The 57,671-nt window shown below is 48.7% G+C and carries 53 protein-coding genes (2 of these 53 cut by a window edge); 36 read left to right on the top strand and 17 right to left on the bottom strand.

The genetic code is table 11. From position 1 onward, the window contains the following. The 5 genes from B7991_RS01495 to B7991_RS15045 all read right to left on the bottom strand — a co-directional run. On the bottom strand, nt 1-214 hold the beginning of the coding sequence (locus tag B7991_RS01495) for a glycoside hydrolase family 44 protein (RefSeq protein WP_088629273.1). It extends 1,721 nt beyond the left edge of the window; only the first 214 of its 1,935 coding nucleotides appear in the window; its start codon is at nt 212-214; its stop codon lies off the left edge, out of view. Between the two features lie 354 nt (nt 215-568). Continuing rightward, a complete protein-coding gene (locus B7991_RS01490) occupies nt 569-1,012 on the bottom strand; it encodes a hypothetical protein (protein ID WP_088629272.1) in 444 nt (147 codons plus the stop codon). A 75-nt stretch (nt 1,013-1,087) separates the two neighbouring features. Continuing rightward, entirely contained in the window at nt 1,088-1,534 is a 447-nt protein-coding gene (locus B7991_RS01485) for a GNAT family N-acetyltransferase (RefSeq protein ID WP_088629271.1), read from the bottom strand. Between the two features lie 258 nt (nt 1,535-1,792). Then, nucleotides 1,793-2,347, bottom strand: a complete 555-nt coding sequence (locus B7991_RS01480; protein ID WP_088629270.1) for a GNAT family N-acetyltransferase — start codon at nt 2,345-2,347, stop codon at nt 1,793-1,795. A 6-nt stretch (nt 2,348-2,353) separates the two neighbouring features. Continuing rightward, on the bottom strand, nt 2,354-2,746 hold the full coding sequence (locus tag B7991_RS15045) for a helix-turn-helix transcriptional regulator (protein ID WP_235002931.1): 393 nt from the start codon (nt 2,744-2,746) through the stop codon (nt 2,354-2,356). A gap of 449 nt (nt 2,747-3,195) precedes the next feature. Here B7991_RS15045 and B7991_RS01465 point away from each other — a divergent pair, with 449 nt between their 5' ends. Both B7991_RS01465 and B7991_RS01460 read left to right on the top strand, forming a co-directional pair. Further along, a complete protein-coding gene (locus B7991_RS01465) occupies nt 3,196-4,122 on the top strand; it encodes an MBL fold metallo-hydrolase (protein ID WP_088629268.1) in 927 nt (308 codons plus the stop codon). A gap of 158 nt (nt 4,123-4,280) precedes the next feature. Then, a complete protein-coding gene (locus tag B7991_RS01460) occupies nt 4,281-5,849 on the top strand; it encodes a sialate O-acetylesterase (protein WP_254917800.1) in 1,569 nt (522 codons plus the stop codon). 11 nt (nt 5,850-5,860) lie between these two features. Here the strand turns inward: B7991_RS01460 and B7991_RS01455 are convergent, their stop codons facing one another. Together B7991_RS01455 and B7991_RS01450 are read right to left on the bottom strand one after the other, a co-directional pair. After that, nucleotides 5,861-6,835, bottom strand: coding sequence for a hypothetical protein (locus B7991_RS01455; RefSeq protein WP_088629266.1), 975 nt, complete (start codon nt 6,833-6,835; stop codon nt 5,861-5,863). A 16-nt stretch (nt 6,836-6,851) separates the two neighbouring features. Then, a complete protein-coding gene (locus B7991_RS01450) occupies nt 6,852-7,307 on the bottom strand; it encodes a hypothetical protein (RefSeq protein ID WP_139260759.1) in 456 nt (151 codons plus the stop codon). Between the two features lie 127 nt (nt 7,308-7,434). Between B7991_RS01450 and thiL the strand changes: the two genes are divergently transcribed. From thiL to B7991_RS01370, 16 genes are all read left to right on the top strand, one after another. Continuing rightward, on the top strand, nt 7,435-8,358 hold the full coding sequence (gene thiL / locus B7991_RS01445; protein WP_235002932.1) for a thiamine-phosphate kinase: 924 nt from the start codon (nt 7,435-7,437) through the stop codon (nt 8,356-8,358). After that, a complete protein-coding gene (locus B7991_RS01440) occupies nt 8,355-10,280 on the top strand; it encodes a GspE/PulE family protein (protein ID WP_254917799.1) in 1,926 nt (641 codons plus the stop codon). The genes thiL and B7991_RS01440 overlap by 4 nt, the downstream gene beginning before the upstream one ends. Nucleotides 10,281-10,475: 195 nt before the next feature. Next, the gene (locus tag B7991_RS01435) at nt 10,476-13,019 is read left to right on the top strand and encodes an ATP-dependent helicase (protein ID WP_088629264.1); all 2,544 of its coding nucleotides are present in this window, start codon (nt 10,476-10,478) and stop codon (nt 13,017-13,019) included. A gap of 210 nt (nt 13,020-13,229) precedes the next feature. Then, entirely contained in the window at nt 13,230-13,847 is a 618-nt protein-coding gene (locus B7991_RS01430) for an AgmX/PglI C-terminal domain-containing protein (RefSeq protein ID WP_217898026.1), read from the top strand. Nucleotides 13,848-14,107: 260 nt separating this feature from the next. Next, nucleotides 14,108-15,100, top strand: a complete 993-nt coding sequence (locus B7991_RS01425) for an Rpn family recombination-promoting nuclease/putative transposase (protein WP_088629262.1) — start codon at nt 14,108-14,110, stop codon at nt 15,098-15,100. Between the two features lie 84 nt (nt 15,101-15,184). Beyond that, nucleotides 15,185-15,466: an Asp-tRNA(Asn)/Glu-tRNA(Gln) amidotransferase subunit GatC gene (gene gatC, locus B7991_RS01420; protein WP_073422954.1), complete on the top strand. Its 282-nt coding sequence runs from the start codon at nt 15,185-15,187 to the stop codon at nt 15,464-15,466. 6 nt (nt 15,467-15,472) lie between these two features. Beyond that, nucleotides 15,473-16,225 carry a 3-deoxy-manno-octulosonate cytidylyltransferase gene (locus B7991_RS01415; RefSeq protein WP_088629261.1) on the top strand — a complete coding sequence of 251 codons (753 nt, stop codon included), beginning with the start codon at nt 15,473-15,475 and terminating at the stop codon, nt 16,223-16,225. Continuing rightward, the gene (locus B7991_RS01410) at nt 16,212-16,685 is read left to right on the top strand and encodes a helix-hairpin-helix domain-containing protein (protein WP_254917798.1); all 474 of its coding nucleotides are present in this window, start codon (nt 16,212-16,214) and stop codon (nt 16,683-16,685) included. The genes B7991_RS01415 and B7991_RS01410 overlap by 14 nt, the downstream gene beginning before the upstream one ends. A 33-nt stretch (nt 16,686-16,718) precedes the next feature. After that, nucleotides 16,719-17,630: a hypothetical protein gene (locus B7991_RS01405; protein ID WP_088629259.1), complete on the top strand. Its 912-nt coding sequence runs from the start codon at nt 16,719-16,721 to the stop codon at nt 17,628-17,630. Next, complete coding sequence (locus B7991_RS01400) at nt 17,627-18,613, top strand: hypothetical protein (protein ID WP_088629258.1); 987 nt, start codon at nt 17,627-17,629, stop codon at nt 18,611-18,613. Before B7991_RS01405 ends, B7991_RS01400 begins: the two co-directional genes overlap by 4 nt. A gap of 1 nt (nt 18,614) precedes the next feature. Next, on the top strand, nt 18,615-19,157 hold the full coding sequence (rsmD, locus tag B7991_RS01395) for a 16S rRNA (guanine(966)-N(2))-methyltransferase RsmD (RefSeq protein ID WP_088629257.1): 543 nt from the start codon (nt 18,615-18,617) through the stop codon (nt 19,155-19,157). A gap of 19 nt (nt 19,158-19,176) precedes the next feature. Further along, on the top strand, nt 19,177-19,758 hold the full coding sequence (coaD, locus tag B7991_RS01390) for a pantetheine-phosphate adenylyltransferase (RefSeq protein ID WP_176421735.1): 582 nt from the start codon (nt 19,177-19,179) through the stop codon (nt 19,756-19,758). Further along, entirely contained in the window at nt 19,745-20,638 is an 894-nt protein-coding gene (locus B7991_RS01385) for a rhomboid family intramembrane serine protease (RefSeq protein ID WP_088629256.1), read from the top strand. The genes coaD and B7991_RS01385 overlap by 14 nt, the downstream gene beginning before the upstream one ends. Continuing rightward, on the top strand, nt 20,638-21,597 hold the full coding sequence (locus B7991_RS01380) for an adenosine kinase (protein ID WP_088629255.1): 960 nt from the start codon (nt 20,638-20,640) through the stop codon (nt 21,595-21,597). The genes B7991_RS01385 and B7991_RS01380 overlap by 1 nt, the downstream gene beginning before the upstream one ends. A 10-nt stretch (nt 21,598-21,607) precedes the next feature. Then, on the top strand, nt 21,608-22,078 hold the full coding sequence (locus tag B7991_RS01375; protein ID WP_088629254.1) for a hypothetical protein: 471 nt from the start codon (nt 21,608-21,610) through the stop codon (nt 22,076-22,078). Nucleotides 22,079-22,121: 43 nt separating this feature from the next. Continuing rightward, nucleotides 22,122-23,699 (top strand): choice-of-anchor I family protein, encoded by a 1,578-nt coding sequence (locus tag B7991_RS01370; RefSeq protein WP_088629253.1) that lies wholly within the window; start codon nt 22,122-22,124, stop codon nt 23,697-23,699. A gap of 11 nt (nt 23,700-23,710) precedes the next feature. Here B7991_RS01370 and B7991_RS01365 read toward each other — a convergent pair whose 3' ends face one another. Together B7991_RS01365 and B7991_RS01360 are read right to left on the bottom strand one after the other, a co-directional pair. Beyond that, nucleotides 23,711-26,254 (bottom strand): ATP-dependent helicase C-terminal domain-containing protein, encoded by a 2,544-nt coding sequence (locus tag B7991_RS01365; protein ID WP_088629252.1) that lies wholly within the window; start codon nt 26,252-26,254, stop codon nt 23,711-23,713. Between the two features lie 171 nt (nt 26,255-26,425). Further along, on the bottom strand, nt 26,426-26,890 hold the full coding sequence (locus B7991_RS01360; protein WP_088629251.1) for a hypothetical protein: 465 nt from the start codon (nt 26,888-26,890) through the stop codon (nt 26,426-26,428). Between the two features lie 98 nt (nt 26,891-26,988). On the opposite strand from B7991_RS01360, the gene B7991_RS01355 reads away from it, so the two are divergent. The 3 genes from B7991_RS01355 (at nt 26,989) to B7991_RS01345 (ending at nt 29,682) form a co-directional block, all read left to right on the top strand. After that, entirely contained in the window at nt 26,989-28,257 is a 1,269-nt protein-coding gene (locus B7991_RS01355) for a BamA/TamA family outer membrane protein (RefSeq protein WP_254917797.1), read from the top strand. A gap of 126 nt (nt 28,258-28,383) precedes the next feature. Next, nucleotides 28,384-28,974, top strand: a complete 591-nt coding sequence (locus B7991_RS01350) for an inorganic diphosphatase (RefSeq protein WP_088629249.1) — start codon at nt 28,384-28,386, stop codon at nt 28,972-28,974. 231 nt (nt 28,975-29,205) lie between these two features. Next, nucleotides 29,206-29,682: a hypothetical protein gene (locus B7991_RS01345; protein WP_088629248.1), complete on the top strand. Its 477-nt coding sequence runs from the start codon at nt 29,206-29,208 to the stop codon at nt 29,680-29,682. Nucleotides 29,683-29,779: 97 nt separating this feature from the next. On the opposite strand, the gene galE is transcribed toward B7991_RS01345, so the two are convergent. Beyond that, the gene (galE, locus tag B7991_RS01340; RefSeq protein ID WP_088629247.1) at nt 29,780-30,796 is read right to left on the bottom strand and encodes a UDP-glucose 4-epimerase GalE; all 1,017 of its coding nucleotides are present in this window, start codon (nt 30,794-30,796) and stop codon (nt 29,780-29,782) included. Nucleotides 30,797-30,853: 57 nt separating this feature from the next. Between galE and B7991_RS01335 the strand changes: the two genes are divergently transcribed. Genes B7991_RS01335 through B7991_RS01315 form a run of 5 tightly spaced genes read left to right on the top strand, consistent with a single transcriptional unit; the run spans nt 30,854 to nt 35,800 of the window. Next, on the top strand, nt 30,854-32,017 hold the full coding sequence (locus B7991_RS01335; RefSeq protein WP_014547163.1) for a mechanosensitive ion channel family protein: 1,164 nt from the start codon (nt 30,854-30,856) through the stop codon (nt 32,015-32,017). Nucleotides 32,018-32,038: 21 nt separating this feature from the next. Beyond that, nucleotides 32,039-32,302: a chorismate mutase gene (locus tag B7991_RS01330; RefSeq protein ID WP_014547164.1), complete on the top strand. Its 264-nt coding sequence runs from the start codon at nt 32,039-32,041 to the stop codon at nt 32,300-32,302. After that, nucleotides 32,302-33,486, top strand: coding sequence for a prephenate dehydrogenase/arogenate dehydrogenase family protein (locus tag B7991_RS01325; RefSeq protein ID WP_088629246.1), 1,185 nt, complete (start codon nt 32,302-32,304; stop codon nt 33,484-33,486). Before B7991_RS01330 ends, B7991_RS01325 begins: the two co-directional genes overlap by 1 nt. Nucleotides 33,487-33,505: 19 nt before the next feature. Next, nucleotides 33,506-34,873: a 3-phosphoshikimate 1-carboxyvinyltransferase gene (locus B7991_RS01320; protein WP_088629245.1), complete on the top strand. Its 1,368-nt coding sequence runs from the start codon at nt 33,506-33,508 to the stop codon at nt 34,871-34,873. A 42-nt stretch (nt 34,874-34,915) separates the two neighbouring features. Further along, nucleotides 34,916-35,800 (top strand): NAD(+)/NADH kinase, encoded by an 885-nt coding sequence (locus tag B7991_RS01315; RefSeq protein WP_088629244.1) that lies wholly within the window; start codon nt 34,916-34,918, stop codon nt 35,798-35,800. Here the strand turns inward: B7991_RS01315 and B7991_RS01310 are convergent. Together B7991_RS01310 and hisC are read right to left on the bottom strand one after the other, a co-directional pair. Continuing rightward, nucleotides 35,721-36,584 (bottom strand): pseudouridine synthase, encoded by an 864-nt coding sequence (locus B7991_RS01310; RefSeq protein ID WP_235002934.1) that lies wholly within the window; start codon nt 36,582-36,584, stop codon nt 35,721-35,723. The genes B7991_RS01315 and B7991_RS01310 overlap by 80 nt on opposite strands. 68 nt (nt 36,585-36,652) lie before the next feature. Beyond that, nucleotides 36,653-37,762, bottom strand: a complete 1,110-nt coding sequence (hisC, locus tag B7991_RS01305; protein WP_088629242.1) for a histidinol-phosphate transaminase — start codon at nt 37,760-37,762, stop codon at nt 36,653-36,655. 636 nt (nt 37,763-38,398) lie between these two features. Here hisC and B7991_RS01295 point away from each other — a divergent pair. The 3 genes from B7991_RS01295 (at nt 38,399) to B7991_RS01285 (ending at nt 40,966) form a co-directional block, all read left to right on the top strand. Beyond that, on the top strand, nt 38,399-40,087 hold the full coding sequence (locus B7991_RS01295) for a carbohydrate-binding protein (protein ID WP_088629240.1): 1,689 nt from the start codon (nt 38,399-38,401) through the stop codon (nt 40,085-40,087). 322 nt (nt 40,088-40,409) lie between these two features. After that, nucleotides 40,410-40,685: a type II toxin-antitoxin system RelB/DinJ family antitoxin gene (locus tag B7991_RS01290; protein WP_088629449.1), complete on the top strand. Its 276-nt coding sequence runs from the start codon at nt 40,410-40,412 to the stop codon at nt 40,683-40,685. Continuing rightward, nucleotides 40,685-40,966 (top strand): type II toxin-antitoxin system YafQ family toxin, encoded by a 282-nt coding sequence (locus B7991_RS01285; RefSeq protein ID WP_088629239.1) that lies wholly within the window; start codon nt 40,685-40,687, stop codon nt 40,964-40,966. The genes B7991_RS01290 and B7991_RS01285 overlap by 1 nt, the downstream gene beginning before the upstream one ends. A 112-nt stretch (nt 40,967-41,078) precedes the next feature. On the opposite strand, the gene B7991_RS01280 is transcribed toward B7991_RS01285, so the two are convergent. After that, entirely contained in the window at nt 41,079-41,939 is an 861-nt protein-coding gene (locus tag B7991_RS01280) for an arginase family protein (protein ID WP_088629238.1), read from the bottom strand. Nucleotides 41,940-42,099: 160 nt separating this feature from the next. On the opposite strand from B7991_RS01280, the gene B7991_RS01275 reads away from it, so the two are divergent. Next, nucleotides 42,100-42,594 (top strand): nucleoside deaminase, encoded by a 495-nt coding sequence (locus B7991_RS01275; protein WP_088629237.1) that lies wholly within the window; start codon nt 42,100-42,102, stop codon nt 42,592-42,594. An 11-nt stretch (nt 42,595-42,605) separates the two neighbouring features. On the opposite strand, the gene B7991_RS01270 is transcribed toward B7991_RS01275, so the two are convergent. The 4 genes from B7991_RS01270 to B7991_RS01255 form a co-directional block, all read right to left on the bottom strand. Continuing rightward, nucleotides 42,606-43,544, bottom strand: coding sequence for a radical SAM/SPASM domain-containing protein (locus tag B7991_RS01270; protein WP_088629236.1), 939 nt, complete (start codon nt 43,542-43,544; stop codon nt 42,606-42,608). Further along, nucleotides 43,541-44,617 (bottom strand): tRNA-dihydrouridine synthase family protein, encoded by a 1,077-nt coding sequence (locus B7991_RS01265; protein ID WP_088629235.1) that lies wholly within the window; start codon nt 44,615-44,617, stop codon nt 43,541-43,543. The genes B7991_RS01270 and B7991_RS01265 overlap by 4 nt, the downstream gene beginning before the upstream one ends. A 245-nt stretch (nt 44,618-44,862) precedes the next feature. Beyond that, the gene (gene rdgB, locus B7991_RS01260; protein ID WP_088629234.1) at nt 44,863-45,489 is read right to left on the bottom strand and encodes an RdgB/HAM1 family non-canonical purine NTP pyrophosphatase; all 627 of its coding nucleotides are present in this window, start codon (nt 45,487-45,489) and stop codon (nt 44,863-44,865) included. Nucleotides 45,490-45,544: 55 nt separating this feature from the next. Continuing rightward, complete coding sequence (locus B7991_RS01255; RefSeq protein WP_088629233.1) at nt 45,545-45,736, bottom strand: TM2 domain-containing protein; 192 nt, start codon at nt 45,734-45,736, stop codon at nt 45,545-45,547. A gap of 156 nt (nt 45,737-45,892) precedes the next feature. Here B7991_RS01255 and B7991_RS01250 point away from each other — a divergent pair, with 156 nt between their 5' ends. From B7991_RS01250 to B7991_RS01225, 6 genes are all read left to right on the top strand, one after another. Further along, the gene (locus tag B7991_RS01250) at nt 45,893-47,848 is read left to right on the top strand and encodes a hypothetical protein (protein ID WP_088629232.1); all 1,956 of its coding nucleotides are present in this window, start codon (nt 45,893-45,895) and stop codon (nt 47,846-47,848) included. After that, the gene (locus B7991_RS01245; RefSeq protein ID WP_088629231.1) at nt 47,833-48,642 is read left to right on the top strand and encodes a transglutaminase family protein; all 810 of its coding nucleotides are present in this window, start codon (nt 47,833-47,835) and stop codon (nt 48,640-48,642) included. The genes B7991_RS01250 and B7991_RS01245 overlap by 16 nt, the downstream gene beginning before the upstream one ends. A 293-nt stretch (nt 48,643-48,935) precedes the next feature. Then, nucleotides 48,936-51,587 carry a TIGR02171 family protein gene (locus B7991_RS01240; protein WP_254917796.1) on the top strand — a complete coding sequence of 884 codons (2,652 nt, stop codon included), beginning with the start codon at nt 48,936-48,938 and terminating at the stop codon, nt 51,585-51,587. Further along, nucleotides 51,584-54,334 carry a TIGR02171 family protein gene (locus B7991_RS01235; RefSeq protein ID WP_088629229.1) on the top strand — a complete coding sequence of 917 codons (2,751 nt, stop codon included), beginning with the start codon at nt 51,584-51,586 and terminating at the stop codon, nt 54,332-54,334. The genes B7991_RS01240 and B7991_RS01235 overlap by 4 nt, the downstream gene beginning before the upstream one ends. Before the next feature lie 3 nt (nt 54,335-54,337). Next, entirely contained in the window at nt 54,338-57,082 is a 2,745-nt protein-coding gene (locus B7991_RS01230) for a TIGR02171 family protein (RefSeq protein WP_088629228.1), read from the top strand. Nucleotides 57,083-57,084: 2 nt separating this feature from the next. After that, nucleotides 57,085-57,671, top strand: partial view of a TIGR02171 family protein gene (locus B7991_RS01225; protein ID WP_088629227.1) — the 5' end (the start) only. 2,365 nt of this gene lie beyond the right edge of the window; the window shows 587 of its 2,952 coding nt (coding positions 1-587); it begins with the start codon at nt 57,085-57,087; the stop codon falls past the right edge of the window.

Raw genomic sequence — 57,671 nt, 5'->3', positions numbered from 1 at the left:
TGCCTGCTTCGAGCATCTGGTTGATGAAGGCAGACTCTTCTTCGGTCACCTCAGCGTCGCCATCGCTGATTTTGTCGATGTTTCGCCCGTAAAGGTACGGCGAAATTTTCTTGATGCCTGCGTTCGCATCAACGGTAATGTCGATGGCCAATGTGGGGGAGACTGCAAATAGCGTGCCGAATGCAGCCACTGTGAAAAAATTTGAATATCCCATAAACAACGTCTTTTAAATGGTCCCTGCGGAACGGTTTTCCTGTAAATATATACTCAAAATATAGTTTGGCAAAAATTAAATAAACGCCTGTGGACATTTGTGACTACAGACGCATTTTTAGGGATGGGCGTTTTTTTTACGGAGATTCCGCCTTTTTAGGACTTTTGTGCAATTCTTGCGCTGTGGGTTTGGGAACCTATAAAAACGTGGTTTGGCGTGGATTTATAGGTACCCGGTTGTGAAAATTGCTGTTCAAAAGTTGAAAAAACTTTAAAATAAAAAAATCCTCACGTTTGGGAGGAGTCCTTGAAATTTTTTGCGTTTGAATGTTGTATTGACTTTTAATGAACTCGCTTACTTGCTTTCTTTGCGCTTGTTGCAATAGCGATTTCGCCATTCCTTGAGCTTCTGCACGCCGTCAGTGGACCAGAGCGCCCAGGCGATAAGCACCGGCTGGAAGAACAGGCGGATAAAACGAGCCTGGTCAGTGTCAAGTCCGAATGCGTTGATGCCGTTCACGTACTGGCTGATGTTGCCCGGGAAAATAGCAACGTAGAACAGCGCAAGCAGTACGCCAACCGTACCCTTGTGCTTGTACAAGAATATCATGCTGAGGCCGAGCAAAATCTCGACGACGCCCGAGGCCAATACCACGAAATCCAGGAATCCCGGATTCTGCGGAAACCACGATGGGACCTGCGCCAGGAATTCCTGCCTAGCGATGGTCAAGTGACTGATACCTGCGTAGGTCATAAATAACCCTAGCAGACCCCTACAAAACATTTTTAAGTATTTCATACTTTTAATATAGGATAAAAAGGGCGGAAAAGTCAAAAAATTTTTTTGCCACGAATGAGTGCTAAAAGGCTAACGTTAAACTGAAATTTTGATTTCAAACAGTTGGTTCGCAAGCCCGACCGTTGGTTCGAAATCAGCAATCTTCTTGAACCCGTATTTTTCGTATAGGCCGTGGTGCTCGCTTTTGAGATAAACTTTTTTGTAGCCGAGCCTTTGGGCGTAATCAAGCGCTGCGTCAATTAAACTTTTGGATAGCCGCTCTCCCCGGAATTCTTCGCTAACGTAAACGAGGTTAATAAAGGGGCTGCAACTGAATTTCGCAGGAATGTCCCCGTTCTCCTCGAGAACGCAAAAGCCGACAACATCTTCACCGTGTACAGCAACGAAAACTTTTTCCCAGTCTAGGAAATCGTTCTTTGACATTCGCTCGGCTAAACGACGCCCCGGCTGCCATGGGCAATCTTTCGCGAAAGCGCGCGTCTTTTCCCACCACGGATCATCTTTGCTAATCGCGATTATCATTGCTTGCCTCGGCTTTTAAAGAGCCCCTATAGGACCTACTTTTTGAATATACCTTTATTTATGCGGGTTCGCAAGCGGTTTGACGCTGAAAAAATCAGAAAAATTGGATGAAAAGCGAGCAAGTGAGTGTCGCGACAAAATGCTTGCATTTTGTCATGACCGAACGCAGCCTGCGGACGCATTTTGCGTCAATTCTGGGATTTGGGCCATTTTTTCGGAGCCCTGGTGCTGCCGAAGTGGCTGTTGATTTTCAGATTTTTACGGGTACTTTGCTCCGGGGACGTTCTTCAGAATTTCTTTCCAGAAGTCACGGAATTCTTTTTCGGTGACGGTGCCGCCTGCGGTGAGTAGGCGGTAGTGCTCGCCTTGCCAGACGTAATCGACAGGGGAGGAGCCAAAGCCGTTGCGCAGGTAAAAGTCGCGGCGGCGGTTTCGGCGTTCAAGTTCCTCGGCGTCCTTGGAATCTTCTTCGACTTCGATATCGACGATGATGCGGGAGTTTGGATGCTTTTCGCGGATGGCCTGCAAAATTTGTGAGCCGTACCCGCGGCTGCGCAGTTCAGGTTCTACCGCAAAATAGACGATGTTTGTGATGTCGCCGTGCGAAATGGAATTTGAAAATCCGCAGAACCTAGGGACCGCGGCGTTCTCGCTTTCCTCTTTGTCAAAAAATGCCCAAAATTCCCGCTTAATTTTGTTGTCAAGTAATTGCTTTATTGGAATCCGCTCGTTTTCAGGAAACGCGGATTCATATAGCGCTTTGACCTGCGGAAACCACGGAGATTTCTTTGTGACTTCAAAATACTGGAGCATTGTCGTTTACCAGAACAGGTTTTTGTAGCTAGTTCCGAGTGCATCGGCGAGGCGGTGAGCCATCTTGCGACCGATGGGCTCCTTTCCTCGTTCCATTGCGGATACTTGTTGTTTGGTGATTCCAGCCTTGTCTGCCAACTGTTGCTGGGTGTAGCCGAAGGTCGTTCGCAAAAGTTTTAAGCTTTCTGCAGGAGTGGACTTGGCTTCCGTTTCCTTGAACCAGTCGGTATCCATAATATTTATGGATTCTTCGTTATCATCGCACTTGATTTCCTCTACATTTGGAAAAGCGGACTTTAAAAATATGACGAGATAATCAGGAATATTTTTCCCTTCAAAAGTAAAAACGGTCCCATTCTTAGCCTTGCTAGTAAGGCGCATTTTCACGGCTTCCAACATAGGTGACCTCCAGTTCAATTCCTTTAATCGTTTCAATCCAGCATGCCGCCCAGTGGTATGATAGGTGACAATGATGCGTATTTGTGTTCACGAGTTTTTTGTAGTTCGGCCAGTTGGGTAAGACGGGCCCTTTCTCGTGTAAGTCTCTTACCAATTTGGCGAAGAGAACTTGCTCTTTTTGGGGCATAAGCCTTACTGCTTTTAGAATTTTTGGTTTTGTTATTACATTCATAATATATAAAAAATCTTTCCTTGTGTCAAGAATTTTTCTTTACATTGATAATGAAAAAGACTCCAAGTAAAAACTTGGAGTTTTAATCTACAATCGAAAAATATGAAAAAAGTGAAATCCCTAAATTTTGCAATCAGCCGTTTGCAAATCGCTTGATTTTGTCATCTATGGTTGTCTGTTGTTCACTTGAAAAGAATAGGAATGTATATTTATCCTTATGAAATTGTTTGAAAATAAATTTATTCCATTTGTCGCGGCAATTGCTTTTGCGATTGCAGGCTGCAGCGACTCGAAAAATTCCACGAAAGAATCTGCGGAAAGTAAGTCTGCGGTAAATCTTGAAACTCCTGCGAAAGTGACGATGCCTTCTGCTGCGGTGAACACGCCTGCTGTCGAGGGTACTGAATTTCGGACTCTTGCGAGCGGGGCTACGGTCACTTGGATTCAGGATAACGAGGGTAAAAAGCTGATGCCTCGCGAACTTTTCAGCGATGCAAGCGATTCGCTTTATGAAAGTTTGAATATGCCTGCGGGTCTCCCTGCTTCAGTCAGCACGTTCTTGGTAAAAACGGATGGTAAGTACATCTTGTTTGATGCAGGTCTTGGAGCGTGGGGCGGACATCTGATGAAGCGGCTTTCTGCGTTAAACGTGAATCCGGATTCTATAGGACTCGTCTATTTGACTCATTTTCATGCAGATCACATTGCAGGCCTCGTGAAAAACGGTAGCGCCGGGAAGATGGAAAAGGTCTTTAAGAATGCGGCCGTTTATGCTGGCAAGGTGGAATATGACGCTTGGATGAACGATATCCCGAAAAATGATTTGCAAAAGGATATCATGGCTCTTTATAAAGATAGTCTCCACTTGTTTGCTTTCGGTGATAGCCTTCCGCATGGTGTTCTTGCATTGGATGCCGTGGGGCATACGCCAGGCCATACCGCTTTCCAAATTTCAAACTTGCTCGTGATTGGCGACTTGATGCATGGCTATGCATTGCAAAAGATCCATCCCGAAATCAATTCCAATTACGACATGGACAAGGAAAAATCTGCCGCAAGCCGCAAACGCATTATGCAGTACGCACGCGAACATAAACTCCTGATGGCCGGAATGCACTTGCCGCCTCCCGGATTTGCGAAGTAATGGCTTTTTTTGCGAAAAATTGGCTACTAGAACAGGTTCTTGTAGCTAGTTCCGAGTGCATAGACAAAGTGTCTATAAAATTTTTAGGGGAGGGCGCGCGCTTAGCCACTTTTCTGTATAATTTATAATTGTTGTTTAACCCAAAGGGATATATGGGAATGTTTAATAAGCTTTCTGGTTTTGCGTCCGCGGCGTGTGTTGCTGCGGGCTTTGTGCTGTTTGGTGCGGCTCCTTCCGAGGCTGCTCCGGACCCCAATTTCCACATCTACATCGCGTATGGCCAGTCCAACATGGGCGGCACCGCGGATGCGCAGAGCGCGGACAAGGTCGAAAATTCGCGCTTCAAGATTTTTGCGACTCAAAAATGCTCGGGCAAGGGTCGCAACACGCTCGGTTACGTTTACCCGGCAGTGCCTTCGCTCTTTAACTGCGGCAACACGATTTCTGTGGCGGACTGGTTTGGCCGCACCATGGCCGACAGCATGCCCGACGTGACGATTGGGATTATCCCGGTCGCGGTGGGTGGTGCGAGCATCAAGCTCTTTGACCAGGACCAGTACAAAACTTATCTCTCGACGGCAGAAACCTGGCTCCAGAACTACGCGAAAGAATATGCAAGCGACGGAAACGTGACGAAGACGATTATCGACATCGCTAAAAAGGCGCAGGAAAAGGGCGTTATCAAGGGTATCATCTTCCACCAGGGCGAAACGGACGGCGGTTACCCGGACTGGCCAAAAATTGTGAAGAAAACTCGCGACGATATTCTTAAGGCGCTCAACTTGAGCTCCGATACGGTGCCGTTTGTGGCGGGCGAACTCTTGCGTGAAGGCTGCTGCTATTCCGACCGCGTGTCGAAACTCCCGAACACGATGGACAACACCTATTACGCCTCGTCCGAGAACTTGAAGGGCAATGGCGTGGACCGCTATCACTTCAATCACGATGCCTACGTGGAATTCGGCAAGCGTTATGCAGCGCAGATGCTCAAGGCGGTGAACCGCAAGCCTGTGGAACCTGTTCCGCAGAAGCCGTTTGGCAAGGCGCAAGGCGATAGCGTTGTCGTAGGCGATGCGGCCACGATTCCTGGCAAGATCGAAGCTGAAAACTACGACATCAATGGCGTCGGTACGGGCAATTCCTCGTACTCGGATAACGATTCCGAAAACAGGGGCGGCGAGTACCGCAAGGACGGCGTGGATATTTATAAGGGCGGTGACAATTACGCCATTGGTTACACGCAAGAAGGCGAATGGCTGGAATACACCGTGAATGTGGAGCGTGATGGCAAGTTCTACATTTCTGCGAATGTGGCTTCTGGTACGGAATCGTCTAGCTTTAGCTTGCTTTTGGATGATAAGGAAATTCTGCCCTCCACGAAGGTTCCGAAAACTGGCGATGAGTGGGATGTCTATGAAAAATTGGAATTAGGTCAGGCCGAATTTACTAAGGGCGAGCATGTGCTGAAGCTCTTGATTACAAGCAACTATGTGAACATTGACTGGATTAATGTTTATGATCCGTCGCTTGACATTCGTCCGAAATTCGTAGCGTCGTCGGGTCCGCAAACTTATGATGTGTTTGATATGCTCGGAGCGCATGTCGGTCGTATCGAGGCTACTACCGCTCAAGATGTTTCGCAGAAAGTCCGCGCACTCGTGAAGCAGAACGGCACGTATCTCGTGAAGTCCCGTAACAGCTCTGCGACAATACGTGTGATGAAGTAATTTTTGCGATTCTAAAGAACTGCTTTTCTAAAGACCCGGGCGACCTCGTCCGGGTTATCGCTTTTCAGCCAACTTAATGTTTCCGTGCCACGGTAGCTCCAGGCAAAAATGTTCTTGATGCCTGCAGCACGGCTTTCAGCGACGGCGATAGCGAGGTCGTTTTCTCGGCCCGCTTCAATCTGGTAGGCCTTGACCCACATTTGTACGGATTTCCCGTAGCGGGTCGCGACTTCGATGAGCTTGTTTGCTGTTTCGCGATACTTTTCGCGGACCCATTCTTCACTTGCTCCGCGCTCCCAGTACGGATCGCTTGCGATTTCATCGACTGCTTCAAGGCGCGCGACACGACCCCAGTCGTCGAGCCCCGCCGGGAACCACGGCGGGAGCATGCAAACGCCGTTGCGTTTGCCGCGCGCTTTAACATCTTGAGTCATCTCGTCTAAGAAATCAATGAGGCTTTCTTCGCGGAACTGCTTTACGTCGTCTGTAAGCTCGGCGGGCATCTCGTAGCCAAACTTTGTATGGAACTTTGCACGGCATTTTTCGCAGCGGCAGCTCCAGTTGCTAAGCCCGCCTTTCTCAAAGTAAAAGTGCGGCTCGTCCCAGAAAATCGTAGAGACGTTTGTGTCGCAGACAGTCGCAATCCACTTGTGCATGTACGCGCGGAACTCCGGATGATTTGGGCAGGCGGCAACCTTTGGCTTTCCGTCTATGGCGACTTGGCACATGTCGTGATTCCTTGCTGTGAGTTCCGAATAAGCTTCACCGCCAAACACGCGGCCGACGCCCCACGGATTCACGTAAACGGAAAGTCCCATCGCGGCAGAATCGTTCACGATCTGCTTCATGGTGTCATAATAGTATTGCAGGTCTTCTTCGCTCCAAGTATGGAGGATTGCGTTGTATCCTGCTTCCTTTATGTGTACAAGGTCCATGTGTGCGAGCTTCGTAGAGCGCACACCAAAGTAGCTGACGCCTTTAATCACGGTTAAAAACCTCTGTTTAAAATCCTCTGTAGCTCTTGTGCTGAGTCCACTTGGCCCACTGCGGGCAGCCGTTCTTGTGCAGCACGTTTTCGAGCGTTGCGCACCATTCGTCTTCGTTTATGGGGCGCCTGATCCAGAATGTTCCGTTGTCGCTTGAATCTTCGGGGAGCGGCATGTCGTCTGGAATGATTTCGATAATCCACGATTCGGGAATGCCGTTGTGGAGTTCCTTGCTGAAGGCCAGGTTCTTCTCGGTTGCATGGTCGGCATGGTCAAAGATGATGAGCGATGGCGACTGACCGATGATGAGTGCCGATTCCAAAAGGCTCTGGGCGCTTTCGATGGAATTGCAAGTATAGAGGGTGGAATCTTCCGCCATGTTACCATGTTCTAAAAGCCAGCGGAATGTCCACTGGTTCAGCTTGTCGAGGCTGCCTGGCGATGATGGCGTTATAAAAAATATGTGTCCCACGCCTAAAGTATAGAAAGTTTATTGTTAAATTATTGGCAGAAAAATTGAATTGTCCTTGAAAATTATGAAATTCCCAGACCTAGGCGAGTTTAGATTCGTCAGCAAAATTTTGGAAGGGGCTTATCCCTTGAAGAACGAGTCGCCGGTACACCGCAGCTGGCTCAATGCAGGGGATGACTGCGCCATCTTTGATGGCTGGCTTGCGACCAAGGACCTCTCGGTCGAGAACACGCACTTTCGCTTGGATTGGTCGAGTCCTGAACAGGCGGTCGAGAAGCACATTGTGTCCAACGTCTCGGATGTGTCTTCCATGGGCGGTCTGCCCAAGATTGCGTTGTTCGGACTTTGCGTGAACAAAAACTGGAGCGAAGAAACTCGAAACAGAATTGCAAAAGCGGTTGCGCAAGGCTTTGAGAGAAGAGGAATTACGCTGATTGGTGGAGATACGGTTGTAGGCGATGTCGGGATGTTTTCGACAACTCTCCTCGGCACGACCGATGGTAAAATTTCACTCCTCCGCAGTGCGGCAAAACCGGGGGACCATGTTTTTGTGGCGGGCACGCTCGGCAAATCTGATGCCGGACTTTGGATTTTGATGAACCACCCCGAAGAGGCTAAACGCTTCCCGCGGCTGGTGGAATACCACCTTGCACCCAAAATTTGCGAGGATGCGGGGGCTCAACTGGTGAAACAGGGGGTGCGTGGCGCCTGCATGGACATTAGCGATGGCCTTAGTTCCGAAGTAAACCACCTTGCGCTCTCGTCTGGCGTTTCTATCGAAATTGACGAGCAAAAACTGCCTATTGACCCCGATGTTTTGGAAATGTGCGAGTATTTTGGGCTTTCCCCCCTCCATTTTGCACTAAATGGTGGCGAAGAATACGAACTTCTGTTCACTTCTAATCTTACAAAAAGTATATATTTAGAAGGAGTGTCCCCAAATGGGACTGTCCACGATATCGGATTGGTATCTTGTGGTAGTGGTGTTTGTTTGAAAAGGCAAGATGGAGTTAAGGCGCTCCTGAATGCCCAGGCGTGGTCGCATCTATGAAAGATTCAAATAGTTTAGGGCAGTTGCTGGTTCGTGTTAACCTGATTAACGAAGACCAGTTGAAGTACGCCGAAGATGAAGTTAAGTATCAGGCTCAGTTGGGCAAGAAGGTGACTCTTGTCCAGATTCTTGTAAAGGCCGGTATGGTCAAGCAAGAACAGCTGACGGATATTCTTGGTGTCCAGATGCAGAGTGTCACCAAGAAACGTATTGGTGAAATGCTTTTGGACCAGGGCTTCATTACCCAGGACCAGTTGAACGAAGCTCTTGAAAAGCAGAAAACGTCGGGCGGTAAGCGCTTAGGGCGCGTGCTCGTCGATCTTAAGTTTATTGACGAAAAGAAACTTACGGATATTCTCTGCTGCCAGTTCGAAGTGCCTTTTGTAAAGCTTGACGCCATCAAGCTTGATGAAAAAGTTTACGAGTACATTACTGAAGAACAGTGCAAAACGCATAAGATTGTTCCGCTGTACGTGACGAAGGATTCCCGCCAGGCCCTTGTGGTTGCCATGGCGGACCCGACAAATGTGCGCCTCAGGGACTCTATCAAGTTTAAGGTCAAGAAAAACGTCGATGTGGTCATGGCGTCTGAACAGGACATCAAGAAGACTATCGACATCCTCTTTGCAGGCCATGGTCCCGCCGAAGAATCCCTTGCAGAACTTATCGGTTCTTCTAACGACGATGAACTTGAAACTGTCGAACGCGGAAGTGGCAATAGCGATGAACCGGAATTGACCGACGAAGAAGGCCGCCAGGTCGTGAAGATTGTGACGACCTTGATCCATGAAGCTATTGCCCGTCATGCATCCGATATTCACCTTGAACCGCAAGAGACCTTCCTCAAGTTGCGCTACCGTATTGACGGTGACTTGCAGGTGATGTCTCCGATTCCGGCACGACTCATGCCGCAGATCCTTTCGCGTATCAAGCTCTTGTCCAAGATGGACATCGCAGAAAAGCGTAAGCCGTTGGACGGCCGTTTCACGGTGCGTTACAAGGGATCCGAAGTTGACCTTCGTGTGAGCTCGTTCCCGATTTCTTTGCGTAAGCGCGGCGTCTGCGAAAAGATCGTTATGCGTATTTTGGACCCGAATTCGGGGCAGTTCCCGCTTAAGGAAATGGGCTTTGACGCCCGCGTGCTCAAGCAGTTTATCGATGCGATTAATGCCCCGAACGGTATTGTGCTCGTTACCGGTCCGACGGGTTCCGGTAAGTCTACCACGCTTTACGCTTCTATTCGAGAAATTTTGGATTCCACGATCAACATCTCGACGATGGAAGACCCGGTGGAATTGAATATTGACGGTGTGAACCAGGGCCAGATTAACAATGCCGCAGGCTTTACCTTTGCGGCGGGCATTCGTGCCTTGCTCCGTCAGGACCCGGACGTGATCATGATCGGTGAAATGCGTGACCAAGAAACCTCGACAATGGCTATCGAAGCTGCTTTGACGGGTCACTTGGTCTTCAGTACGCTCCATACGAACGACGCAGCCGGTGCATTCCCTCGTTTGCTCGAAATGGGACTGGAACCGTTCCTTGTGTCTACAGCAATTAAGGGAGTCTTGGCCCAGCGTCTTGTGCGCCGCATTTGCAAGAACTGCAAGGAACCGGTCGAAATCTCGCAGGAACTTCGCGATGAACTCCACCTCTCGCCGGACATGCAGTTCTATCATGGCCGCGGTTGTGAAAAGTGCGATGGTTCGGGCTTCAAGGGCCGTTGCGGTATTTACGAGTTCCTCGTGCCGAACGAAGCTGTGCGTAACCTTGTGATCAAGCGCGCTTCCGGTGACGAAATCAAGCGCGAGGCCATCAAGTCTTGCGAAATGATTACGCTCCGTATGGATGGCATCAACAAGGCTCTCCAGGGTCTGACGACTTTGGAACAGGCCATTGGCGCTTCCACCGCCGACGAATAATAGACGCTTGTCATCTCGGACAGTCATCCCGGACTCCGTTCCGGGATCGCCTTTATCTTGTCATCCCCGCCTCCGAGCGGGGATCTCCTATTTTTGTAAGAGTCTAAACTAATAACCAATGACTAATAACCAATGACCATTGACCAATGGCCAAATTACTATATTGCACATCTGTATATCGACTAGGAGTGCTAGATGGACGATTTTGTAGAATGCAATGTTGTTGATGATAGTGTTTTAGATAAAGAGTTGAACCCGGAACAGGCCGCTGCCGCGAAGAAAATCAACGGTCCGATGTTGATTTTGGCCGGTGCAGGTTCTGGAAAAACGCGTTGCATTACTTACAAGATTGCTCACTTGGTTTCGTACCACAAGATTGATTCCAATCGCGTGCTGGCTGTGACTTTTACGAACAAGGCCGCCCGCGAAATGAAGGACCGAATCCAGAAGCTTTTGAATTGTCGCAAGCCGTTCACGTGGATGGGGACGTTCCACTCCGTTTGCCTTAAGTTGTTGAAACTCTGCTTGGCGAAGGAATCTGTAATCAAGGCTCTTGGCGGCAAGTGGTTTGATGCAAACTTCTCCATTTACGATGATGATGACCAGAAGCGCATCCTCAAGGAAATCTTGAAGGACGATCTTGGCGACGATTATGACGTGAATGAATTGAAGAAGGTTCATAGCGCTATTTCTCGTTTCAAGAATACGGTCCTGTACAAGAACGACAAGGCGGTTTTGCAGACGCCTGATGTGGCTGCTTTGAATGCTGAATTTGCCGATGAAGAACGCAAGGCCCGCTATTACGCGGCTTATCAGAAAAAACTTGCGGAATCGAACGCGATGGACTTCGATGACTTGCTGTTCAATACGGTTCGAATGTTGCAGATGGTCCCGAATTTGGCGGAACAGCTGAGAATGCGTTTCCAGTACGTTGTTGTGGACGAATATCAGGATACGAACGACGTTCAGTATGAACTTTTGAAGTTGCTCATCAACAGGGATACGAAAAACGTAACGGTGGTGGGCGATGACGACCAGAGTATTTACGGTTGGCGTGGCGCGAACATCAAGATTATCCGTAACTTCCACCGCGATTTTGCTCCGGTGACGATTGTAAAGCTCGAACGCAATTATCGCTCAACTGCAAACATTGTGAAGGGCGCAGGTTCCGTGATTGCGCATAACGTCCGCCCTGCCGAAATGCAGAAAAACGTGTTCTCCAAGGAAGAAGCGGGCGAACTCATTCACGTGCGCTATTTTGAAGATGACCGTGCCGAAGCTTCGAACATTGCAAAGACTGTGGCGCAGGCGGGCCCTGATTTTTATGCCAAGACAGCAATTTTCTACCGTACGAACGCACAGTCCCGCGTGCTCGAAAAGGCGCTCAACGATTTGCGCATCCCGTCGGTGATTTTTGGCGGTACAAGATTCTGGGACCGCAAGGAAATCAAGGATGTGCTTGCCTACTTGCGCGTACTCGCGAACGAGAAAGACGATGCCGCCTATTTGCGCGTGATTAACACACCGCCGCGTGCCATCGGCAAGACGACTGTCGAAGGCGTACTCGCCAAGGTGAAAGCGGGCGAGGGGTCGTTCTGGGACAACTTATTGGCCGAGGCGAACGGCACGGGGCGCGGCGCTCCGAAGCTTAAGGTGTTTACCGACCTTGTGACGAACTGGAAGAACATGATGACTTCTGGCGAGTACCCGCTTCCGATTCTTGCTGAACATATTATCAATGATACGGGCTATAAGGACTTCTTGCGCAAGGAAGACGAAGTCACGGCTGACGAACGAATTGCGAACTTGGACGAAATGATTAACGCTATCCGCGAATTTGACGAAGAACATCCGGGCGCAACGCTCGATGCGTTCTTGCAGGATATTTCGCTTTTGACGGATGGCGACAAGAAGGTCGATACGTCGAAGGGCCTCGTGACGCTCATGACGATTCACATGGCGAAGGGCTTGGAATTCAATACGGTTCATCTGGCGGGTTGCGATGATGAAATCTTCCCGCTCGTGCGTGGGACTTCGATGCTCTCGATGGCTGAAATCAATGAGCAGATGGAAGAAGAACGCCGCCTGTTCTATGTGGGCTGCACCCGTGCCGAAAAGAAACTTTATCTGTACCATGCGGAACGCAGGTTCTTCCAGGGGAACATCCGTCCGTTTGCGCCGTCGCGCTTTCTTAAGGAATTGGATCCGTCCGTTGTCGACTTTACGCCGTGCTTGAATACGCGTCCGTCTGTTCCTGATTTTGTCGGCAATACGCGCTCCAAGCCGTCATACGGTTCGTACGGCTCGTCGAACTATGGATCTCGTCCGTCTTATGGCAATTCGGGCTCGGGCAATTCCTATGGAAATTCTTATGGCAATCGCTCGTTTGGCGGCTCCTCCCACGGCAGTAGCTTTGGCGGCTCCCGCAGCGGTTTTGGCGGGTCTTCGTTTGGTTCGCGCCCGGCGCCTGTGCCACAATCCATCAAGAAGAACGATAAGCATATTGTCTACCGCAATCCGGTGAAGGTCGTGAAATCGCCTGCTCCGTCCGGTCCAACAATCGAATACGATAATCCGTACCACGAGGGCGCACGCGTTCGCCATTCCAGGTATGGAACGGGCGTGATTATGAAGGCTTATGGCAGTGGCGACAACGCTCGTGTCGATGTGCGCTTCGACCGTGAGAACATGAACCGTACCATTATCCTCAAGTACGCTGCTCTGGAAGTGATTGGGTGATTGAGGTGTGAGGTCGCTTCGCTATGAGGCTTGAGGATCATTTAAACATGTGTGCTGTCTAACCTTGCATGTCATGCCCCGCTCCGACGGGGCATCTCCTTTCTACAGTCTTACATGTAAATTTTCATAAAAACGCTTGGCGTTGTTTTTGTGATTTTGTAAATGATATTCAGTGGTCATAAAGCTTGTAATACAGAATGTATGGTGAGTATGAAAATTTGTAAAATGGACGAGTTTATCATTGCGATTGTCATCGTATGTGTCGCCTTTGTATTTTCTGGATGTAATGAAGAAACTAGCCGACAGATGGAGTCTAGTAGTTCGGCTGTAACGAAGGAATCGGTAAAATTTCGAAGGATTAATGCAAAAATAGATTCTAATAGTAATTGGTATCGTCGTGGTAAGCCGATACCTGGCTTATGTATTTCTGTTGGGGAGACTTGTTTCCAATCTCCAGATGATCCTCATACAAGAATTAAATATAAGGGAACCATTAAGTTACCTTCTATAAGTGATATTGATTTCAAGTATGAAAAGAAGGCTTCTCGTTCTGCTTCGGATATTGTGAAAATTATTCGTCAACGGAAATCGGGACTTCACTTTACTTATTACAAACATCTGAGAAAAAATCCTGGAATTAAAGGTAAAATTACCTTAAAATTCACAATTGCTCCAAAAGGTGAAATTTCTGATATTTCCATCGTTTCCTCTACAACTCAAAATCGCAATTTTGATGCGGAAATACTAGAAAAAGTAAGCCATTGGAGGTTTAACTCAACAAAATACGGCAAAACAACCGTTACAATGCCGTTGACCTTTACTGAATGAATTTTATTTGCAAACGGTTGTTTGTAGAACAACCTGCTACTCGGTCATGTCAACTCAAGCAAGCTTGATTGCCGCGACACTCGTGCAAACGGTTGTTTGCAAAATGGATGCTCTGCAAAACGCCCCCTTGTTTTTCTTGAACGACTTTGTTAGATTATAATCAACAGTTTTGATGAACTGAGTTTTTTATATCGTTTTCTATATCCTTTCTTAAATCATTTGCTATATGAACTGATTTCTTATAAGAGAAAGGAAATTTCATGGACATTGAAGAAAAACAGCTGAAAAAGCCTCACGACGCTTTTTTCCGTTGGCTGTTTGCAGATTCAAATCACCTTAGGTTGTTGCTTGAACTTGCTGGAAAAGTAAATGTTGACGTGGCGGATTTTCTCGCTGCGGTAAATTTGGACACTCTTGTCCGCATTCCGGATTCGTATTCCGAAGTGTACGAAACAGGCGATGCGGATTTGGCTTTCCGCGTGAACGTCGCTACGGGAGCGCCCGTATTTGTGGGAATTCTCGTGGAACACAAGTCCGGCCGTGATGCCGACACGTTCAATCAGCTTGCTCGCTACGTGCGCTCCGTGATGAAACGCTTCGATGAAGGTCGCCTGTTTGATGGACTCCCGACGATGGCGATGATATTCTACAATGGACGTGATAACTGGAACCCGCTAGAGTTGCTTGAAAAGGACTATCCTGCATATTTTCACGGCATGGTTTTGCCGTTCCGCTGTGCGTTCGTGAACATGTCCGACATCCCAAACAGCGATTGTCTCGCTTGCGAAGATGTAACGACTGGCTTTGGTATTGCGGCGATGGCGCATGCTTACGACAAGGATGCCATCCTTGATATATTTAACCGGTTCAAGCCGAGATTGCGAAAAATGCCAGACAAGGAGTGCTCTTGTTTGCTCGAAAAAATAAGTCTATATTTAGCAGAGTATCTCGGTAAAGAAGTTATGAAGGAGTTGAACATGGCTTTCAAGAGCATTGGACAAAAGTACGGATTCGTCAGTGCCGGCGATTCATTCCGTCAGGAGATTGCTGATGCGCGCACTGAAGAACAAGCCAAAGCGCAAAAGCTGATAGATGAAGAACGTCAAAAAGCCGAGAACGCTAAAGCAGAATTGGTGCAGAATCGTGACGACACTGAAACTGTTTTGCGTGAAATGGGAATATCCGATGAACAAATTGCTGAAATGCAAGCCAAATTAGATGTTCTTCGTCAAAGTCGACAATCTCATGGATAACTTACTTTGGGTATACCGAGGAACAAATCTTAGCGGAGTAGAAAAAATTTTCTATCTTGCATCCTGTAAAAAAAGAGGTTTTTTATGCTTGAACGTGAAGAAGTTTTGAAGCTCGCGAAGTTGTCTCGCTTGAGCATTGCAGAAGAAGATATTCCGGCAATCAAGGGTCACTTGGACAAGATGCTCGACCATCTCGAAGCATTGAAGGCTTTGGACCTTTCTAACGTGGAACCGATGACCGCTGTCGAAAACGGCGCTACCATCCTCCGCGAAGACGTGCCGGTCCAGGGCTTTACGCTCGAACAGGCTTTTGCAAACGCTCCGGCCGTCGAAAACGACCACTTCGCCATCCCGAAGGTGATGTAGTTCGCCTTGAACAAGGTCAGTTGCATCGTTCCGGCCCGCATGGGCTCTTCCAGATTCCCGGGGAAACCTCTCCTGAAGCTCAACGGCAAGGAGATGATTGTCCGTACCATGGAACGAGCGCTCCTTGCGGATTGCTTTGACCGCATTGTCTGTGCGACGGATAGCGCTGAAATCGAAACGGTGGTCAAGGCGGCAGGCTTTGACTGCGTGATGACTGGCGAATGTGCAACTGGTTCTGACCGCGTGGCGGAGGCCGCCAAAAAGCTTGGCCTCGACCTGGTCGTGAATCTTCAGGGCGACGAGCCTCTCGTTGAACCTTCCGTGCTCCGCGATGTCGCGAAAGACCTCTCGGAACACTCCGACTGCTGGGTGACGGTCGCATGCCCGTTGAACCCCGCAGAAGCTGAACTCAAGACCGTCGTGAAAGTGCTCGTGCGCGACGGTGTGGCTGTTGACTTTACAAGGTCCGTGCCGCCTGCAGAAGCGAACCGCTGGTTCCAGCACCAGGGCATTTACGCATACTCCCGCGAAGCCCGCGACGAGTTTGCATCGCTTCCGCAGAACAAAATTGAGCAGGAACGCTCGCTGGAGCAAATGCGAATCTTAGGGCGCCGCCCGATCCGCATTGTCCAGAGCGTGTACCCGAGCATCTCTGTGGATGTCCCGTCGGACGCGACCCACGTCGAGAATATTTTATTAGATCGTTTGCTATATCCTTCTCTAGATGAACCTTTCAGAAAAGGCAATGAACGCTTCTGAAAAAAGAATTCTCAAACTCGCAATAATCCTCTTTACTATTGGCTTAACCGTCCGCTACCTCCCGTGGGGACTCCCGTCTATTGAGACATTCGAAGTCGGTGACGCTATTATTGTCGCCAATGCGCCTCCGGGTGCGTTTTCTGATGCAGTCCCGGTTGCAGATGCTAGTACAGTCCAGACTTACGATACCGACAAAGTAATACCAATTGCTGATCCCGGCCCGAAATCGACCGAGCATCACCGTAAGGCGAAGAAAAAAGTCACGCTCCCGCTCCATATTAATACTGCGAGTGCAGACGACTTGTGCGCGCTAAAAGGGGTGGGGCCCAAGCTTGCCGAAAAAATTATTGAGCAAAGAACCGCGTCTGGGCCGTTCAAAGGGCCTGCGGACCTCAAAAAAGTGCATGGAATTGGAAAGAAAAAGCTTGAAAACATGTTACAATCGATAATTTTTGATTAGTTTTAGGATATAAAACTTTACATAAGCATATTTATGAGCGAAACGAAGTTATACCTAGGTATTGAAGTTGGCGACACTTCTATGAAGGTTGCCCTTGTAGACGCTTCAGCAAAGAAGGTTGTCAAGGCTGCTGTCCTCCCGTCGGAGAGCAACCCTATTTACGATATTTTCCTTTTTGAAAGCATGCTCCAGCAGTGGGTGGATGAAAACGAGATCAAGGATGTTGTGGCGACTTCGGTCACGATGCCTGCGACGATGTCGATTATCCGCAAGGTCTATGTGCCACAAGAAGCTGTCGCTAACAAGGCGCAGTATTTGAAGTGGTACATGGAACTGTTTACTAATGCCGATGTGAGCGCCTATATCGTGGACTCCAAGACGCTAAGTGGTGACGATTCCCTGGGTTATAACGAATTGATCATGGCTGTCCGCAAGGAATGGGTCGAAGCTCTGCGCAAGGGTTTCCGTTCCCGAATGCTTGCTCCAAAGTCTTTGGAAGTCGATGTGCTTTCGCTCATGAACGTGATGGATGTTGGCGAAAAGATCAAGGATGCCGTTTGCGTGGTGAAGGCTGACTTTGCCGGTGTGACACTTGCCTGGATGCGTCGTGACGAGCTCCTTGCATTGCGTTGCGTTTCGACTCTTTCGATGGTCGGCAAGACCGAAGATACGGCTTATCCGATTCTTGCAAACGAGATTGTAGAACAGATGAAACTGGTCCAGACGGAAAATGCCATTAGTGGTGTAACTGACGTGCGTCTGTGTGGTGAGATGGCTTCGAACGAACAGTTCGTGAATACTCTCACGAGCAAACTGGGTGATTACCAGGTGTCGCTTATGTCTGGCTTGTCTCAGCTCCCGTGTGACGAAAGCGTGAACCCCGTCGACATGATTTGCTGTATTGGTGCTGTTGGCGCTGCTCTCAATCAGATGGAGGGTGTATGATTCACATGAACCTTATTGCGGTGGCGGAAAGAAATTCCTCCATCGGTAGTGTCTCGCAGCATGTGCATGTGACGAACGTTGCGGACGTGGAACGCCGTTATAAGAGAAAGTATTTGACGGTTGCTGTTGCTGCGTTGTTTGCTGTTGTCGCTTTTAGTTGCTACTTGAGCGTCTGGGGTGTTCCCTCTGCGTTGGATGGCGTTTTCCCGGATTCCTACCTCAACTTGATCGGGGCGAAGGGCGGTTCTGTGGCCAAGACGGCCGCTGCCGGTCCGACCGCCGAAGAGATTGCAAAACAGCAGGAAGCCGTGGCGAAGGCTCGTGCGGCAATGTCTGTCAGGGATATTGTTGGCGAGATTAAGCCCGAGGTCTTGTTTAATAACAAACGAACGAGCTACAATAGTTACTTGCCGCTCGAAAAGCTTTCGTACCAGAAGACTTCCTTGGCTCAGTTCCTGTCGTTCCTCAATACAGCTGTACCGGATGATATCGGTTTTTCGGAATGCGTGTTCCAGGCCCCGAACTACTATTATCTCCGTGGTATTGCGATGAAGGCTTCTTCGCAGCATACGCTTATGGATAGGCTCAAGGCTGTAAGTAAACAGCTCCAGACGCCGATTGCCTCTGAAGCGGCGACCGAAGTGGCTGCATTTGGCCAGTTCTCTGTGCCGCAGGTGCGCCTTGATGCCGTGCGCGGTTTTGTTCCGGCTGCGGAAGTTGCAGCAGAAGTCAAGGCTCTTAAATCGCTTGCGGCTTCGAACAAGGTGCAGCTGAAGGGTACTGAAAAGCCTGTCGTCGAAGATTTTGGCGTGTACAAGCGCTATACGTACAACGTTACGACAACGTCGGACTTTGCTGAATTGCTGAACTTCTTGAACGCCTTTGCAAATTCACCAATCCGCATGGGTGTGCCGAAGACCGATCTTAGATTTGCAAAGAAGTTCCTCGTCACGTCTCTGCGTGTCGAAATGCTTGTCCGCTAATATGCCGATTCGTATTACTGGCGGTTCTTTGCGGGGGCGCAATATCGAGTCCCCGGATACCATGAAAACACGTCCGACAGCTTCCCGCACGAGGGAAGCTCTCTTTAACATTTTGCAGGGCGTCGACGGATTCCGCATGTTGGACCTTTTTGCCGGCAGTGGCATTATGGGCCTTGAGGCGCTGAGCCGTGGGGCTGCAAGCGTTACTGCTGTGGAACTTGCACGCCCGCAGGCGAAGATGATTGAACGCTCGTACAAGTCGGTTGGCATGGATTCCAGGCTTAAGCTTTTGGAAACGAGCGTACTCACGCTGAAAAAGGAAATTGTCTGTGCCGAAGGCGGTTTTGACTTGATTTATGCAGATCCGCCGTTCAAGGACATGGAATACCCGGACTTGCGCCCGTTTATCGAGTGGTTGAACCCGGGCGGCGTGGCTGTTTTTGAAGCTCCGAGCCGCAAGTTGCCCGAATGGGCTGAAGGTGACGATTTTCAGGGGCAAGTTCGCCGCTATGGCGAGTCATCGCTGATTATTTTCAGGGCGTGATTTTTGTAAATTATACCACATGGTGTGGAATTCTAAAGCAAAGAAAAAAATGGCTATGGAGGATGGTTGTGGACGCCGTGTTGCGGTGTTTGCAGGCTCCTTTGACCCGTTTACTGTTGGACACTTTGACCTTGTAAAACGTGCCGCAGGCATTTTTGATTCCTTGATTGTGCTTGTCGCCCAGAACGCAAACAAGAAAAACTTGTTTGACGCCGAAACGCGCAAGGCGATGATTGAGGTTGCTGTTTCTGAATTCCCGAATGTTTCTGTCGATGTTTATGGCGGATTGACGGTCGATTTTATGAAGTCTGTCGGGGCGCATTATCTGTTGCGCGGGATCCGCAATTCGGCTGACTTGGATGCAGAACAGGCGGTCGCCTGGAACAACAAGGTCATCTACGGTGATGGCGATGTCGAGACGGTGCTTTTGCTCAGTGCGCAGGAACATCTTGTGGTGAGTAGCTCCCTTGTGCGAGAACTCCTCGAGTGCGGTGCCGGAAAGAGCCCAGCCGAGCAGAAACGCCTTATCTCTAATTATGTGCCGAAGAACATGGTATCCATGCTTTTAAAAGAGTTTAGGAAAAAATATGAAGCCATTTAAATATTTACCCAAGGCCTTGCAGACGCTTTTAATTGCGAATGCGGCTGTATTTATTATCGCATTCCTGGGACGCGGACTTGAAATCAACCTGGGCGCCGGTTACGGAAGCCTTACGGATTACATCAGCTATTATGGCGCATTTATGCCGAGAGTCCCGCTTGAACTGTGGCGCTACGTGACGTACATGTTCATCCACTTTGACTTTATGCATTTCTTCTTCAATATGCTGATGCTCTGGATGTTCGGTTCCGAAGTGGCAGAATGGATGGGGTCGCGTCATTTTATCTCGATGTACTTTTTCTGCGGAATCTTTGCGGCGCTGTTCAGCTTCTTCATGTGCTTGCTCGGGCTTACGAACAATCCGATTATCGGTGCGTCTGGCGCCTTGATGGGTGTCTTTGTCGCTTACTACAAGTTCTTCCCGGATCGTGTCATCCTCATGTTCTTTGTCATCCCGATGCGAATCAAGAACGCCATGTGGGTGATGATTGCGCTTGATATTCTCTTTGCAAATTCGGGGGACATGATTGCACACTTTGCCCACTTGGGCGGTGTCGTGGCCGGGTTCCTTTACATGGCGGTTTTCCAGAACGGTCCGAAGGTGCTTTATCATTCTCCGCTTTCGGCTATTTTCCGTTTGTTCTCCCGGAATCCAGAAAAGTATGATCAAGGAAATTCGGGAACGCGCTCTTATCGGAGTGACCGTGTAGAAGAACCGGAAGTTCTCGAAGGTGAAGTGTTCTACGTAGATGAACAGAAACGCATGGACGAAATCCTCAAGAAGGTGGAACGCAGTGGTATCCAGTCCTTGAGCGAATCGGAACGTGAATTTTTATTAAAAGCGGGTGACCGTTTGCGTCGCCGTCGCGGAGGATTCTAATGAAGAAAGTTCTTGGTATGGGCGCTGCCCTTGTCGATATTTTGGCTAACGTGAGTGATGAATGGATTCAAGCTCAGGGTGTACAGAAGGGTGGCATGAACATGGTCGACTGGCCGCAGATGGAAAAGTTCCTTGGCGCTCTCGACAATCCGATTCGCGTGCCGGGTGGCTCGACTTGCAATACCATGGTGGGTCTTTCTCGCTTGCACGGCAAGGCTGCCTTTATTTCGAAGATTGGCGATGACGAACTTGGCAAGCTTTTCCAGGAACACTTGAAGAATAACGGTGTGGAATCGAAGCTCGGGATGAGCGATGTCGCTACGGGCTGCGTGTTCTCTGCCGTGACTCCGGATGCCCAGCGCTCCATGTGGACTTATCTTGGCGCTTCGGACTTCCTCGGTTCGGATGACTTTACTCCGGCTCTCTATGACGATGTGGGACTCCTTTACGCTGAAGGCTACCGTGCTTTTAATGGCGAATGCTTCAAGAAGTCGTTTACGCTCGCTCGTAGCCTCGGTGTCGAAACCGCTCTCGACTTTAGCTCGTTCGGTGTGGTCGAAGCTTGCCGCAAGCTGTTCGATGAACTCTTCGAAGAAAAGATGATTGATATTATCATCGCTAACGAAGATGAAGCTTTTGCTTATGCAGGTGTCAAGGAAGAAGCTGCTCTCGAAGTCTTGGCGAAGAAGGCTAAGGTCGCGGTCGTGAAGATTGGCAAGCGCGGTGCCTTGATCGCTAAGGATGGCGTGGTAACTCGCGTGTCTGCGGGTGCTGCAAAGGCTATCGATACGACGGGTGCTGGTGACCTCTGGGCATCGGGTTTCCTCTACGGTTACATGAACGGCTGGGATATGGAACGCTCGGGCAAGCTCGGTAGCATTGTCTCGAACGAAGTTGTTCAGGTGATGGGCGCCCAGATTCCGGAAGAAGGCTGGCAGCGCATTTACGCCCAGATGTAATTGAGGGTATATGGTTTCTGTTGTTCGTTCTTTTGTGAAGTCGTGGGCTTTGTGCTCTTTGCTCGTGCTTGCTTTTGCCGGAGTTGTAAATGCAGCTGATTCGAAAACTGCAGGTAGTGCTGCAGAAAATGCGGCGGAAAAGGCAGAGCTTGTTGCAGAAATTGCTGTGCGCGATAGCGTGATGGCGGTTCACGACAGTGCCTGTACTGTAGAAAAGCAGTCTTTGCGTTCGGATCTCGAAGTGGAAAAGGCCAAGTGCGAAAACTGGGAACAGAGCTACAACACGCTTAAGAAGAACAACGAAACCTGTGCCAAGGCTTTGAGTGTTGCTGTCCAGGCTACTCAAGAGCAAATGGAACAGCAGAAAGCTAAGGAAAAGGTCGACAAGGAAAAAGAAAATACGGACCGCATGATGACTGGTGCATCTATGGCGGCTAGCTTTGGACTTGGCATGTTAATCATGTGGCTTATTCTTGATTAAATTTATTAAGTGATAATCTAGGCTGGATTACGCAGGAGTTGAAATGAAAAGAACCGCTTTGGTCATGAGCCTGCTTCTGTGTGCGGGTTTCTCATTTGCAAAAAAGTCGGATGTCCCGGCAGGGCCGTTCCATTTGCGTTCGACGCTGAAGCAGATTGCTTCTGTTCCCATGACGACTGCTGAAATTTCGGCATACATGCCCGAAAAGAAGGTGCTGTTCGTTGTTGGCGGCGAGAATGTCCTCGAAGTCGTTGACATGGCTAGTCCTGCATCGCCGAAAAAGATAAGCGAAATGAAGTTGCCGGGTGGCGCCTCTAGCGTGACTGTTTATGGTGACCTCGTGGCCGTTAGCCTCTTGAACAATCCTGAATGGAAAATGGGACATGTGCAGGTGATGCGCTATAACAAGAAACTTGAAGTTCTTGGAAAGCATGAACTGTGCTACATGCCTGACATGATTACGTTTACACCGGATGGTGCGAATTTGCTCGTGGCATGCGAAGGTTCTCCGGATGAAACTTTCGCGGAAGACCCGGAAGGCGGCATTGGCGTTTTGTCGATTGCAGGCGTGAATGTGTCGAGTGCTGCTGAATTGGCTAGAGCTTGGAAAAAGCCGCAGAAGACGGTTGTCGGATTTGGCGAACTCGATTCGCTTGCTCTGATGGCAAAGGGCGTTCGTAAGACGGGTGTGAAGAGCTTTGTGCAGTCGCTTGAACCGGAATATATTACGGTTTCCGAAGATTCTAAAACGGCGTGGGTGAGCTTGCAAGAGAACAATGCTCTTGTGAAGTTTGATGTGGCCGCCAAGAAAATTTTGGATGTATTCCCGCTTGGATATGTGGACCATTCAAAGCCGGGATTTGGTCTGGACATCAAGAAGAACAAGCAAATTGAGATTAAAAACTATCCGTTGCGCGGCTTGCGCCAGCCTGATGGAATTTCTGCGTTCACTGTGAATGGCAAGACGTTTGTGCTTACGGCCAATGAAGGCGCTCCGGTCAATGATTACAAGGCTTGGACGGATGTGACGACTCCGATGATGCTTGCCCAGAATGGCTTGCTGGATCCGAGTGTGTTTACGGCTGAAGTGCTCGAAGATGTGAAGAACATTTCTGTGAGCAATTTGGAACGCTGCAATGTAGCTCCGGATAAGACGGAGAATGGCAGATGCCCTTACATGTATAGCTTTGGAACGCGCTCGATAAGCATTTTCGATGGCGAAACGGGGCACCTGATGTGGGATTCTGGCGACGCTTTTGAACAGACAATGGCTCAGATGGCGCCTGATTACTTTAACTGGAATTCCAAGAAGGGTAAAGTCAAGATGGATGCTCGCAGTGAAGACAAGGGCTGCGAACCGGAAAACGTGACGACGGGTATTGTGGGCGATAAGCGCTATGCTTTTGTTGGTCTAGAACGCACGAGTGGTGTTGCCGTGTTTGACATTACGGGAATCGAGAGCGGGAATGCTCCGAAACTGGAAGATTTCTATTTAGACCCGAAAGATCGCGGTCCTGAAGGCATCTTGTTTATCCCTGCAGAAAAGAGCCCGAACGGTGAACCGCTTTTAGTTGTAGGCTACGAGTACAGCAAAACTCTTGCTGTGTATAGCGTGAAGTAGCGCTCCGCACATTACATGACCGTTTCCGGCCACGGGTGCTTTGGATAGCGCCCGCGGAGTTCTTTACGGACTTCGGCGTAGGTGTTCTGCCAGAAGCTTGTGAGATCCCATGTTTTTTGAATCGTGCGGAAGTTCGGTGCGAGAATGTCGTAACGCACTTTGAGCTTGTTGTCTGCGATTTTGTGCTCGCCGCGGAGCTGCATAAAGTCTTCGATGCGTGCAGATATCTCAACGAGAACGCCGTCTGCGCTTTGTACAATCTTGCCGCTGCTCTGTTCATCAGCGGTGGCGACTTCTTGATAGCTGTAACGGGCTCGCTTGCCATTGGGCAATACGTAATGATCGGGGAACGTTTTTTGCAACCATGCGAGCATGGACTTGCCGAAGTAATCTTCGACAATGTTGCGGTAACGGTCTTCGTTGATGTCGCGCAAAAGGAATATGCCGTCCGTAAGCTCGTTTAGAATAAGCTCCATATCCTCGTCATTGAATTCGGGGAGGCCGTATTCCGGGTAAAGCTTTGCCGCAAGGCGCATCTTGATAAGGAGCGTCTGGATGTTTTCGGTGAGATAACGGCCGGTCCAGTTTTCTTTTTCGAGCTTGTCGCGCCAAGCATCGGCTGTGAGCTCTTTGAGCTTTTCGAGGACTTTGGGCGATGCTTCTTGCGGGAGGATTTCTTTGCGGCTTGTTTCGCGGACGTCGCCATTGGGACTTTCGCTTTCGTGAATCTCGATGCCGATAAAGCGTTCTTGACCGCTACGCCATAACAGTTCATAGCGAATGTTTTCGCTTTCGCCGCCGAGCAATTCTTTGGGCACAGGAGCGTAAAGGCTCACGCGCAGTTCGGATTTGCTGCCGCCACCTGTGCGGAGCATAGAGAGCGCGAGCAATGCGTATGGCGGCTCTGATACTTGCAAACGGATGGTGTTGCCGTTGCTTAACTTGTAAACGTTACCGCTTGGAGTGGCGAGAGCATCCGGGAATGCGGCGAGAAGCTGTTGCGCCATGAAATGTGAGGACGGAGAGTAAACGGGCATCTCCTTTAATGAGTCGCGGAAGTCGCGGAGCTGCTTTAGCGTGAACGAAACTTCTCGCGGAATGTTGATGGCTTTAGAAAGAGTATCGCTTGCGAGCGTGAACAAGTTGAGCGTGTCTTTAGATTTCTGTACAAATTCTGTGCCGGAATGGATCCAGGCCATGGCGGCTAGGAGCAAGTCGGGGAGGTCTGCGGCGCTTGTTGCTTTTGCTAAAATCAATGCGAGCGGAATGCTTGAAATCGGTGTTTGAATGGCTCGCTTGCCGAGTTCCGTGATGTGACCGTCTTGCAACATGCCGAAGTTATTGAGCATCGATGTGGCGACTCTTTCGCGCGCTTCTGGAATCGCCGTGGGCAGTTTTATTCCCGCTCTCTCATCTGACTCAAGCGCTGCTTTTTGCAATAGAAATTCCGAGGGCTCGATTTGCAAGACTTCGGGCACGATGCCTTGTGGCATGTGCTTCTCGGCATCTTCGGTCCAGAGGCGGATGGCGCAACCGTTCTGTGTACGGCCACTACGGCCACTGCGCTGGATGGCGTTCTGCAACGAAATTGGGAGCGTGCGGAGTACGTTTACTTTTTCGCTATCGTCATATTCACTGACGCGTTCGATACCGCTATCGACAACACCTGTCACATTTGGAACAGTGATAGACGTTTCTGCAATGTTGGTCGTAAAGATGACGCGCGGACGTTCCGTTTCTTCGAAAATGCGGTCTTGCGTTTCTCGGTCTTGGCCGCCGTAGAGTTCAAGGAATTCGGCGACATTGTCGCCCAGAGCTTCGCTCGCGGCGGTGTGGCATTTGGCAATTTCTGCTTTACCCGGCAAGAATACGAGCGTTGTCTGCCAAACGTTATTGCGGTACAAAGTGCGCAATGCGCGGACAACTTCGCTTTCGATTCCCTGACCTGCGCTGATGTTTACGCCTGCGGCGGGTTTCTGGTGAAGAATTTGTACGGGATAAAGCGGATGCCCGAGTTCCAGACATTTGACGCCGAGCGCTTGTTCCATTTCTTCGCGGTTGAGCTTTGCACTCATGACGGCGATTCTTGGCGCTTTGATACTTTCACTACCTGAAGTTTGGCTTGCTGCTTGCAATTTGAGCAAGTACGCAAAGAGCAGGTCCATGTCGGCTTTGCGTTCGTGGTATTCATCGAAGATGACCCATTCCGCATTCATCTTGCCGTGCAGAAGCTCCTGCAAAAAGTTACCGTACGTTTGGAACAAGATTCTCGTAGCGCTGGATTTGCAACTGTCTTGGCGGAACTGGTAACCGACGGTCTTGCCGCAGGGCTCGTTGTGGAGCTTTGCTGAGTACTGCGCGAGGGCGAGGGCTGCGATGCGTCTCGGTTGCAATACGACAATGCGACCGCTAAAGTGATTGCTCAAGAACCACGGGATGTACAAAGACTTACCGCTACCGGTGGGCGCTTCGACGAGCAAGTTGTTCGTCTTGTTGACGGCGTCTACGAGCTTTTGTTCTTCTTCGGCAATGGCTAAATCTTTGTACGTGCGCATTGTAGATGTTCTCTTTAGGTTTCTTTAAACAACAGACCCCGGCGCATTGACCGGGGTATATAAAAGAAGATTTAACTGGATCCTTCGCTGCTTCGCCACTCAGGATGACGTAATGGCTTCGCCACTCAGGATGACGTAATGGCTTCGCCACTCAGGATGATTTCCTACTGACTAAGCCTTCGGGTATCTCAGCTTTTCACCAGTAGCGGCGTCAATGTAAGGCGGCTTGCCTTCGCGGAACTTCTGGTTGATGACCAAGTTCTGGAGTCTCCTACGGATGCCAGCTTCGGTCTTGCAGAAGAAGAACACGACCTTGTTTGTACCCGGAACCTGGAACACAGCAAGCTTGAACTTCTGAGAAACGGCGCGACGGAAAAACTTCACATCTTCTTTCTTCGGGATGACCTGATCGCTGCCCGGCTTGATTTCGCAAATCATGTCGGCATCGGCGAGCAAAGCCTTGGACTTCTGCTGGAGAGCGAGGAAGTTCGGTTCGGTGCTCTTGCGGATGTTTTCCATGTTGAACGGGCTTCTGGCTTTCAGGCCCTTGAGCGCACCACGGATAACAAAAAATAAAGCGACGACCACGACCAGAATAATCAGGTAGGGCCAGTTGTTTGCTAAAAAGTCTAACATAATCACCTCAATTTGGTGCCTCAAATATAGCAATTTTTGTGAGCTTCGCAAAAAACGCTAGCGAATGCCTTTTGTATCTTTGATTCGTGAAATTTTTTGTGAAGACTTTTTTGTTAGCGGGGATAGTTTCCGCTTTTGTATCTGCAAACGCCGCCGAAACAGATTCGCTGCGTGTGGATTCTGACCAATGTGTTGATGGAGCAAAAATCGAATCGATTGAGTTTGAAGGCTTGGAACATACGAAGCCGCGTGTGGTGTGGCGCGAACTCACGCACAAGGTTGGGGGCGAATTTTCGCAGAAGACTTTTGAGTCAGAGAAGCTTCGCCTGCAAGACCTAGACCTCTTTACGGATATTTACGTTTCTTGTAAAAATGGGAACGTAGTTTATAATTTCAAGGAAATCTTTCGCTGGATCCCGTCGCCGGCTGGCAAAAAGACGGACCGCGATGGTCTCATGCTGGGGCTTGCCCTTGCGAACCTGAATGTGCTGGGCGAAGACATCCGTGCCGAGGTGCAGTTCCGTACCGCCATTGACCCGTTCTTCGAAAATAACGAGTACGCCTTTTACGCAAGTTCCCCGTATTTGTTCGGGCTCCCGTTGGGTTGGAATTTTGAATTTTTGCGGACGGATAGCTGGGATGACCTTCGTGGTTTTCAGGATGCGACATGGTTGCTTAGTTTAGATGTGAACTGGAAACTGCTTTCGCATTTTTCAATTCTCGGCAAAACCGTGTACCGCTATTTAGAAAAGGGACCTGGCGTGTTGCCTGAATTTGGGCTTGGCTTTGCTGTGGACTACCGCGATAGCGAACTTGATACGCGTAAGGGAATTTATTTTGAAAGTGACGTGACGCATGTTGGCGTTGGCGGCAAGCGTGGCGAGAATTTTGTTGAGTTCCTGGAAGATGCTCGAGCCTATTACACGTTTGGTCGATTTGTCACGGGGGCGACCGCACTTGTTCGCTTGCGTCCGGGCGATGTAAAAAAATATGATTATTACTATCACGGCGGAGCAAATACGTTCCGTGGGCACGAGTCCGATTCGTTGCATTTGGGTGTCCATGAGATGCTTTTGACGTTGGAAGAACGTTTTGTTTTGCGCGAGCGCCGTCCGGCTTCGTTGTGGGGTGTTAACTTCTTCTATGGTATTCAACTGGTGGCGGGCTTAGATGCAAGCGTGCTTTGGGATAAAGGTACTCCTGGCTGGAAAAAATATGAAGGCGCTGTCTATGGAGGCTTGCATGTCGTAATCCCGGCGCTGGACCGAATCCGCTTTGAAGTGGGGTACAGCCCGGATCATGGTGAACCGGTGTTCTATTTTGGCCTCTTTGACAAGGTGACCTCGGCACGCTGGCGGAGCAGGTAATTCAGAGTTTGGATTTGAAGGCTCTTTGGTAAAAAAAGACTTTACAAATTCCGAATAAATACTAAATTAGGGATTATATTTGTAATAAAAAGATAATGAGGCTCAACGTGGGCCGACGGAGAATAAATGGCTATTAACTATTTGGATCTTCCAATTGGACGCAAGTATCCCTATGAAGTGGATTGCGTCGTGGAAATCGGTAAAGACACGAACTTGAAGTATGAATACGACGAACGCCTGCATGTGTTCCGTCTTGACCGTTGCCTCTTGAGCTCTATGAGCTACCCTTGCACGTATGGTTTTATTCCGAGCACCAAGGCTGACGATGGTGATGCTTTGGATATGCTCATTTACAGCCCGGCATCCATGATTACGGGGACGGTTTGCACTTGTCGCGTGATTGGAGCGCTTGACATGACCGATGGTGGCAAGAAGGACTACAAGGTTTTGGGCGTGCCGGTGTTCAACCCGCGTCCGTTCTGCGACATTACTGATGTGGACCAGATGTTCCTCCGCATTACAAAGAACTTCTTCCAGAACTACAAGGAACTGGAAGGCAAGGACGTGCAAATTGGGGATTGGATGAATGCTGCTTTTGCTCGTGAAAAGGTGATTGCGGCTCACAAGGCTTACTTTCAGAACCAGGTCCAGGTGCCGGAATCCTGCTACCAGGAACCTGAACATGACGAAAAGATAACTGCTGAGGAGTTGATATAAGCCGAGCGTCGCGGGAGACCGCTTGCGGGCTCACATGACCGAGGCGCAATATCTAGAAAAACAACGAAGTTGTTTTTTATTTATCTAAAGTCTTGGAATTTGCTCGTTATAAAATTTGCCTATGGTCTTGTCTTTGATGGCAAGACCATTTTTTTTAAGAATTTGTTGGTTTTGTTACAAAATATTTAATATATTATTTTTGTTGTAACAATTAAAGTAGATAGAGGTTTTATGAACAAGCTTATGCTTACCTGCGCGATGTCGCTCATGCTGCTTAGCACGTCTGCTATGGCATTGACGATTAACGTTGAACCGAAAAAGGAGGAAAAATCTCGTGTAGCACCGCCTCCTCCGCCACCTCCTCCTTCGGCTAGGGTGGTCACCTGCAAGTTTGCAGAACCGAAGTGTGACCGTCATGACAGAATTCATGCTGAACGTTACAACAACGATCAGAAGATGTATAGCCGTGGCGAATGCTATCGTGGTGAAAAGGAACGTAAGTTTGACTTCTACTGCGATAACGGTGATGTCTGGATGCAGATTGATTACCGTCGCGACCGTGCTGACCGTATTGAATGCAAGGATCCGAAGCGTGGCAAGTTCTTTGCTGCTCGCAGCGTTCGCGAATGCGAAGATCTTCATCGTGACTACAATCGTCCGGAACCGCCTCGTAAGCACCATCACGACCGTCGAGACTACCGCGACTAAGTTTGCGTAAAATTTTTAGCGAGCGTAGGCTCGCTTGCTGAAATTAAAAAGCCTCTCGCTTAAAGCGGGAGGCTAAATTTTTTGCAGGGAGGAGGGATTAGCCCTTGTAACCCTTGGGATTGTTCTTTTGCCAGTTCCAGGCGTCACGGCACATTTCTTCGATGCCGTATTGTGCCTTCCAACCGAGTTCGTCGAATGCCTTTTGCGGGTTGCAGTAGCAAGTGGCGATATCGCCTGCGCGACGCGGCTTGATGCTGTACGGAATCTTGACGTTGTTGACCTTTTCGAAAGCTTTTACGACGTCGAGCACGGAATAGCCATGACCTGTACCCAAGTTATAAATAGCGAGCCCGCACTTGCGTTCAATAGCCTTGAGTGCGCTCACGTGGCCAGAGGCGAGGTCGCAGACGTGGATGTAGTCGCGGACACCTGTGCCATCCGGGGTATCGTAGTCATTGCCAAACACGCCGAGTTCCTTGCGGAGACCGACTGCGGTCTGTGTGATGTATGGCATTAAGTTGTTTGGAATTCCGTTCGGGTCTTCGCCGATACGTCCGCTCGGGTGTGCGCCAATTGGGTTGAAGTAACGGAGCAAAACGATGTTCCATTCCGGGTCTGCTTTTTGCACGTCGCGGAGGACTTCTTCGAGCATGGACTTTGTCTGTCCGTAGGGGTTGGTGCATTGGCCCTTGGGGCAAGCTTCTGTAATAGGAATTTGTGCCGGGTTGCCGTAAACGGTTGCCGAAGAACTGAAAATGAGGTTCTTGCAGCCGTGATTACGCATGGTATGGAGCAACACGAATGTGGCGTTCATGTTGTTTTCGTAGTATTCGAGCGGCTTTGCGACGGATTCGCCGACGGCCTTGAGCCCTGCAAAGTGGATGCAGGCGTCGAACTTGTTTTCGCTGAAAATCTTGTCCATGGCGGCAGCGTCACGGACGTCTGCCTTGACGAACGGAATGGGGGAGCCAACTAGCTCTGCTACGCGGCGGAGCGATTCATCGCTTGAGTTTACAAGGTTATCGACAACGACTACGGAATGACCCGCTTTGTAGAGTTCGATGATGGTGTGGCTTCCGATATAGCCTGCGCCACCCATAACAGCTATTTTCATGATTGCTCCAATGATAAAAGTTCGGTGCATAATATACGAAATTTTTAGATTGTAGATATGAACGATTACTATCAATTTGCAATACTTTCAGCTGTCGTTGTGGCGGTTTATGCTTTTTTGTATTTCGTAGTGCATCCGCTTGCGAAATGGATTGCGATAAAGACTCCGAACAAGTTTGATGACTTGCTTGTGAAAAAGAAAGTGATTTCTCGTGCGCTCTTTTTTGTGCCGGTGATTATTCTGGTGCAGTCGTTCCCGTATGTGCTCGCGAAGGGCCATTGGCTTTATGAATTTTGTGAACATATCGGAAATATTTTGTTCACGGTAGCAGCATTCTTGCTCGCGAGTGCTGTGCTTGACGTCATCGAAAGCCTGAATGAACGCAATGTGAAAATGAAGTTGCGCCCGATGCGCGGCATTTTCCAGGCCATTAAACTTGCGATGTTCTGTGTGGCGACCATCCTTGTGGCTTCACAGATTGTGAATAAAAGTCCGGTGATTATTTTGTCGACTTTGGGCGCCATGGCAACGGTCTTGTTGTTGGTTTTCAGGGACTCGATTCTTGGCTTGGTCTCTGGAATCCAAATAAACTTGTCGGACCTCTTGCGCAAGGGCGACTGGATTGAAATTGAACGCCACCATGCTGATGGTTCGGTCATTGACATTACGCTTACATCTGTGAAAGTACGTAACTGGGACAATACGGTTTCGGTGATTCCGGCGTACGACTTGATTACGAATTCGTTCCGCAACTGGCGTGGTATGCAGGAATCGGGCGGTCGCCGCATCAAGCGTTCGCTTTTCATTGACCAGCAGAGCATCCGCTTTTTGACGCCTGAAGAAATTGAAAAGTTCATGAAGATTGATGTGCTGCGCCCGTACTTGGAACAAAAGTTAAGTGAAATCGGTGAAGGTTCGGGTGTGTCGGAAAATGTCACTGTGACAAAGCTGAATGGCCGCCATTTGACAAACATCGGAACGTTCAGGGCTTACTGCACGGCGTATCTCCGCAGCCGTAAGACGATTGCTCAAGACATGACGCTTATGACGCGACAGCTTGCGCCAACGCCGACCGGGCTCCCGCTTGAAATCTATGCATTTGCCAATACGGTGGAATGGATCGAATACGAAAATATCCAGTCCGATATTTTTGATTTTCTGATTGCATCGCTCCCGGAATTTGGGCTTTCGCTGTACCAGTACGCGAACCGTGTGCCGTAATTTTTTTCTACATTCGTTAATATGGATATTAATGAATGGCGCATTCGCATTGACGAACTTAATGATGAACTGATGTCGCTCCTCAACAAGAGGGCTACATACGCTGCTGAAATTGGGAAAATCAAGAAACAGAAAGGTTTGCCCGTTTTTGATGAAGGTCGCGAACAGTCTGTCTTGAATTTGGTCGCCGAGAAGGCCGCAAAGGCCGGTGGCCCGCTTTCTCCGGAATCGTTCCAGAATATTTTCCGTGTCATCATGGAAGAAACTCGCAAGGTGGAAGAATAATGGTTGCCCGCATTACTATGGTGGGGTTTGGTCTCTTGGCAAGCTCGATTGCTGCTGCTATCAAACAGGCTGAGCTCCCGACGAAGATTCGAGCCGTGAGTTCTCCTGCAACGCTCAAGCGTGCTCGTGAACTTGAACTTGCCGATGAATTTTTTGAATACGACGAGACTGAAAAATGGGCGAAGGATAGCGACCTGATTTTGCTCTGTGCGCCGATCCTCCACATTTTGAAGATGATTGATGCGCTTGGTAAAGTTTCGTGGGCAGGTGCTAATGCTGGCCGAGAAATCTTGGTGAGCGATATCGGTTCGACAAAGGTTGAAATTTGCAAGGCGGGCGTGCGCTTGCCCTCTCCGTTCCGCTTTGTCGGTAGCCATCCGATGGCGGGTTCTGAAAAACGCACTTGCGAATACAACGATCCTGCGATTTTTGAAAATGCATATTGGTTTGTCTGCCCGCCAGATGGAACGCCTGAATCTGTTTATGCCCCGCTTTTGGAAATTATCCGCTTTGTGGGCGCAAATCCTGTCGTGTTCCCGCCGGAACATCACGACCGCACGATGGCATGGGTGAGTCACATGCCGCAGATGCTGAGCTCAACGCTTGCCGGGAACTTGCCGGAACGCTTGCTCAAGCACAACTACCAGCATTTTGCAGGCCGCGCTTTCCGCGACATGACGCGTATTGCCGCCTCGGGCTGGGGAATGTGGCATGATATCGCCGTGACGAATCGCGACGAGACGACTCGCGCCCTTTGCGAAGTCCGTGATGGTCTCGACAAGACGATTGCGGCGATGAACGGACTCAACGTCGTGAAGGACGGTAAGCCTGCTTCGGGTAATTTTGAAAATGACGAGCATAGCGTGGTTGCCGATAATTCGCAGGCGCTTGCTGATATTTTCAAGGCGGGTAACGATGGACGTGCGAGCTTATTTGCTCCGGGTCGCAATAACACCAACTCGTTCTACGAAATTACGGTCCAGCTCAAGGATAAGCCGGGCGCTCTGTTGAGCGTGATGCAGCCACTTGCCGAAGAAGGCATCAACATTCGCGACATAGAACTCATGAAAGTCCGCGAAAATGTGGCGGGTACGCTTTTGCTTGCGTTCAAGACTCAAGAAGAAGCGGCCCGTGCCGTGAAGACGCTGCAATATTTGGAATACGAAGTTAAAGAAAGACGTTAATTTGCTTAAGGAATAGACGATGGAATTCTTGATGAATCCCGACCGTGAACGGATGAATTTGACGTTGGTGATGGCGCTTTTGGTGAATGGCCGCACCGTGTTGGAAAATTTTGCGTGGGCAAGTGGTAGTGAAAAGTATGCCGAGGCGCTGAAAGAATTTGGTCTCACTTACGAATTGCAAGGACATCAGCTTGTCTTGAATGGCAAGGGGTTCCAGTACTCTATTCCGACCATGCTTCCGTTCAAGTTTGGCGAAGCCGATAACGTGATGCTTTGGACGCTCGCAAGTAAGGACGAAGAACAGCTCTACACGTTTGCTGCTGAAGTTGATGATGTGGGCATTGCCCGTGTGAATGCGGCAAAGGAAACGCTCCAGAAGTATTTCAAGATTAAGGTGCAAAAGGATGAACCGGCAAAGTTTGTCTTTAACTTTTTGCGCGATGAACTAAACGTCAAGAAGGATTCTCTGGGGAACGTTTCGTCTGTGATGCGCAACAGGCTTTTGCTCCGTGCGCTTATCCGCAATGACTATTTGAATTTTGAAGAAAAGTCTACGGTACATGACCAGTGGACGAAAATGCTCATTTACTTTGGTGCGGCTGTGAAGTATGAAGGCCGTGGCATGGAACAGTTGAGCGAATTTGAACGCCGCTTGATGATTGCGCAGGGCAAGAAGATTGAACGTACGCAGTTTACGGAACTTTCGGAGACGAAGGTGATTACCGCGCGTGAATACTATGTGCCGGGTGATACGACGGAAGCGACTGCGTTTGCGGTTCTTGCGACTGTCGGTAACATGCCGAAGGACAACGTCATCAAGCTTTTGAACGTAGACTTGAACAGCAGCCGTGCGGGTGCGCTCACATGCCTCAAGCGTATGGGGGCAAACGTCGAAACGGTGAGCCGTCGTGAAAAGTATGGCGACGTTTTTGGCGATGTTGAAATCAAGCCGCTTGCTTCAGGCAAGCGCTTGCAGGGCCGTCGCTTTAGCGAAGACGTGATTGCAACGGCGCTCGAAGAATACCCGCTGTTGGCTGTGGCGGCTTGCTACGGCGAAGGCGAAACGATTTTGCGCGTGCCCAAGGAAGTCCGCAAGGAAATGCGCCCCAAGAATGAATTTTTGGCGGTGAACTTGCGCAAGACGGGTGCCGAAGTTGGCGTGTACGACGATGGCCTTGTGATTCGCGGCCTTGAAACGATTGTGAACGGTAGCGATTTTGACGGTGGCGATTCGGCGCAGATGGGGCTTGCCTTGAGCGTGTTGTCGCTTGCGCTCCAGAACGATGAACCGGTCGAAAATATGGACAAGGTCGAAGCGATGTTCCCGGGTGTTGTCGACAAGCTCAAGAATGTGCTTGTGGCGGAAAACGCCGAGAAGAAGGAATAATTAGGCTGACGCAGTAAACGAACGCGAAACTTGAGGATGAAAATGAACAAGTCTTTCAGCAGCATTGGAATTGTCGGGTTCAAGGACAAGAGTGCCGATTTGGCATGTGCCTTGAAGCAGATTACTTCTTGGGCGCTTGAACACCCGCAGGTGAAATTTTATGCGCTCGATTCCCTCAAGGAACTCGTGAAAAAGCCGATTCGCGTGGTGAAAGAATCCGCGTTGCAGAAGACGGATTTGCTGCTTGCGATTGGCGGTGACGGCACGGTGCTGACGGCCGCGCACATGGCGCTTGGCCACAACATCCCGATTCTTGGAGTGAATGCCGGGCGCGTGGGATTCTTGGCGGAATCGCGTGTGGAAGGCTTGACCAAGACGCTCGATAGCTTGCTTGCTGGCGACTTCTCAACTCGCGAACGCATGATGATCGAGGCTGCGGTTTATCACGGCAGAAAGTGCATTGCAAAGCAGACTGTTCTGAATGAAGTCCACGTGCGCGCGCACGCTCCGGAACGCATGGTGAACGTGAACGTGGCTTATAACGATACTTGCTTGACGGAATACTGGGCGGATTCAATTCTCGTTTCGACTCCGACGGGTTCAACGGCATACAATTTGGCGGCTGGTGGCCCGATTATCCATCCTTCGACGCCTGCGGTGGTGCTCACGCCTGTGGCTCCGAGTAGTCTCTCGGTGCGTCCGCTTGTGCTTTCGCTGACGGATAAAAAGTTGCGAATGGCGTCTGCGGTGAATTGCTCGCTGGACCTCGTTTTTGACGGGCGCATCACGCTAGAAATGAAACCGGATGAATATGTGATGTTGTCAGAAAGTAAACTTGTGACGACGTTTATTCGCATGCGCCACACGGGCTTTGTGGGCGCTCTTCGCGAAAAACTTGGCTGGACGGGTAAACCGCGATCTGCTTGATCTCGCCCTGCTTTAAATCGCCCAACTCAAAATTGCAGAACTTGATGCGCACAAGGCGTAAAACTTCGTAGCCGAGCTTCGCGAGCATGCGGCGAATTTCACGATTCTTGCCTTCGTCCAAAGTGATTTCTAACCAACAGTTCTTTTCGCCTGCGCTGTAAAGTTTGGCGCTGACGGCGTGCATGAACTCTTCGGGTTCGCCAAAAACGCGGGGTGGGACGTTGAAGCCTTTTTCCATTTGCGAAAGTTCTTCGGCAGTGAGGTGGCCGTTAACCTGAACACGGTAGATTTTTGTATGCGGAACTGTTACTGGATCCTTCGTGGAGTTTATCCCGGACTCCGTTCCGGGACTCAGGATGACGCTTGCGTTTGTCATTTCTGCCTTTGAACCGCGCGACTCTTGAGGATTCAGCAAAGCATCCGCCCATTGCGTGTCATTTGTAAATAGCAACAACCCTTCGCTAGCGGCATCGAGCCTGCCAACGGGCGATATATGCGGTACGGGTTTGTCGGGGAACATCTTGGCGTATTGCTCGCGGAAAAGGTCCATCACGGTTGCGCGCCCTTTTTCGTCGCTTGCCGTAGTGACGTAGCCACGCGGCTTGTTCATCATAAAGTAAACGAACTCGCTTGCTTTTACGGGCTTTCCGTCAACGCATATTTCATCATTTTCGCGGGCGGGAGTGTCCGGATCGCGGACGATTTTACCACGCAAAGAAACCCGGCCCTCGCGGACCAGGTTTTCTGCTTGGCTTCTGCTGCAAAAACCGCGCTTAGAAATCACACGGGCAACGCCGTGAGCTTTGGCTTTAGTGGCGCCAGACGCGGGCTTTGTGCAGCCTCTTTCCCGGTTTACTTGCCGAGATATGCCTTGATGTTTTCGAGGCATTTCTTGTTCTGAGCTTCGGTACCGACGGTAATGCGGAGCACGTCACCCATAGCCGGCTGCGGACGGATGATGGTACCCTTGGCCTGCAAGAACTTGAAGGCGTCCATCGGATCCTTGAATCCACTGACGGCGATGAAGTTTGCGTGGCTGTCGACGTAGGGGAGGCCGAGTTCCTTGAAACCAGCCTTGAGCTGTTCGAGACCCTTCTTGTTGAGTTCGCGAACCTTGTTCACGTAATCCTGGTCGTCGATAGCGCCGATGGCTGCTGCCTGAGCGATGCTGTTCACGTTGAACGGTTCACGCACGCGGTTGATGAGGGCGACGATTTCCGGACGGGTGATGCAGTAGCCCACGCGGAGACCAGCGAGACCGTAGATCTTGCTGAACGTACGGCAGCAGATGATGTTCTTGCCAGCGGCGATGCGGCTGTTGAAATCCGGAACGAGTTCCGGCGTGTCTTCGATAAATTCAGTGTAGGCTTCGTCCATCACGAGAACGCAAGTTTCCGGGAGGCTGTCGGCGAAGTCGAGGATTTCCTTGGCGGTGAGGTCAGAACCGGTCGGGTTGTTCGGGTTGGCGAGGAACACGATGCGGGTCTTTTCGTTCACGGCGTCGCGCATAGCCTTGAGGTTGTAGTTGTATCCCGGAGCTGGCATGTCAACTTCAACAATCTTGGCGTTCATGGCCATCGTGGCGAGCTTGTAAACAGCGAAGCTGTGGTTGCCCATGACGGCTTCCGTGCCGGGGCCGAGGAACACCTGGGCAATCATGTCCAAGAGTTCGTTACTGCCGTTACCCACAGCGATCTGGTCGCGGTTCACGCCGCGGAATTCAGCAATCTTTCCGATGAGGTCGTAAGAACCGCCATCCGGATAGAGGTTCACTTCTTCCAAAGCCTTGCGAGCTTCGGCCATGCCCTTCGGGCTCGGACCAAACGGATTTTCGTTGCTGGCGAGCTTGTCGATGTCTTTCGGGTCGAGACCGAATTCACGAGCGGTGTAGGCGATGGGTTTGCCGGTCACGTAGAGCGGCTGCTTCAAAATGTGCTGTTGTGCGAGTTCGTTAATATCCATTTTGCAGTAATCAGTGGTTAATGATTTACGTTTAGGATTCGTTCTGAATTAATTCGTCGAAGGATCCTGTAGATTTGTAATCCGTAAGGAATTATAGCAATTTTTTATATTAGGGTTATGACGAAATCTATCGTTTTTAGCGTTGTCGCATCGTTAGAAGCTCTTGCCATTGTAATTGGTTTGAGTTTTAAATGTGATGGCTTGTTTTTCCCGCTTTTGGGATTCTCGTTTTTAATTTGGGCCTTCTCTCGAATAATGCGGTTTAATTCGTCTTTAAAATGTTTATTTCTTATTTTCCCTATTTGTTCCAATTGCATGGTTGGTTTTCGATGTGCTTCCTCGGATGATTCAGTCTGATGGTGGTGTTTGGGATAATGCTACCTTTTTGTTGTTTTGCCCGTGCATAGGTATAGCCACTTGGATTGACGTTGTCCTAAATAGATTCATTCATGGAACGCCGTTGGTCATTCAGTGGCCATCAATGAGCGAGAAAGAATAGCCCCGTGCTAATGGCTGAAAAATAGAGCGATTTAGCGTTTCTTGACAAAATGTCTAGAAATTAAATGTGAAATTGTGCCCTATAATGGCTTTGGGAATGTAGATTATATATTGGTAAAATATTAAGGAATTTTTGAGATGTTTGAAGCTTCGAATCGAATTTTAGCGGTGCTGTGCGGACTTGCTGTTTGTGCGTCTGCGGCGGTAGATCAGTGCAAGCCGATTGGCTGGGCGACTCGTTCGGGCCGTACTTCGACTGAATTTAATGTAACCGGTGGCGGAAATGCAACTCCCATTACCGTAAAAACATTTGCTGATTTGCAAAAGTACGCGAAGGATTCTTCTCCGCGTGTGATTTACATAGACGGTACGCTTGGCGATGGCTGGAGCGGGCGAACGGGGGACCGCTTGAATATCACGGGTTCCAACAAGACCATCATCGGACTTAAGCCGGGGACTGTGCTTAAAGCGCCAATTCACATCAGCAAGGCTTCAAACATTATCGTCCGCAATATCGTGATTCAAGGGCCGGGCAGTAATGCTGAGCAGGCTTGGGACAACCTCACCATTGAAAATAACGGTTCCAAAAATATATGGATTGACCACTGTGAATTCTGGGATGGTCAGGATGGCAATGCCGATGTGGTAAAAGGTGCAGATAACGTAACGTTTACGTGGTGCATTTTTGGCTACAAGAAAAAGAGTTCGCACAACCTTTCGAATCTCATCGGCAGTTCTGACAATGAACCCGAAAGCGAAGGCAAGCTGAATGTGACCTACATGTTCAACTGGTGGCAGGCAGCCAACCAGCGCAAACCACGCTGCCGTTACGGAAACGTTCATGTGGTGAACAACTTGCTTACGGGCAATGCTAGCATCACAAACGGAACCGATGTGCTTGGCGTTTCGGCTGGCCACATGTGCAAAGTGCGCACGGAACGCAATGTATTTATCAACGAAGCAAACCCAATTTATACGGGCAATGCGAACGGCACGGGCGTGAACGAAGTCATCGACAATATTTTCACGAATTGCTCGGGCAATACAAAGGGAACAGGGACTTCTTTTACACCGCCGTATGAATACACGAGCTTTATGCTCAAGGCGAGCGAAGTTGAAGCTGCCGTGAAGGCGAATGCGGGCGCTACGCTCAAGAGTCCGACGGAATGTGATGCCAATTATGTGGAACCGGAACCGCCGACACCTGATAAACAGTTCCAGGCCGAAATGGGTACGATTACAGGTGGCGTTTCTGAAAGCAGCAATGGCGGTTACCACGGCGATGGCTATGTGAATTTCGATAAGGGCGGCGATGTCGTCGTGAACGTGAAAGTCGATACGGCTGGTCAATACAAATTCGATATCGATTTCGCGAACGGCTCCAGCGAAGCGCGTTCTCTTGCGATTTCTGCAGGTTTAGATACAGCAACGACATCTTTCAAGACAACTGGTGGCTGGACCGTCTGGGAAACTTCAGAAGTTTTGATTAATCTGTCGGCTGGCGAAAATGCAGTGAAGTTTGCAACCGTTGGCGGCAATGACGGCCCGAACATCGACCAGTTCGATGTAACGCTTGTGAAGGCTGCTGAAAAAGATACGACGGAAAAGCCGACGTCGATTCACACGAAAACAGCTGCTGTGGTCGCGCCGAGCGTCTATCGCGTTAGCATTTTCGATACAAAGGGCGCATTGGTGCGCCGCATGAATGTGGAATCCGCAAAAGTTGGCGATGTCGCTTGGATGACTCGTGGGCTGCCTGCTGGCTTGTATGTGATGCAACTGAAAAGTGCCGGTACGGAACGCCGCAAGTTTATTGCAGTGAAGTAGGAATTTTTATAAGTTCCGCTTGCATAATTTGAAGTCAAGAGAAAATTGCGGTCGAAATTTTCGTCCGCAAAAATTTATCGAAAATATTTTGCAGACCTCTTGACGGAGGTCTGCTTGTAATTTATATTACTGGTGTGCAAATGAGCATTTTACACCGCAGCAAACAATTAAACCCTCGCCTTTTTAAGCATGTAGGCGGAAGGAGTGAAAGATGAGTGAAAAAGAAAGGCTTAAATTTGTCTCGATCCCGCAAATTCATGATCAGATGTATTGCATTTGCATTGAAAATGAATTAGATTTGTATAAAGAAGAGGTGATTCATATGGCAAATGCAGTTTTACAGACAAGAATCGACAAAGCCACTAAGGATGAGGCTGAGCAGTTATTTGAATCTCTCGGTCTGGATATTACTACGGCAATTAGACTGTTCTTGAAACAGGCTATTAACCAACGCTGCATCCCTTTTGAAATTGTTCCTCCTCAACGCGAGTTTACCGATTCGACATTAGCCGCTATTGAAGAAGCTAAAAGTCTTGCTAGGAATCCAAAAGCGAAAAGATATTCTTCTGCTAAGGAACTCCTTGAGGATTGCAAGTAATGGTATACGAGCTTCTTAAGACATCTCGCTTTAAGGCTGGTGTAAAGCTTGCGCGAAAGCGGGGATTAGATATTTCTCTTCTAGAGAATGTCATTGAAAAATTGCGACTTGATCAACCACTTGATGCAAAGCATCGTAATCATGAATTGTCAGGGAATTTCAAAGGCGTCTGGGAATGCCATATTCAGCCGGATTGGCTATTGCTTTACTTGAAGGATAATGGCGTGCTAGTGCTGACTTTGGTTGACACTGGATCGCATAGCGATATCTTTAAAAAATGACTGCTGAAAAAGGGCAGGCGATGCCTGCCTTTTTTAATTCAGCAACCATTGGTTGCTAAATCGTCAGTAGTAGAGGAGCCTTTGCTACGCAAATAGGCTTGGAAACTGTTGCTTAGTATTCCTTAATCTTCTTTAAAAACTCGACAAGTTCGCGGTTGAGCGAGTTGTTGAGCGTATCTGCTTCTTGGACGGTGTGGTGCTCGTTGCCTTCGAAGTCGTGAGCGCGTTCTCCGCAAATGTCCACGCCGAGAATTTTGTGGCCTGCGGCAAGGACTGTGATGCTTTCTTTGAGGGCGTCAAGCGTAAGTGAACCTTGATCCCAGTTGGTTGCAGTGTAGGTGGGCGAGAGTGCGTCCTTGTCAATGGAAATATAAAGGGAATGTTGAGACGAAAGACGAGAGACAAATGACGAGAGTGTGCTTAGTTCACTTTCTTTGATGAATGTAACCTTCGCTAAAATATTAGCTTCCCCGGATTGCGAAAGCTCTTCGCGGACGGTTTCGACGAGTTCGTCCTTGACTCCGATGATAATGACGTTTTGGACAAACTTATTGTTGTCGAGGACTTCTTTGACCCAGCCACCACAGCTTAAAATTCCGCCAAAGCGGGGCGGTTGCATGTCGGGATGGTGGTCGAATACGATGAGCGTGAACGGTTCCTGAACTCTATCGGTCCAGAGTTTGCTCATGTAATGATAATTGCCGTTGTCAAAGAAATGGATGTCCGGGGCGTTTGTGAAATTGTCGTGATTCTTGATAATGCTGTCGCATTCGCTTTTGCTGTTGCTTTCAGCGTTATCAATCAATTCGTTAATTTCCTTGATGGCGTCATCGTCGCAGTAGCAGTCGGTTCCTACGATTTTTGTGCAGTTGAGCCAGCGAACGTCCTTGCTTGTTTCTGCGATTGCGCGCAGTTCTTGCATAAAGGCTTGCTCGGCATAAACGCCCGTGAAATCTTGAACCGTAATCATCATTGCCAAAAAATAGTTAAAAATCCATTGCCTTGGGCAAAAAAGGCGGTGCCTGCTCAGTGACAGGCATGACAGACTTTGGGAAAAATAGCGTGTTTTGAAGTTTTCCTGTTGTTGATTTTCTTCGAGTTTTTGATTATTTTAGTGAGGTCAAGGAGTTTTTATGCAAGAAGAATTGAAGAATATTACGGACGAAGACAAGCGCTTTATGCAGATGGCTATACAGTTGTCCGTCGACAATGTCGATAATGGCGGCGGTCCGTTTGGTGCTGTGATTGTCAAGGATGGCGAAGTCGTGGCGACGGGTGCAAATCGCGTTGTGCCGAATAACGACCCGACGGCTCATGCTGAGGTAACTGCAATTCGCAATGCTTGTGCAAAACTCGGAACTTTCATGCTGGACGGCTGTACTGTTTACACTAGTTGCGAACCTTGTCCGATGTGCCTGAGCGCTTTGTATTGGGCTCGAGTCAAACGCATCTGCTACGCCAATACAAAAGCCGATGCCGCGGCCATCGAATTCGACGATTCTTTTATCTATGACCAACTCGATTTGCCGTACGAAAAACGTGCTATCAAGTGCGACCATTTTATGCGAAACGAAGCGCTCGTCGCGTTCAAAAAGTGGGCGACAAAGACGGACAAAACCCGTTATTAATTTGAATTCGCTTATTTAAACCGTTTGCAAAAATTGCAAGTTTGACAAAAAGGGTGGCGTAGTTCGTGCTGCGCGAACCCCTCTTTTATATTTTGCGCGAGTGGGCTTTCTAAAATTTCAGTAAGGCATTGTTCGCCGATGTGACCGAGTGTAATTTGTCCGCTGTGGTCGAGGCAACAGGCGACAACATGACCATCGTGGAGAATCGCTACGTGCGTGTCTAACGCGCGGCATGTGCCCGCGATGTTTTGCTTTAGAAGTCTGTTGTTGCTGTTTCCGGATTGCGCTGAAGGCCATTCGAATCTTGTGTCTTCGTGCAGATAAAGTCGACCGGTTATGTTGAAACTCTTGTGGCGACTGCAGAAATGCCCGGGCGTGATATCAACGCCAAAAGTCTCGTGGATGCGTTTAAGCATGTAGCTGTTCCACGAGGAGGCATCTTCGGCGCCGACGTTCCACAATCGTAAATTGATGTAGAGATCGGGGCGCTCGACAATTGAGAGACTGCAAAAATCAAGGACATTTTGCAAATAGCGTTCCGCGGTTTCTTGGGGGAGTTCCGCGTAGGCATGCGTCGAAAAGTTGACTTGGCGGACGGCGGGCGAGGCAAGAATTTGACGGCCTGTGCGTTCAATCGTTGTGCCGTTAGTCGTGAGCGTGAGCTTTAATGGCGTTTGTTCGAGCTTTTTGAGGTAATGCACAAAGCCGGGGTGGAGCGTGGGTTCGCCGAGAACGTGAAAGTAGACGTTTGTTGCGCCGATTTCTTGCGCGCCTGTGATGCATGTTTCGAACAGCTTGGAATCCATGAACGTGCGGCTCGCGGACGTCGACGAATTGTCTGCTGCAAATCCGTTGTCGGCTTCATTCACGTTGCCTACAGCAGTTCCGCAGGGGCAAAAGCTACAATGCAAATTGCAAACGTTCGTGATTTCGATGTAGACGCTGTTCACGAGAGGCCCCTCATCTCCATAATTGCTTCTTGGTATTCGCTGAGTTTGCCTGCTTTTTTGATTTTCTTGAAATTTTTTTTTGGAATGCTTGGTTCGAGGTATTCCCAGAAACTTTGTACGTGCGAGAGAATTTGGCTGTCGCCTTGGTTCGTTTTGCAGGCGTGGTCAAATATGACCTGGTGCATTTGGAAAAGTTTGCCGAGCAAATTTTGATGAGTGTTGCTGTTTAGGGGGGCGGCGCAGTTTATATCGCGCATTCCTTTGTATTCCGCTGCTAAACTTGGTTTCGCGAGAAGTCCGCGGCCGATCATCACGCCTGCGAACTTCGGGTAGCGTCGTTCCATTTCACAGATTTGCGAGACGGTTGTGATGTCGCCGTTATAAACGAGCGGATGGCGGCATTCCTCATAAAACTTTTCAAATGATTTGAAATCGATTGCGCCTTTGTACTGCTGTTTGCCGAGTCTGGGGTGGAGCGTGATTTGCGTGAGTGGCGCTTCGTTTAGAATCGGGAGGAGAGCAAAGGCTTCGTCAGGGGTGTCTTGCCCAAGCCGCATCTTGACGGAAAATTTTACCGGCGCAGTTCCTTTTACAATTGTCGACGCAGTTCCGTTTGCGTTAGATATTTTCCTGATCTCGTCCATGATTTCTTGGACTGTTTGCTTGTCGTTTAAGATTCCGGCGCCGCGATGGCGGTTGACTTGCATTGGGAAGGGGCATCCCATGTTGAAGTCGATTTCCGTGTAGCCTTTGGCGATTAGCGCGTTTGCGAGAATTTTGAATTCATCGACGCTGTTCGCAATAATCTGCGGAACGACTTTGTAGCCCGCGCTGTTCTCCTTGCGCGCATTCCCGTCGCGCGCAATTCCTTCCGCGATGCCCGCGCATTTTACATTTGCGTAATCAGCATTCGCAATTTCTAAATCCCGCAAATCATTTTCGCGCGGTTTTCCGTTTTCAATCCGCAAAAACGGTGCGTAATAAGCATCAACACCGCCAAAGATTTCAGCATGGGCTTTTCGATAAATGCCCGTCGTGTAACCTTGTAGCGGTGCAAATAAAATTTTTAGCATGGCTTATATTAGATTTCTTGCAGAAGGCTTGTTTTGAATGTCAAAAAAGTACGTCACGCGGGCGGGGCCCCAGCTCAGAGTTGCGAAGGCCGCACAGGCCCCTCCCTGCACCCTCCCCATCCTTGGCCGACGCTTCTATTTTCTCGACGAATACCATTACATCCCTAAGTTATTTATTTATGTCGCACATAACAGTTAAAAACATATTCTTTGGTACGAATCGGCTTTTTGGTGGATGATTCCCCTTATTTCCCAAGCGTTTTTTTGAGCGCTCTGATGGCGTTTCCGCGATGGCTGATGACCTTTTTCTCTTCAAGTTCCATCTGCGCAAACGTTCTCGTTTCGCCATCCGGAACAAAAAGCGGATCGTAACCAAAGCCCATGTCGCCGACAGGAGCGTGGTTGATTTCGCCACGGCATTCGCCTTCAAAAATAATCGGCTTGCTGATGACAAATTCACCTTGTTCGTTCTTGGTCACGGTCTGGTACGAGAGCGCGCAGAAGTAACGTGCCTTGCGGTCTTCGATGCCTTCGAGCTTTTGCATCAACTTGACGTTGTTGGCTTCGTCATCGCCGTGCTTGCCGCAGTAACGTGCGCTGTAAATGCCCGGTTCGCCATTCAAGGCGAAAACTTCAAGGCCAGAATCATCGGCGAGAACGGTCGCTTCGATGTTGCGCTTGGCGAGCCATTGAGCTGTTGTGTTTGACTTGATGATGGCATTTTCGGCAAAGGAATTCCCATCTTCGATGATGTCTTCGTCAAAACCGATATCTTTCAAGGTCTTGAATTCGTAATGGTCTGTGCCCAAGATGTGGGCAAAGTCTCTAATTTTTCCGGCACTTCCGGTCGCGATAACAAATAAACGTTTCATGTTACGGTTGATAAATAAAAATGACTGGATCCTACGCTTCGCTCAGGATGACAGGTTAGTAATGTTCCGGTTTCATGACTATCAAAATGGCGTCAACGATAATGCCGACTCCGCAGAGACCGCCGGTGCAAAGCCACAAGATTCCTGTCCAGATTTTTCCTTCGTAAAAACGGTGCAGACCCAAGTATCCGAGCAGAATACAGAGGGCAAGAGCTATCCATTTGTTGTGTTCACCAGTAGAAGGCATAAAGACTCCTTGTTTTTTACGAGTACAATTTAGAAAATGTGCGGAATAGCCGCTAGTCAATGGTCCATAGTCATTAGAAATATTCAATAACCATCAACTAATAACTAATGACCATATCTACCTACTTAAACATTTATTATTATTCCTTTCGTGAAAATGAAAAAAATATCAACTTCTTTTTTGTGCCTTGCAGGGCTTTCTGCGGGTATGTTCCTTGCTGCATCTTGTGCAGCTCCGTCTGTCAATCCTTCCGTGCAGGCCAATGAATCTGTGGCTCCGGTCATTCATGTTCCTGTTTATGCGGCTCCTGTTGCTGTGTTTGAAATGCGCGTGCTCGATAAGGATAAGCAGGTTCGTGTCGTTGATAAGCCTACTCTTGCGGCTCTCGATTTTGCGGCATATTTCTCGAATCCGATTCGCATGGCGGGTATGGATGAAAAACCTGAAAATTACACGGGCAAAATGGCGAATGCAAAGCTTGCGGAATTCCCGTTCCCGATGCTCGATTCGATTTCGGAATACGAACCGGAGGCTGTTGCTGGTGTAGCTCCGATTGCGTGGGAACCGTTTGCGAAGATTCTCTATGCGCAGACTGGCGATGAAACGCTTTCGAAGACCTTGAATGAAATTGAAGCGGTCAAGTGGAATGAACCCGATGTGTTCCGCGCTTTCCAGACGGTAAGCCGTTTGTGGGGTGTGCCTGGAACGGGTGAAAATCAGGGAAAGATTGAATGGTGGGCCGAAGTGATGCCTGCTGTCTGGACGGGCCGTGCTCCGTTCTATGGTAAGCTCAAGTTCGTTTCGGGTGGTGAGTCTGCGGAAGTCTTGAATTACTACATGACGGCCGAGATGAACAGTGAAGAGGCCATGAACTGGGCTCGCACGCTTTCGTCTTACTGGTACCCGACATTGAATACGGATTTGGAACAACATACGCCTGGTGCTATTTGGGAAAACTCGAGTGCAAATCGCCCGTTTGCAGTGATGCGCGGAAACCCGATGGGGAGCCCAATGTGGATAGCCTTTGAAGTTCCGGCGTTCCGCTTGACGGATGAACAGTTGCGTGCTGCTGCCGTGGCCGATTCTTTAGCAGCTGCTGGCGAAGTGGTGCCGGTGAACCGCACGCTCGATACGAGTTCTTATGCTCGCTTGGAAACGCTTGCCGCTATGGAAAATAGCTGCCCTGCAACGCCTGCGACAAAGAAGTTCCGCGAAGCTTTGAAGAAAAAGCTATCGAAGCTCCCGAAGGAACAGAATGCTTGGGCCGATAACGGAATGCTCTGGTTCCGCCGCAATGCAAACTACCTCGTTGCAGATAAAATTAGCGGTCAGGATAGCCTCCATAATCCGCTCCCGAGAATGATTGAACTCAAGCAGTACCTGGATTCCATGAATGTTCAGCTCCTTGTGGTTCCTGTTCCTGTAAAAGAAGAAATCTATGCAGATAAGCTTGTTTCTGGCACCGCAGCCGACTTGTGCGTGAATGTGAACGGCCGTGAATTTATCCGCGAAATGCTCGCCGCCGGGATTGACGTGCTCGACCTTTACCCGTCTTTGATGGCGGCCCGCAGTGGCGATGACGCTCCGCATTACAGCTACCAGCGCTACGATACGCACTGGGCTTTGCCGGGCATGCTTGCCGCTATGGAACAACTTGCTTCTCGCGTGACGCAGTACAGCTGGTATGCCGATGCAAACCCGCAGCCGGGTAGCCTCGTGATGAAGGATACGGTAGTGTTGCGCGAAGGGGACTTGGTGGCTCATTTGCCGGATAAGGAAAAGTCCAAGTATGCAGCCGATACTCTTGCGGGCATGAAAATCTACAAGGGCGACAAACCGTACAAGGGTGGCAAAAATGCTCCAATCCTCTTGATGGGCGATTCTTTCACGGGCGTGTTTGAATCTGTGGACCAGAAAAGCGGTGGCCCGGGTTCCTTGCTTGCTTATGCGACGGGACTCGACGTTCAGGTGCTTACGAGCTGGGGCGGAGGCCCTGGCGTTCGCGCTCGCCTCAAGAAGATGAAAAAGGACATGCTGAGCAAGCGTCTCGTGATTTACATGATGACTGCTCGTGACTACTGGCAAAGCCCGATGGAATGGGACGGAATTTAGACGAAAGAACGCTCGCAAAGCTCGCTACAGACGAAAGACTAGAGAAGGGTCTTTCGTCTCTCGTCTCTCGTCTCTCCTCTAAACTTTTTTGGTTACTTTTCCTCGCGACGCTCGTGATTGCACTCCCGTTTCTGCTTTGGAACGGGAAGAACGATTCCATGAGCTATCGCGAAATGGCGTGCGTATTTGAAGAACGTGCGCCGGGTTGCCTTGATTCTATTGGCGATTGGCATGCGGGACTTGCTTATTTTGATAGCAGTGTCGCCGTGAATCACGATACTTTGCAATCTCTGAAAAACCTGCTTTGGCAATTTTGGAATATCGATTTTGCCGGGGCGGGCGAGGCCGCTGTTGCTAAAGATGCTGTGCTTCCGCTTCGCGTTCTTGCAAACAGAAAATCTGGCTGCATGGGGCTTTCTTGGCTTGCGCTCATGGTGGCCGAAGCGCGCGGTTTGCATCTCGATGCTATTCTCCTTCCGGGGCACGTCTTTTTGCGTTATGGCTCTTCGGACAATTTCGTGAATTTGGAACCGAACCGTCGCGGCTTTACATACACCGATGAAGAATACCGAGAAAAGTACCAAAAAGGTCCTTGGACCGGCCTTGAATTTAAACCGCTTGAAACGCGACAGTTTATAGGGCTTGCCGCATTTGATATCGGCAATCTGTACCTTGAAAACGATGTCCCGCGAGCACTCACGTGGTACCGCATGGCGGAAGAATTTTTCCCGGAATATCCGGGAATTAGCGTAAATCAGGCTGTTGCAAAAAGTCGATTGCCTGATATTCTGTAAAATTTTTTGTGATTGTGCTTTTTTCGCCTGTATTATGGCGTTTGGGCTCTGTTATTTATTGGGTTTAATTTCCCGTGAATTTCTATTTTTTAGGGGAAATGTCGACACGCTGCGATAACGCTTTTTTCTTAGGAAAGATACTTTTTTGGGTATCTTGTATTCTTGTTTTTTCGGGGTGTGATACTTTTTTTGGCGAACATGTTTGGCTAAATGCTCCGATAGAAACAGACAAGGCTCATGATGGCTTAATTACGATCAAGGCTTCGAAAATTAAAAATTCGAATGGTGGTGCAATGTCGTACCTAGGTACGTATGCTCCAACAGCAAAACCTAGTGAAACGCCTCAATTGAAGGCTGCCTTGAACTACGATTTTTCCATTGGCGCGCATGAGATTACTTGCGGTGAATTTAAACGGATCATGGGGACGACTTTTGATGATCGTTGCCGAGGCAAGGATTCTGATTTGCTGCCCGTGACCAGGGTTACTTATTTTGATGCCGTCCTTTATGCAAACGAACGTAGTAAGCGTGAAGGCTACGATACTGCTTATACTTATTTCTCAACTGCTTTTGATGCCGCGGGAAACTGCGTATCGATGGAAAGTATTCTCTTCCATCCCGAAGTGGAGGCGTATCGTCTGCCGACAGAAGCGGAATGGATTATGGCCGCAGACCGCGATTGGAATCCTTCTGCAGAGTGGAATGCGCTGAATTCCGATTTTGAGCCGAAAAAAGTTTGCTCGTATCCTCGTATTCATGGCGACTTTTGCGATATGGGCGGCAATGTCAAGGAATGGGTCTCGGATTGGCTTGGCTATTTCAGGGACACGACGATTACGAATTTTGTCGGAGCTTCTGATGGCGGTTCTCTAGGTGAACGCATTATCAAGGGCGGGAGCTATCGCAACGACCCGTCTTCGATTAAGCTCTATAATCGTGGCGATGTCTACATCGTGACTTCGGCGGCGAAGTCGGAATATCTTGGTTTCCGTATTGCCTTTGGTAAAATTCCAAATGCCGTCTGGATGAGGCGAGATGGTCAAGTTCGACAAAATAGGGTTATCCCGATGGCAGGCGCTAGCGTCGTCAAGAAGAACATGGAAACGTATCGTACAAAACTTGTTTTCCGTAATGACGTGAGCGGAAACTTGGCTTTTGTGGATTATGTCAATGGCTCTCTGTCGGTTTTCGAATTTTTGGACACCCTTGATTCCTATCATCCTGATATTTCTCCGGATGGGAGACTTGTTGCCTTTTGTACAGGAATGGAAGGCGTTTCTGGCAAGTCGGATGTCTATATTCGTCCGCTCTCGGAAAATTATACGAAACCGTTAAAGGTTAAGGCCAATGGAAATGCAGCCATCCCGCGATGGCGCTTGCTTGAAAATGGCGATACCGTCATTGTGTATGTTTCGGATGCCGGTAATAACAAGGAAAATTCTGCGTTTAAGTCGAAAAGTACATGGCAGGTGAAGTATGCCAATGGTCGCTTTGGCGTTCCTCAAAAGCTTTTTGACGGCGCTTATCACGGTGGTATATCTGATGATAATACGCTTGCTGTAACGGGTGCCAGATTGTTGCGTGCGAAAGTGGCCAAGCCCGGCATGACCCTTGCAAATGCTCGTGATACCATATGGTATAATGGGGAACAGGCCTGTAACGTTTCGCTTGCGAACGATGGCACGAAGCGTGTGGCGTTCCTTGATTTTGGCGGGGATACCGGGATTGACTTTGTGGGTGAAAGCTATGGGACGCATGAACGGTTGCTTATTGCTGACAGTACAGGAAAACTAATCAAGTCCATTGCGGCACCTGTGGGCGATAGTTTTGACCATACGGAATGGGCTCAGAATTATACGGGTTCGGACCCTGATGGCGGTTTTATTGTTGCTACTCTTGTAAACGCCAATGGAACGCACAAGAAAATTGTCCTTATAAATGTGAAAGATGGCTCGATTTTGGATTTGGCTGAAGGCGATGAACTTTGGCACCCCGCAATTTGGCGTAAGAAGTACGAAACTTCAAAAACGTCAGAACTTGATCCTGACAGCGCAGGCGTTTATTTGCGCCCTGCGGATGAATGGGCTTCTGTTATCATGCGCTTCAACATGGAACTTCTCTGGAAGTATCGCGATTCTGCGAATGTGGCCATTCTGGGCTCGTCACGCCCGTTGTTTGGCATAAGCCCTTCGCGTTTCGATAAAAGTTTCTTTGCGGTGAATTTTGGACAAACGCCTAATTCCATTTATATGACAAGGGATTATTTGGACCATTATGTATTCAATCATCTGAAGAAGTTGAAATATTTGATTATTTCGCTTGATATTGATTTCTGGTACAAAATTGATGGCCCTAATGGCGACAACATGTTCTATACGCATTTTGATAACTATCCGGGATATGTGTACGACAAGAATCATGATTATTGGAAAGACGGAGTTCCAGATGGATTGCTGGAATATACAGAAAATGCGATTGGCTCTTCGGATGAAAGTTTGTACATGAAGGACCGTGGCCGGTATTCTTATTCGAATTGTAGTTCTTGGCGTGAAAATCCTGAAATTGAGATGGATAGCACCTATTATGATTCCCGCGAATACTTGCTTGAAGACTGTAAGAATGCCCTCATTTCCATTATTGAGGAAGCGGCAAAGAGGAATATCCGTGTGGTGGGTGTTATTTTCCCGCAGAGCCCGGCGTATAAGGAAACGGGCGCGTTTGGACGTTATGGACTCCGCCGTAGCAGGGCAAAGAAACTGATTGATGAACTTAGTTCTTTAAATAAGAAGTATCCGAATTTTTTGGTGATGGATGAAAATAAAATGGGAAAGCACGACTATACAGATAATATGGCTGTAGATGAAGACCATTTATGTAATGGTGGTGCTGGGTTATTGAGCTATCGGTTGAATGAGCTCTTGTTATCCTGGGAAAAGAAAAAATGAAAAACTTTATCCGTCATCCTTTTTGCTATAGAGTCCTTTGCTTTATTTCTCTTATTTTGGGAGTTTCATGTAATGAAGAAAATCCCGTTTTTGCCGTTCCGACAAATCCCTCTGTTGTAAATGAGATAGATGGTTTTGTCTTTGTTAAAGCTGGAGGAAATTCAACTTTCCTTGGAACGGATGTAAATGGGGCTCGTACAAGTGAAACTCCTAGGATGAAAGTTCACTTTACGTATAATTTTTATATAAGCAAAAACGAGGTTACTCGTGGCGAATACAACGCCTTGCGAAATGGCGCTGGTGCTGAATGCCATGAAGCTTGCGATGACCAAAGCCCGGTGACAAACGTGTCCTATTTTGATGCCGTGCTTTATGCAAATGCCAAGAGCAAAGCTTATAACCTGGATACCGTTTATACGTACACAAAGGCGACTTTTAATCCCAAGGGCGGTTGCGATGACCTTGATGGACTTGTTTTCCGTGAAGATGTAAATGGTTTCCGCTTGCCGACCGAAGCTGAATGGGTCTATGCTGCAAGTCATGGCTGGAACCCCGAGGCGGGTTGGCATAGCGAAAATTCGGGCTTTGTGGCTCATGATGTAGCGACATCGCCGGCGAACACTTTGGGCATTTACGATATGGCTGGCAACGTTCTGGAATGGGTGAACGACTGGCTTACATATTTTCGTCAAGAGCCTGTCACTAATTTTGTGGGTGGAGCTGATGGCGGTGGCCTTGGAGAACGTGTGGTCAAAGGTGGAAGCTACCGAAATGACCCTTCACTGATCAACATTTATAGCCGTGGAGATATTTATACCGTTGTTTCTTCGGCTAAGGCAGATTATATCGGTTTTCGCTTGGCTTTGGGAGCTATTCCTAATGCGACGATGCTTGATGAACGTGGTTCTGTAAAAGAATCTGTAGTCAATTCGCTGGCTGAAACGAATGATGTTAAGCATCTGACGGGAACGTATGAATCGAAGCTTGTATTCCGCAATGATGTGACGGGCAATCTGGCGTTTATCGAATATGGAACAGGATTCAATTCGGTGACAGAAATCAAGGACAGCTTGCAAGTATATCATCCTGATGTTTCTCCTGATGGGAAACGGGTTGCCTTTTGCACGGGAATTGAAGGTGGTGTCCGTCCCTCAAGCGTGTATGTCCGCAATCTGGATGCGACAGGATCTGGACTTGTCAAATTGGACGTCGAAAATGCTGTAATCCCTCGTTGGCGTATTCTTGAGAATGGCGATACCGCGATTGTCTATGTCTCGAGTGCTGCGGACAATAGTGATGATGCTTCGTTTGCGGCGATGAGCACTTGGCAGGTTCCTTTTAATAACGGACAATTTGGAATCCCCAAGAAAATTTTTGATGGCGCGTTTCATGGAGGCGTGAGCGCGGATAAGCAGCTTGCGGTAACCGGCTCAAAGCTTTTGCGTGCTAAAATGGCTACAATAAGCAGTGTCGTGTTTAATGGCGTTGATTCCATTTGGTATGGTGGAGAACAGGCTTGCAATGTTTCGCTAGCTAATGACGGTAGCAATAGGACTTTGTTCCTTGATTTTGGCGGCGCTACGGGTGCCCAGTTTGTGGGACAATCTTACAACACCCATGAAAGGCTTTTGGTCATGAATAATCGCGGAGAACTTGTTCAAAGTGTTGCGGCTCCGGCTGGCTATACATTTGACCATACAGAATGGGCTATTGGAGGCTCTAATCTTGCGGTGGCGACACTTGCTAATGTGAATGGCGTCCATCAAAAAATCGTTCTTGTCGACTTTTCGGATGGATCGGTAAAGACTCTTGTGGAAGGCGACGAACTTTGGCACCCTTGCCTCTGGCATTCTAGAAATCGCTTTGACAGTGTGAATCTCGATACGGACAGCGCTGGCGTTTATTATCATCCGTCGGCTTCGTATGGCGCAATTGACCTCCGTGTGAAAATGGAGCGCTTCTGGGAATATCGCGATGAACTCACGGCTGTTGCTTTGGGTTCTTCAAGAACGATGTTTGCACTCTATGATAAAGATGTGAAGTCGCAGCGTATTTTGAACATGGCGTTTTCTTCGGGGCAGGTGACGGGTATGGAATACCTGTTTGAAAACTACGTCTTGAACCATGTAAAGAATCTGAAGGTCGTTGTTCTTGAAATGTCTCCGGCCATGTTGTGGACGGATCGTTATGACACTTGGAGTGAAGTTATTTACAACAGAGTTCCTGGATACAAGTACGATGAAAGTCACGGCTTTTGGGTCGATGGCTTGCCGGATCATTTCTTGGATGCTGTAAAGGCTTCGCCACGCCCTAAGACGGCGATGCTTTTTGATTATGATCTAGAGGACTTTTTGATGCCTTCAAGGAATTGGGGCGAGGCAGTCTGTGTCCGTGATTCGAACGTCCTTACTTTAGATTCGCCTTTGTTGAAAAGAAACCTTAAGACTTTTGAAGATATGGTTCAAAAGGCTCGTGCAAGAGGAATTACTGTTATTGTTACTGTCTTGCCCCAGAATCCGGGATATGCAAAAACGGGAACTTTTGGGATTTATGGCCCAAGGCGCAGTTATGCTATGGAAATTATCAATGAGATTGGGAAACTTGATGTGATCATGTTTGATGAAAATAAGTTTGGTGATCATGACTATACTAGCGAAATGGCTTACAATACAGATCACCTGAGTGCTCTTGGCGCAAAGCAGTATACGCATAGGCTCGACTCGTTGCTTGCTACATTGGAAAATTGATCTATGCTGAAGTTCTTACTGGCCGCATTTGTTGTTCTTTTGGCATCGTGCTCGGATTCCGAGGGCGTATCTTCGTCTAGTAATTCGCGCTTCTTGCCGGGAATGGTGCGGTTCAGTGCGAAAAAGGATACTGTTTTTTTGGGAACCGATTATCCTTTGGCTAAGGCTACAGAACGCCCGCAAATGAAAGCGTTTTTAGATTATACTTTTTATTTGGGTGAGCATGAGGTGACATGTGGCGAATTTAATACGCTCATGAAATCGTCTTTTAAACTGAATTTGGCCTGCTCAAGTGAAAATATTCCTGCAACAGATTTGACCTATTACGATGCAGTTCTCTTTGCAAATGAACGCAGCAAGGCCGAAGGCTTTGATACGGCTTATACATATGTCAATGCGCAGTTTGATGGCGAAAAACACTGTATAAACCTAGAAGGCTTTGCGTTCCATCCCGAAGTGAAAGCTTATCGCTTGCCGACCGAAGCGGAATGGATTCTGGTCGCTCAAAAAAATTGGAACTTGTCTGCAGGCTGGACTGCCGAAAATTCGGGGTATGAATTGCACGACGTTTGCACCATTGTGGATTCTGTCTCTAAATTCTGCGACCTTGTCGGAAACGCTATGGAATGGGCAAATGACTGGCTCGGAAATTTCCGTGATACGGTGGTGACCAATTTTGTGGGCGCCCCTGATGCGGGCTCGCAGCGAATGCGCGTTGTTAAAGGTGGTAGCTATAGAAATTCCGCAAGCTCCATTGAACTGTATAATCGCGGTGACGTGTATATGGTGACTTCGTCGACTCACAAGGAGTATATAGGATTCCGCTTGGCGTTTGGCGCCATTTCGGAAGCAACTTGGATGAGCTCGGATGGTAGAATTGTGGAATCGCGAATTGTCCCGTTGACTTCGTCTGTAACCATGAAATCCCTGGTGGGGTCTTATCAAGTAAAGCTTGCATTCCGTAACGACATTACGGGAAACTTGACTTATATTGACTATTTGAGCGGGTCCCCTTTGGTTAGGGAAATTGCGGATTCGCTTGAAGTCTATCACCCTGATATATCTCCGGATGGAAAAAAAGTGGCCTTCTGTACTGGGCTTGAAGGGGTTCAGGGAACTTCGGAACTGTACGTGCGTGACTTGAATGAATCTGGGACGAATTTGGTTCGCCTAAATGTCGAGAGTGCGGCTATTCCGCGCTGGCGAGTGCTTGAAAATGGCGATACGGTCATTGTCTATGTGACGAATGCTGAAAACAATGAAAATGATAAGACTTTCAAATCGGCCTCTACATGGCAGGTAAAGTTTGCAAATGGCAAGTTCGGTAAACCGGTAAAACTTTTTGATGGAGCTTATCATGGCGGCATAAGCGAAGATAATACGCTAGCTGTTACAGGTTCAAGCCGTTTGCGAGCCCGCATTGCCGAGAAAGGCTCTTCTGTTACCGAAAACGCCCGAGATACCGTGTGGTACAAATATAAAGATGAGGCTGAACAGGCTTGTAATGCGTCTCTTGCCAAGGATAGTAGCAAGCGGACGTTGTTCCTTGACTTTGGCGGTAAAGCAGGTGTGAAATTTGTTGGAAAAGATTACGGGACGCACGAACGTTTGCTTGTGGCAAAATCTTCCGGTAAACTGGTGCAGTCTGTTGCCGCGCCGAATGGGTATACTTTTGACCATAGTGAATGGACCATAGGCGGGAAAAATACTGCGGTTGTAACTCTTGTAAATGGCCAGGGCGCTCATCAGAAAATAGCACTTGTCGACTTGACGGACAGCTCGGTTGTGGAAATTGTCGAAGGGGAAGAACTTTGGCACCCTTGCTTGTGGATTAGGAACAACATTTCTGTCCGTGATAGCGTTCTTGATTTAGACAGCGCTGGCGTTTATTATCTTGAGGGCCAAGATGGAACTCTTGAAGCGATTGGCATAAAGCTTACGGTGATGTGGAAATATAAGGATGATATAGAGATCCTGTGCGTGGGGAGTTCTAGGACTGAAAAAGGCATTGTCGTGACAGAGATGAAATCTGGCTTTGCGACGAATGTCGGGCATATGGGAAATGACTTGAATGCGACGCTGTATGTTGCTGAAAATTATGGCGTGAATCATTTGAAAAAGTTGAAGTACATCGTGATGGCTGTAGATATTGACCTTTGGCTTAACAGGATGGAGTTTTCGGATTTGATATTTACAAAAGCCCCAGGCTACATTTATGATGCAAACCATGATTTCTGGAAAGGCAATTTACCGGATTATTTTACGGAAGTCGTAGAAAATGCAGCCAATTATCCGGAAGCCGCAAGGACGAATTTTGTGGAATCCCGCGGGTTCTTTAGCGATGAAGGCGTTGAATGGGGCTCTCCCTTGGTGGAACTCGATTCAAATTGGTCAAAAGCGAATATTGCAAATGTGCAATGGAACTTGAACCGTCTTGAAAAATTTATAATTAAGATGGATTCTCTGAATTTAAAGATTGTAGGGGTAGTTTTTCCACAGAATCCTCGCTATCGTGAAACGGGGTCTTGGGGACGCTATGGACCGCAACGTTCTTTTGCGGAAGAAATTATGGAGACTTTGATGAATATGGAGCATAGGTATTCAAACTTTGTTTTGATGGATGAAAATAAAAATGGGGATCATGACTACTCTGATGAGATGGCCATAAACACAGATCATCTGAGCATTGCCGGTGCACAAAAGCTGACGCATAGGCTTGATTCACTGCTGTTGAAACTAGGAGAGTAACTATGGGCTTCTGTTATAAAGGAAACATCCTTGTCTGGAGCATGTCTGTCTTTGCTCTCTCTTTGATGGCTTCTTGCAATCATTATGATTCTTCGGTAGAAAGTAAAGTCGAGTCTTTTTTGACATGCTCCTCAAAGAAGAAATGCCCTGAAGTCGATTTACAAGATGAATTTATTTTGGTTCGCTCTTCTAAACAAAACGTGGCGTTGGGAACGAACTTGAAATCGGCCAAGGCGAGCGAACGCCCCGAAATGAAAGTCGAGTTTACTTATGACTACCAGCTGGGGCAACATGAAGTTACTTGTGGTGAATTTAATGATTTGATGGGGGACAAGAAAGGTCGCGTTTCTCTAGATTGCGAAAAGAAAAACTTGCCGGCGGTAAATGTGACGTATTTGGATGCCGTGCTTTATGCAAATGCCAAAAGTAAAGCTGCCGGCATGGATACTGCCTATACTTACTCTTCGTTGGAACTGGATAAAAAAGGCCATTGCGTCTTGATGGAAGGCTTAAAATTTGATCCCGATGTGGAGGCTTTCCGTTTGCCGACCGAAGCAGAATGGGTGTATGCCGCGGGTTTAGCGTTTAA

This window comes from Fibrobacter sp. UWB3, assembly GCF_002210405.1.
Lineage (GTDB): Bacteria > Fibrobacterota > Fibrobacteria > Fibrobacterales > Fibrobacteraceae > Fibrobacter.
Note: the sequence above shows the minus strand (reverse complement) of the source record. Positions and strands in the feature narration are given on the sequence as shown.

Bases quoted from the DNA above. Each gene is read 5' to 3' on its own strand.
- B7991_RS01490 (WP_088629272.1), bottom strand. From the start codon at position 1,012: ATGAAATACTTAAAAATGTTTTGTAGGGGTCTGCTAGGGTTATTTATG.
- B7991_RS01485 (WP_088629271.1), bottom strand. From the start codon at position 1,534: ATGATAATCGCGATTAGCAAAGATGATCCGTGGTGGGAAAAGACGCGC.
- B7991_RS01480 (WP_088629270.1), bottom strand. From the start codon at position 2,347: ATGCTCCAGTATTTTGAAGTCACAAAGAAATCTCCGTGGTTTCCGCAG.
- B7991_RS15045 (WP_235002931.1), bottom strand. From the start codon at position 2,746: ATGTTGGAAGCCGTGAAAATGCGCCTTACTAGCAAGGCTAAGAATGGG.
- B7991_RS01465 (WP_088629268.1), top strand. From the start codon at position 3,196: ATGAAATTGTTTGAAAATAAATTTATTCCATTTGTCGCGGCAATTGCT.
- B7991_RS01460 (WP_254917800.1), top strand. From the start codon at position 4,281: ATGTTTAATAAGCTTTCTGGTTTTGCGTCCGCGGCGTGTGTTGCTGCG.
- B7991_RS01440 (WP_254917799.1), top strand. From the start codon at position 8,355: ATGAAAGATTCAAATAGTTTAGGGCAGTTGCTGGTTCGTGTTAACCTG.
- B7991_RS01435 (WP_088629264.1), top strand. From the start codon at position 10,476: ATGGACGATTTTGTAGAATGCAATGTTGTTGATGATAGTGTTTTAGAT.
- B7991_RS01430 (WP_217898026.1), top strand. From the start codon at position 13,230: ATGAAAATTTGTAAAATGGACGAGTTTATCATTGCGATTGTCATCGTA.
- B7991_RS01425 (WP_088629262.1), top strand. From the start codon at position 14,108: ATGGACATTGAAGAAAAACAGCTGAAAAAGCCTCACGACGCTTTTTTC.
- gatC (WP_073422954.1), top strand. From the start codon at position 15,185: ATGCTTGAACGTGAAGAAGTTTTGAAGCTCGCGAAGTTGTCTCGCTTG.
- B7991_RS01410 (WP_254917798.1), top strand. From the start codon at position 16,212: ATGAACGCTTCTGAAAAAAGAATTCTCAAACTCGCAATAATCCTCTTT.
- B7991_RS01405 (WP_088629259.1), top strand. From the start codon at position 16,719: ATGAGCGAAACGAAGTTATACCTAGGTATTGAAGTTGGCGACACTTCT.
- B7991_RS01400 (WP_088629258.1), top strand. From the start codon at position 17,627: ATGATTCACATGAACCTTATTGCGGTGGCGGAAAGAAATTCCTCCATC.
- rsmD (WP_088629257.1), top strand. From the start codon at position 18,615: ATGCCGATTCGTATTACTGGCGGTTCTTTGCGGGGGCGCAATATCGAG.
- coaD (WP_176421735.1), top strand. From the start codon at position 19,177: ATGGTGTGGAATTCTAAAGCAAAGAAAAAAATGGCTATGGAGGATGGT.
- B7991_RS01385 (WP_088629256.1), top strand. From the start codon at position 19,745: ATGAAGCCATTTAAATATTTACCCAAGGCCTTGCAGACGCTTTTAATT.
- B7991_RS01380 (WP_088629255.1), top strand. From the start codon at position 20,638: ATGAAGAAAGTTCTTGGTATGGGCGCTGCCCTTGTCGATATTTTGGCT.
- B7991_RS01375 (WP_088629254.1), top strand. From the start codon at position 21,608: ATGGTTTCTGTTGTTCGTTCTTTTGTGAAGTCGTGGGCTTTGTGCTCT.
- B7991_RS01370 (WP_088629253.1), top strand. From the start codon at position 22,122: ATGAAAAGAACCGCTTTGGTCATGAGCCTGCTTCTGTGTGCGGGTTTC.
- B7991_RS01365 (WP_088629252.1), bottom strand. From the start codon at position 26,254: ATGCGCACGTACAAAGATTTAGCCATTGCCGAAGAAGAACAAAAGCTC.
- B7991_RS01360 (WP_088629251.1), bottom strand. From the start codon at position 26,890: ATGTTAGACTTTTTAGCAAACAACTGGCCCTACCTGATTATTCTGGTC.
- B7991_RS01350 (WP_088629249.1), top strand. From the start codon at position 28,384: ATGGCTATTAACTATTTGGATCTTCCAATTGGACGCAAGTATCCCTAT.
- B7991_RS01345 (WP_088629248.1), top strand. From the start codon at position 29,206: ATGAACAAGCTTATGCTTACCTGCGCGATGTCGCTCATGCTGCTTAGC.
- galE (WP_088629247.1), bottom strand. From the start codon at position 30,796: ATGAAAATAGCTGTTATGGGTGGCGCAGGCTATATCGGAAGCCACACC.
- B7991_RS01335 (WP_014547163.1), top strand. From the start codon at position 30,854: ATGAACGATTACTATCAATTTGCAATACTTTCAGCTGTCGTTGTGGCG.
- B7991_RS01330 (WP_014547164.1), top strand. From the start codon at position 32,039: ATGGATATTAATGAATGGCGCATTCGCATTGACGAACTTAATGATGAA.
- B7991_RS01325 (WP_088629246.1), top strand. From the start codon at position 32,302: ATGGTTGCCCGCATTACTATGGTGGGGTTTGGTCTCTTGGCAAGCTCG.
- B7991_RS01320 (WP_088629245.1), top strand. From the start codon at position 33,506: ATGGAATTCTTGATGAATCCCGACCGTGAACGGATGAATTTGACGTTG.
- B7991_RS01315 (WP_088629244.1), top strand. From the start codon at position 34,916: ATGAACAAGTCTTTCAGCAGCATTGGAATTGTCGGGTTCAAGGACAAG.
- hisC (WP_088629242.1), bottom strand. From the start codon at position 37,762: ATGGATATTAACGAACTCGCACAACAGCACATTTTGAAGCAGCCGCTC.
- B7991_RS01295 (WP_088629240.1), top strand. From the start codon at position 38,399: ATGTTTGAAGCTTCGAATCGAATTTTAGCGGTGCTGTGCGGACTTGCT.
- B7991_RS01290 (WP_088629449.1), top strand. From the start codon at position 40,410: ATGGCAAATGCAGTTTTACAGACAAGAATCGACAAAGCCACTAAGGAT.
- B7991_RS01285 (WP_088629239.1), top strand. From the start codon at position 40,685: ATGGTATACGAGCTTCTTAAGACATCTCGCTTTAAGGCTGGTGTAAAG.
- B7991_RS01280 (WP_088629238.1), bottom strand. From the start codon at position 41,939: ATGATGATTACGGTTCAAGATTTCACGGGCGTTTATGCCGAGCAAGCC.
- B7991_RS01275 (WP_088629237.1), top strand. From the start codon at position 42,100: ATGCAAGAAGAATTGAAGAATATTACGGACGAAGACAAGCGCTTTATG.
- B7991_RS01265 (WP_088629235.1), bottom strand. From the start codon at position 44,617: ATGCTAAAAATTTTATTTGCACCGCTACAAGGTTACACGACGGGCATT.
- rdgB (WP_088629234.1), bottom strand. From the start codon at position 45,489: ATGAAACGTTTATTTGTTATCGCGACCGGAAGTGCCGGAAAAATTAGA.
- B7991_RS01255 (WP_088629233.1), bottom strand. From the start codon at position 45,736: ATGCCTTCTACTGGTGAACACAACAAATGGATAGCTCTTGCCCTCTGT.
- B7991_RS01250 (WP_088629232.1), top strand. From the start codon at position 45,893: ATGAAAAAAATATCAACTTCTTTTTTGTGCCTTGCAGGGCTTTCTGCG.
- B7991_RS01245 (WP_088629231.1), top strand. From the start codon at position 47,833: ATGGGACGGAATTTAGACGAAAGAACGCTCGCAAAGCTCGCTACAGAC.
- B7991_RS01240 (WP_254917796.1), top strand. From the start codon at position 48,936: ATGTCGTACCTAGGTACGTATGCTCCAACAGCAAAACCTAGTGAAACG.
- B7991_RS01235 (WP_088629229.1), top strand. From the start codon at position 51,584: ATGAAAAACTTTATCCGTCATCCTTTTTGCTATAGAGTCCTTTGCTTT.
- B7991_RS01230 (WP_088629228.1), top strand. From the start codon at position 54,338: ATGCTGAAGTTCTTACTGGCCGCATTTGTTGTTCTTTTGGCATCGTGC.